The 57,671-nt window shown below is 48.0% G+C and carries 49 protein-coding genes, 1 tRNA gene and 1 pseudogene (1 of these 51 running past the window's edge); 11 read left to right on the forward strand and 40 right to left on the reverse strand.

All coding sequences use genetic code 11. The annotated features are described in order from the left end of the window. Window positions 1-95 precede the first annotated feature (95 nt). The 10 genes from WH37_RS06800 to WH37_RS06840 all read right to left on the reverse strand — a co-directional run bounded on the left by WH37_RS06800 (window position 96) and on the right by WH37_RS06840 (window position 10,740). Window positions 96-1,901 carry a cache domain-containing sensor histidine kinase gene (locus WH37_RS06800; protein WP_063838004.1) on the reverse strand — a complete coding sequence of 602 codons (1,806 nt, stop codon included), beginning with the start codon at window positions 1,899-1,901 and terminating at the stop codon, window positions 96-98. Window positions 1,902-1,922: 21 nt separating this feature from the next. Further along, entirely contained in the window at window positions 1,923-3,533 is a 1,611-nt protein-coding gene (locus tag WH37_RS06805; RefSeq protein WP_046229826.1) for a response regulator, read from the reverse strand. 134 nt (window positions 3,534-3,667) lie between these two features. Then, window positions 3,668-5,071, reverse strand: coding sequence for an FAD-dependent oxidoreductase (locus WH37_RS06810; protein WP_046229827.1), 1,404 nt, complete (start codon window positions 5,069-5,071; stop codon window positions 3,668-3,670). A gap of 8 nt (window positions 5,072-5,079) precedes the next feature. Continuing rightward, window positions 5,080-5,343, reverse strand: a complete 264-nt coding sequence (locus WH37_RS35410) for a hypothetical protein (protein WP_143088403.1) — start codon at window positions 5,341-5,343, stop codon at window positions 5,080-5,082. Window positions 5,344-5,587: 244 nt separating this feature from the next. Beyond that, a complete protein-coding gene (locus WH37_RS06815) occupies window positions 5,588-6,682 on the reverse strand; it encodes a UDP-N-acetylmuramoyl-tripeptide--D-alanyl-D-alanine ligase (RefSeq protein ID WP_046229828.1) in 1,095 nt (364 codons plus the stop codon). A gap of 29 nt (window positions 6,683-6,711) precedes the next feature. Beyond that, complete coding sequence (locus WH37_RS06820) at window positions 6,712-7,440, reverse strand: glycosyltransferase family 2 protein (protein WP_046229829.1); 729 nt, start codon at window positions 7,438-7,440, stop codon at window positions 6,712-6,714. Further along, window positions 7,440-8,084: a polysaccharide deacetylase family protein gene (locus WH37_RS06825; RefSeq protein ID WP_052736854.1), complete on the reverse strand. Its 645-nt coding sequence runs from the start codon at window positions 8,082-8,084 to the stop codon at window positions 7,440-7,442. The genes WH37_RS06820 and WH37_RS06825 overlap by 1 nt, the downstream gene beginning before the upstream one ends. 36 nt (window positions 8,085-8,120) lie before the next feature. After that, the gene (locus WH37_RS06830; protein ID WP_046229830.1) at window positions 8,121-9,098 is read right to left on the reverse strand and encodes a CgeB family protein; all 978 of its coding nucleotides are present in this window, start codon (window positions 9,096-9,098) and stop codon (window positions 8,121-8,123) included. Further along, window positions 9,098-9,763 (reverse strand): polysaccharide deacetylase family protein, encoded by a 666-nt coding sequence (locus WH37_RS06835; RefSeq protein ID WP_052736855.1) that lies wholly within the window; start codon window positions 9,761-9,763, stop codon window positions 9,098-9,100. Before WH37_RS06835 ends, WH37_RS06830 begins: the two co-directional genes overlap by 1 nt. Next, complete coding sequence (locus WH37_RS06840) at window positions 9,760-10,740, reverse strand: CgeB family protein (RefSeq protein WP_046229831.1); 981 nt, start codon at window positions 10,738-10,740, stop codon at window positions 9,760-9,762. The genes WH37_RS06835 and WH37_RS06840 overlap by 4 nt, the downstream gene beginning before the upstream one ends. 86 nt (window positions 10,741-10,826) lie before the next feature. Between WH37_RS06840 and WH37_RS06845 the strand changes: the two genes are divergently transcribed. Then, the gene (locus WH37_RS06845) at window positions 10,827-11,450 is read left to right on the forward strand and encodes a polysaccharide deacetylase family protein (RefSeq protein ID WP_052736856.1); all 624 of its coding nucleotides are present in this window, start codon (window positions 10,827-10,829) and stop codon (window positions 11,448-11,450) included. On the opposite strand, the gene WH37_RS06850 is transcribed toward WH37_RS06845, so the two are convergent. The 3 genes from WH37_RS06850 to WH37_RS06860 all read right to left on the reverse strand — a co-directional run bounded on the left by WH37_RS06850 (window position 11,443) and on the right by WH37_RS06860 (window position 14,242). After that, window positions 11,443-12,426: a CgeB family protein gene (locus WH37_RS06850; protein ID WP_046229832.1), complete on the reverse strand. Its 984-nt coding sequence runs from the start codon at window positions 12,424-12,426 to the stop codon at window positions 11,443-11,445. The two genes, WH37_RS06845 and WH37_RS06850, sit on opposite strands and share 8 nt — an antisense overlap. Before the next feature lie 220 nt (window positions 12,427-12,646). Beyond that, complete coding sequence (locus WH37_RS06855) at window positions 12,647-13,180, reverse strand: DinB family protein (RefSeq protein ID WP_046229833.1); 534 nt, start codon at window positions 13,178-13,180, stop codon at window positions 12,647-12,649. A gap of 33 nt (window positions 13,181-13,213) precedes the next feature. Continuing rightward, window positions 13,214-14,242, reverse strand: coding sequence for an NADH:flavin oxidoreductase/NADH oxidase (locus tag WH37_RS06860; RefSeq protein ID WP_046229834.1), 1,029 nt, complete (start codon window positions 14,240-14,242; stop codon window positions 13,214-13,216). Between the two features lie 192 nt (window positions 14,243-14,434). Here WH37_RS06860 and WH37_RS06865 point away from each other — a divergent pair, with 192 nt between their 5' ends. Beyond that, window positions 14,435-15,328: a LysR family transcriptional regulator gene (locus tag WH37_RS06865; protein WP_046229835.1), complete on the forward strand. Its 894-nt coding sequence runs from the start codon at window positions 14,435-14,437 to the stop codon at window positions 15,326-15,328. 325 nt (window positions 15,329-15,653) lie between these two features. On the opposite strand, the gene WH37_RS37005 is transcribed toward WH37_RS06865, so the two are convergent. The 3 genes from WH37_RS37005 to WH37_RS06875 all read right to left on the reverse strand — a co-directional run bounded on the left by WH37_RS37005 (window position 15,654) and on the right by WH37_RS06875 (window position 17,544). Further along, window positions 15,654-15,785, reverse strand: a complete 132-nt coding sequence (locus tag WH37_RS37005) for a hypothetical protein (RefSeq protein ID WP_269431276.1) — start codon at window positions 15,783-15,785, stop codon at window positions 15,654-15,656. A gap of 122 nt (window positions 15,786-15,907) precedes the next feature. Then, window positions 15,908-17,092: an acyltransferase family protein gene (locus WH37_RS06870; RefSeq protein ID WP_046229836.1), complete on the reverse strand. Its 1,185-nt coding sequence runs from the start codon at window positions 17,090-17,092 to the stop codon at window positions 15,908-15,910. A gap of 378 nt (window positions 17,093-17,470) precedes the next feature. Next, window positions 17,471-17,544 (reverse strand) — tRNA-Ala (locus WH37_RS06875). 162 nt (window positions 17,545-17,706) lie between these two features. Between WH37_RS06875 and WH37_RS06880 the strand changes: the two genes are divergently transcribed. Next, complete coding sequence (locus tag WH37_RS06880) at window positions 17,707-18,174, forward strand: hypothetical protein (RefSeq protein WP_231594146.1); 468 nt, start codon at window positions 17,707-17,709, stop codon at window positions 18,172-18,174. A gap of 64 nt (window positions 18,175-18,238) precedes the next feature. On the opposite strand, the gene WH37_RS06885 is transcribed toward WH37_RS06880, so the two are convergent. From WH37_RS06885 to WH37_RS06895, 3 genes are read right to left on the reverse strand one after another with little or no spacing between them, the layout of a single operon-like run. Next, window positions 18,239-18,793: an NADPH-dependent FMN reductase gene (locus tag WH37_RS06885; protein ID WP_046229837.1), complete on the reverse strand. Its 555-nt coding sequence runs from the start codon at window positions 18,791-18,793 to the stop codon at window positions 18,239-18,241. 21 nt (window positions 18,794-18,814) lie between these two features. Next, window positions 18,815-19,729 (reverse strand): NADP-dependent oxidoreductase, encoded by a 915-nt coding sequence (locus WH37_RS06890; RefSeq protein WP_046229838.1) that lies wholly within the window; start codon window positions 19,727-19,729, stop codon window positions 18,815-18,817. Window positions 19,730-19,765: 36 nt separating this feature from the next. Then, entirely contained in the window at window positions 19,766-21,142 is a 1,377-nt protein-coding gene (locus WH37_RS06895) for an MFS transporter (protein ID WP_046229839.1), read from the reverse strand. A gap of 157 nt (window positions 21,143-21,299) precedes the next feature. On the opposite strand from WH37_RS06895, the gene WH37_RS06900 reads away from it, so the two are divergent. Next, window positions 21,300-22,163 (forward strand): LysR family transcriptional regulator, encoded by an 864-nt coding sequence (locus WH37_RS06900; protein ID WP_046229840.1) that lies wholly within the window; start codon window positions 21,300-21,302, stop codon window positions 22,161-22,163. 47 nt (window positions 22,164-22,210) lie between these two features. Here the strand turns inward: WH37_RS06900 and WH37_RS35415 are convergent, their stop codons facing one another. Both WH37_RS35415 and WH37_RS06905 read right to left on the reverse strand, forming a co-directional pair. Further along, window positions 22,211-22,351 (reverse strand): hypothetical protein, encoded by a 141-nt coding sequence (locus WH37_RS35415; protein WP_156182253.1) that lies wholly within the window; start codon window positions 22,349-22,351, stop codon window positions 22,211-22,213. Beyond that, on the reverse strand, window positions 22,339-23,526 hold the full coding sequence (locus WH37_RS06905; RefSeq protein ID WP_046229841.1) for an MFS transporter: 1,188 nt from the start codon (window positions 23,524-23,526) through the stop codon (window positions 22,339-22,341). The genes WH37_RS35415 and WH37_RS06905 overlap by 13 nt, the downstream gene beginning before the upstream one ends. Before the next feature lie 126 nt (window positions 23,527-23,652). On the opposite strand from WH37_RS06905, the gene WH37_RS06910 reads away from it, so the two are divergent. The 6 genes from WH37_RS06910 to WH37_RS06935 all read left to right on the forward strand — a co-directional run bounded on the left by WH37_RS06910 (window position 23,653) and on the right by WH37_RS06935 (window position 29,863). Beyond that, a complete protein-coding gene (locus WH37_RS06910; RefSeq protein ID WP_046229842.1) occupies window positions 23,653-24,546 on the forward strand; it encodes a LysR family transcriptional regulator in 894 nt (297 codons plus the stop codon). Window positions 24,547-24,757: 211 nt separating this feature from the next. Continuing rightward, the gene (locus WH37_RS06915; RefSeq protein ID WP_414811820.1) at window positions 24,758-25,384 is read left to right on the forward strand and encodes a TetR/AcrR family transcriptional regulator; all 627 of its coding nucleotides are present in this window, start codon (window positions 24,758-24,760) and stop codon (window positions 25,382-25,384) included. Between the two features lie 47 nt (window positions 25,385-25,431). Continuing rightward, window positions 25,432-27,786, forward strand: coding sequence for an MMPL family transporter (locus WH37_RS06920; RefSeq protein WP_046229843.1), 2,355 nt, complete (start codon window positions 25,432-25,434; stop codon window positions 27,784-27,786). 447 nt (window positions 27,787-28,233) lie between these two features. Next, on the forward strand, window positions 28,234-28,488 hold the full coding sequence (locus WH37_RS06925; RefSeq protein ID WP_143088405.1) for an ATP-binding protein: 255 nt from the start codon (window positions 28,234-28,236) through the stop codon (window positions 28,486-28,488). A gap of 21 nt (window positions 28,489-28,509) precedes the next feature. Then, window positions 28,510-29,079 (forward strand): hypothetical protein, encoded by a 570-nt coding sequence (locus tag WH37_RS06930; protein ID WP_143088406.1) that lies wholly within the window; start codon window positions 28,510-28,512, stop codon window positions 29,077-29,079. Beyond that, complete coding sequence (locus WH37_RS06935; RefSeq protein ID WP_143088407.1) at window positions 29,015-29,863, forward strand: hypothetical protein; 849 nt, start codon at window positions 29,015-29,017, stop codon at window positions 29,861-29,863. Before WH37_RS06930 ends, WH37_RS06935 begins: the two co-directional genes overlap by 65 nt. Before the next feature lie 176 nt (window positions 29,864-30,039). On the opposite strand, the gene WH37_RS06940 is transcribed toward WH37_RS06935, so the two are convergent. The 8 genes from WH37_RS06940 to WH37_RS06965 form a co-directional block, all read right to left on the reverse strand. Further along, entirely contained in the window at window positions 30,040-30,960 is a 921-nt protein-coding gene (locus WH37_RS06940; RefSeq protein ID WP_046229847.1) for an NAD(P)-dependent alcohol dehydrogenase, read from the reverse strand. Window positions 30,961-30,980: 20 nt separating this feature from the next. Next, complete coding sequence (locus WH37_RS33400; protein WP_231594148.1) at window positions 30,981-31,130, reverse strand: helix-turn-helix transcriptional regulator; 150 nt, start codon at window positions 31,128-31,130, stop codon at window positions 30,981-30,983. A 672-nt stretch (window positions 31,131-31,802) separates the two neighbouring features. Beyond that, a complete protein-coding gene (locus WH37_RS35420; RefSeq protein WP_156182255.1) occupies window positions 31,803-31,952 on the reverse strand; it encodes a hypothetical protein in 150 nt (49 codons plus the stop codon). A gap of 113 nt (window positions 31,953-32,065) precedes the next feature. Beyond that, window positions 32,066-32,965: an ROK family protein gene (locus WH37_RS06945; protein ID WP_046229848.1), complete on the reverse strand. Its 900-nt coding sequence runs from the start codon at window positions 32,963-32,965 to the stop codon at window positions 32,066-32,068. A gap of 15 nt (window positions 32,966-32,980) precedes the next feature. Continuing rightward, the gene (locus tag WH37_RS06950; RefSeq protein WP_046229849.1) at window positions 32,981-34,459 is read right to left on the reverse strand and encodes a glycoside hydrolase family 32 protein; all 1,479 of its coding nucleotides are present in this window, start codon (window positions 34,457-34,459) and stop codon (window positions 32,981-32,983) included. A gap of 94 nt (window positions 34,460-34,553) precedes the next feature. Continuing rightward, window positions 34,554-36,167: an ABC transporter substrate-binding protein gene (locus tag WH37_RS06955; protein WP_046229850.1), complete on the reverse strand. Its 1,614-nt coding sequence runs from the start codon at window positions 36,165-36,167 to the stop codon at window positions 34,554-34,556. 77 nt (window positions 36,168-36,244) lie between these two features. After that, window positions 36,245-37,126 (reverse strand): carbohydrate ABC transporter permease, encoded by an 882-nt coding sequence (locus tag WH37_RS06960; RefSeq protein ID WP_046229851.1) that lies wholly within the window; start codon window positions 37,124-37,126, stop codon window positions 36,245-36,247. 17 nt (window positions 37,127-37,143) lie between these two features. Continuing rightward, a complete protein-coding gene (locus WH37_RS06965) occupies window positions 37,144-38,037 on the reverse strand; it encodes an ABC transporter permease (protein WP_231594173.1) in 894 nt (297 codons plus the stop codon). Window positions 38,038-38,558: 521 nt separating this feature from the next. Between WH37_RS06965 and WH37_RS06970 the strand changes: the two genes are divergently transcribed. Continuing rightward, the gene (locus WH37_RS06970) at window positions 38,559-39,599 is read left to right on the forward strand and encodes a LacI family DNA-binding transcriptional regulator (protein ID WP_046229853.1); all 1,041 of its coding nucleotides are present in this window, start codon (window positions 38,559-38,561) and stop codon (window positions 39,597-39,599) included. A 501-nt stretch (window positions 39,600-40,100) separates the two neighbouring features. On the opposite strand, the gene WH37_RS06975 is transcribed toward WH37_RS06970, so the two are convergent. The 11 genes and pseudogenes from WH37_RS06975 to WH37_RS33405 form a co-directional block, all read right to left on the reverse strand. Further along, a complete protein-coding gene (locus tag WH37_RS06975; RefSeq protein ID WP_231594149.1) occupies window positions 40,101-42,542 on the reverse strand; it encodes a glycosyl hydrolase family 95 catalytic domain-containing protein in 2,442 nt (813 codons plus the stop codon). A 43-nt stretch (window positions 42,543-42,585) separates the two neighbouring features. Then, on the reverse strand, window positions 42,586-43,737 hold the full coding sequence (locus WH37_RS06980; RefSeq protein ID WP_046229854.1) for a glycoside hydrolase family 88/105 protein: 1,152 nt from the start codon (window positions 43,735-43,737) through the stop codon (window positions 42,586-42,588). 19 nt (window positions 43,738-43,756) lie between these two features. Then, a complete protein-coding gene (locus WH37_RS06985; protein WP_046229855.1) occupies window positions 43,757-44,899 on the reverse strand; it encodes an oligogalacturonate lyase family protein in 1,143 nt (380 codons plus the stop codon). A 37-nt stretch (window positions 44,900-44,936) separates the two neighbouring features. Continuing rightward, window positions 44,937-47,012, reverse strand: a complete 2,076-nt coding sequence (locus tag WH37_RS06990; RefSeq protein WP_046229856.1) for a hypothetical protein — start codon at window positions 47,010-47,012, stop codon at window positions 44,937-44,939. Window positions 47,013-47,057: 45 nt separating this feature from the next. Continuing rightward, window positions 47,058-49,337, reverse strand: a complete 2,280-nt coding sequence (locus tag WH37_RS06995; RefSeq protein ID WP_046229857.1) for an AraC family transcriptional regulator — start codon at window positions 49,335-49,337, stop codon at window positions 47,058-47,060. A gap of 98 nt (window positions 49,338-49,435) precedes the next feature. Further along, the gene (locus WH37_RS07000) at window positions 49,436-51,634 is read right to left on the reverse strand and encodes a glycoside hydrolase family 88/105 protein (protein WP_046229858.1); all 2,199 of its coding nucleotides are present in this window, start codon (window positions 51,632-51,634) and stop codon (window positions 49,436-49,438) included. Beyond that, a pseudogene (locus tag WH37_RS07005) lies at window positions 51,634-52,993 on the reverse strand (Gfo/Idh/MocA family protein). The gene WH37_RS07000 and the pseudogene WH37_RS07005 overlap by 1 nt, the downstream one beginning before the upstream one ends. A 53-nt stretch (window positions 52,994-53,046) precedes the next feature. Further along, window positions 53,047-54,591: an extracellular solute-binding protein gene (locus tag WH37_RS07010; RefSeq protein WP_046229859.1), complete on the reverse strand. Its 1,545-nt coding sequence runs from the start codon at window positions 54,589-54,591 to the stop codon at window positions 53,047-53,049. 89 nt (window positions 54,592-54,680) lie between these two features. Next, a complete protein-coding gene (locus tag WH37_RS07015; RefSeq protein ID WP_046229860.1) occupies window positions 54,681-55,550 on the reverse strand; it encodes a carbohydrate ABC transporter permease in 870 nt (289 codons plus the stop codon). Then, window positions 55,550-56,452 carry an ABC transporter permease gene (locus WH37_RS07020; protein WP_046230284.1) on the reverse strand — a complete coding sequence of 301 codons (903 nt, stop codon included), beginning with the start codon at window positions 56,450-56,452 and terminating at the stop codon, window positions 55,550-55,552. The genes WH37_RS07015 and WH37_RS07020 overlap by 1 nt, the downstream gene beginning before the upstream one ends. A gap of 358 nt (window positions 56,453-56,810) precedes the next feature. Further along, window positions 56,811-57,671, reverse strand: partial view of a pectinesterase gene (locus tag WH37_RS33405; protein ID WP_177217901.1) — the end only. 2,244 nt of this gene lie beyond the right edge of the window; the window shows 861 of its 3,105 coding nt (coding positions 2,245-3,105); its start codon lies beyond the right edge, outside the window; the stop codon is at window positions 56,811-56,813.

Genomic DNA, 57,671 nt, shown 5'->3' on the forward strand with positions numbered 1-57,671 from the left:
ATTCAGGACCAAGGCCGCTTAACTAATCTTTATTTTTTATACTGTCTACTTGACGGGGTGCAGTTCACTGCTGGGACGGCCTCCTTTTTGCCATGCTATTCTATTTTAATACGAACCGAAACTGTCGTACCCTCACCAAGCTTTGAACGAATACTCAAACCATAAGCTTCCCCTGCAAACAATTTAATTCTCTCATTTACATTATATAAGCCATAAGAGCTGCCCTCCCCGTCAGAACGCAGGTCCGGCTGCGGCTCGGTCAACAAACTGTCTGCAAGCTCTTGCTCCATGCCAATCCCATTGTCCGTAACGGATAGGACCAGATCTGCACCATCCCGGCAAGCCCGAATATGGATTGTTCCTGATTTCCCCTTTGATTTACGTATCCCATGCAGAAGTGCGTTTTCGACTAGTGGCTGGAGCGTCAGCTTCGGCATTTGATAATGATCCAAGTCTTCATCTATTGAAAAATAAAAGGTGAAGCTCTTAGGAAATCTGGTTTGCTGAATTTCCAAGTAAACCTTGGCCAAATTAAGCTCATCACTTATGCTTACAAAGTCTCTGCCTTTATTCAAGCTAAGCCTAAAATATTTGGCCAAGCCATCAATCATCTGGCTAATATCATGAGCTTTACGTCCAATTGCAATCCAATTAATGGTATCCAGCGTATTGTATAAGAAGTGAGGGTTGATCTGTGCCTGTAAAGCACGCAACTGAGCTTCCCTCTCCTGTGCCTTGGATCGATAGGTCTCCTCCATCAAATCATGAACTCTATGTATCAAATGATCCACACTCTTCTCCAGTAGAGTATCTGAGGTTCCGATCCGGTCGTCCAAGCTGTCAATACCTTCTCGCCTAATCATCATGATGACCGTCTGTATCCTGCGGTTCATCCCACGTACAATTACAGCGAGCAATAAAAATACAAGCAGTAAAAATAGAATGGTTACACCAAATAAAGTCGCTACGCCTGAAAACTGATTCAATGCAATTACACGAGAGGTTATCTCTGCCTTGGGTACCTCTGCTACTAACAGCCAGCCTGTTGAATGAACATGGGTATAAATCACATAGCGAGGATTCTTATCCTTCATCAGAGGAATGATTCCTTCATCGCTCTGCCCTAATACCTCCAGCACCTCAGCTGATTTCAAGCTCTTCCCGAGTAAATCCTTTTCGTTACTGGATTTAATCGTTCCATCGGGAGCTGCCAAATAAATATGCCCTTCCTTGGTCAACTTCATTTTTGACAATATATGCTCGATCGTTTTTTCAGCTACATCAATCAATAAATACCCCGAAATCCGTTCGTAATCATCAGGGTCCCTCAGAATTCTGGCACCCGAAAACACATAGGTGGATTCAGTGTCTATATAAGATTCTAAATAGGCGCCTGTCCACAGTATAGTCCCTCCTGCTTCCCTAACTTGTTGAAACCAAGGCCTGTCCTTCAAGGTATCCAACGTAAAAAAATTGATTTTTTCACCAGCATACAAACGATTGCCATTCACAAACAATCGAACTCGAAATACATTTGGATTCGTCTGGGCATTGTCAACCAAATACCGCAGCTCCTTGAGCGAATCCAACTGCTGCCCAACGCTTGCCGTGCTGCTTAAATATAGATGCAGCTTGGGGTTCATAAAGATAGTATTGGATTTATCCCGTACGGAGTCAAACTGATAATCCAGATTAATACTGGCTTGTTTAAGCGTTTGCAACATCGTATAGGTTACCTCTTCTTCCAGAATCTGCGATGATTTCTGCGTATATGCATGCAGCAAAATCGATGCAGGAATCAGAATGAATACAATATAGGCCAGCAGCCATGACTTAACCCCCATAACTCCCTTCAACATCAGCAAGCCGTAGTCCCGACTTCTCTTCAGAAGGCTCTTCACCCTGCTTCACCGCCTTCACCTCTATTGATCACGAAAGGCGCTCGGTGTGAGACCTGTAATCTTCTTAAATAGCTTGCTGAAATAGCTGGGATCAGAGTAACCCACCGTATAGCAGACCTCATAGAACTTATTACGTGGATCCCTTAGCAGCTCCTTCGCCTTCTCGATCCTGGCCCTTGTGATGTATTCATTAATCGTTTCTCCCGTCTCCTGTTTAAATAGGAGGCATAAATAGGTTGGAGATAAAAAGACCTCCTTGGCGATATCGCCTACCTGTAAGTTTTCCGCATAGCGTTGGTCAATCAAGCGTTGGATTCTCTCAATCACATTTTTAGGCCTTCCATTTCGCTTCTCACCAACACGTTCACACACCTCTAGCAGATGAGCTTCTACAATAGTTCTTAAATCAAGCATCGTTTCTTGCTTAAAAACCTGCTCCCAGAGCTGCGTCTCCTTGTCTGCTATTTCCGGCGCCAGCATATTTAATTCCAACATAAGACGGCTTGTTAGTAAAATCAATTGCAGGCTGACATGGCGACAGGTAACAAGTCCTTCCTTGCGGCTGCGTGCCAATGGTTCAAAAACCTTATCCAGCTCTGAAAGCAGCTTATCCTTATCCGCTGCTTTCACCATAGACAAGATACGTTCTCCCTGCGCAAGATCGAATCGATAGAAAGTGTTCTTATCCTGCTGTAAATTATCGATCGATAGGATATGATTTTTGCCTAAAAACCATCTCTGTTCAGCAGCTTCACGTGCCTGAGTATACGAGTGAGGCAATGAAGTCAGGGATGAGATGCGCTCGCCAACACCGATAGTCACACTTATCTTTAGCCAGCGCTGGAGATTATCGCGAATTTCCTCTGCTAAACGGAACAATTGCTCCTCTTGGTTATCCTCCTTTCTCATTCTCAGAATACCTACGAACTCACCATTTCTATTCTCAAACATGTATCCATGCATATTCCGATTGATTAATTCCTGTATAATATTAAGAACAGAATAGGAAAGCAATTGCTGATCCCGCTCGGAACGAGTTAAGACGACTATTGCGCTATCATCAATGTTCACAAGGATGGTCCAGTAATCAGCTGCCATCGGCAGATCAAGCCCAAGGAAATCAAGCTTATCCTTAATACGCTCCGGATGTGTGACCCCATCGCGAATCAAGGACATGAGGAACTTCTCGCGCAGTAAAGGCATGCTCTGCGTAAGCTTAGCCTGCATATCTACGATATATATGCGTTCTTGCTCCGCATCTTGCAACACAGCCACTACGCGCTCAATAACGGTGGTCAGCTCCTGGAAATTCACTGGCTTGAATATATAATCAACCGCATTGACCTTCAACGCAGACTTAAGATAATCAACATCATCATGACCACTGACAAATACAATTTGGGTGGTCGGAAGCCTCTCCTTAATTTCCATGGATAAACGAATTCCATCCATATGGGGCATACGAACATCAGTAAGCACAATATTCGGCCTGACCCGCTCGATGACCTCTAAGGCCACATCCCCATCATCAGCCTCACCTACAACCTCAATACCATACTGACTCCAGTCAAAATAGTTGCTTAGTCCAAAACGAACGGCAGCTTCATCGTCTACAATAACTAATCGATACATAAGATCATTGACCTCCTATCCCTTGCTCATTTAGTATAACTGGAACTGCAGGTTTCAACCTATAGAAAAACAAAAGGATCGACTCCCCTGCCTAGCTTAACAGGAGGTCGACCTTCATCATTATTAGCGGCAGCCTAGCATTCCTCTTCAAATTCAATATGACCGGAAATAGCAGTTTGATCATGCTCTGCATAACCCGGCCGCTCCCCAAGCCAAGCGCCTTGCTCGATCAGCTTATGCTGAAGCCCGGATACGGATATTTCGCGGAATCCTCCTCCATCCACACTCGCCATGGCCGCTGCCGTACCTGCGGCTTGCCCCATCGCAAAGCAATTAGGCATGACACGAAGCGAGCCCTGCACCGGACGATCGGATGAGACGGAGCGTCCAGCTACAATCAGATTGGATTTACCTTGCGGCAGCATACAGCGATAAGGGACACCATGTGATTTTCCTTTTGGCAAATACTTGATCGTCATTGTGCTGCTGGCATTTGCGAGATGAATATCAATGAAGTAGGCGTTGCGCGCGATATCATCCTCAAACGATCGCATCGATATGTAATCCTCCACGACCAGTGTATAGTCGCCTGCGATTCGCCGTGTTTCACGAATACCAATTTGATCACCGGAATGGACGAGATGGATATCCTCAAACCCAGGCACATATTTACGCAAAAATTGGATTTGCACTTGAATTAATTGCCGTCCTTCGATGGCTGCTCGGGTTAAATCCTCCGCTTTTGTGCCATCAATTCCAAATATATGTCCAAAGTTGAAACCAGCAACCGTATCCGTAATCCAAGCAATGCCTGAAATACGCTTACGTCCTTCAGGAAGATCTCCATTTCGCTGTGCCTCTATGACGGTATTCTCCAAGGCTCCATCTTGTTCTGAATCGACTAGAAATTGATCAAAACGAGCCTTATTCGCTCCTGTGACTACATAACACATGGTACCTGGCTGCAATTCACCGTGCTCTCCCCCGGTTTGGAATGGAACGCCCGACAGCGCTGCGAGATCCGCATCCCCCGTGGCATCGATATACAGCTTAGCTTGAACGACCGAGCGTCCGGATTTATTACTGATCACAAGACCGCTGATGCGATCTCCCTCCAACAGAACCTGATCGGCAAAGGTGTGGAATAAAATCTTAGCGCCGCTTTCCAATACCTTCTGGTCATATACATACTTAAGGGTCTCAACATCGATAGCTACCCAATCTAATCTATCCTTATTACGACTGTAGAAGGCTTCGCCGGCAGCTTGCTTCATCTTCTCCAAAAGCTCTAGGCCGATCCCCCGTATAATAGGCTTCTCACCATCCGTATAAGGACAGAACGCGGGTACCAGCGCTGCCGTTCCCATTCCGCCTAAATACCCTCGTTGCTCGATCAATAAAGTTTCAGCTCCGTTACGAGCAGCAGCCATAGCTGCTGCAACACCCGATGCTCCACCTCCCACTACAACTACATCTGGTGTATAGGAAACAGGAAGCTTAGCTGATACTTGAATACTTGCTTGCACTTGGTTAACCATGCTTACATCTACCTCCCCTGTGATATTCTCATTATAATCCGTCGAAGCAGAGGAACTAGTTTAACTTTAGTTTCATCTAAAACCCATCCTTTTTCGTTAGCAAACGGCATTCCTGTTTGTTCACCAGAGTTTCTTTTATGAATAAATTTTAATAAATTATTTAAATAAAAATGAAAGAGACAGCCAGTAACCCTAACCCGGCTGTCTCTTTCATTGCATATTGTTACGTTGTTTGCAGCATAAGCGTAAGGAGTTTCTTTATTGACCGTCATGAGCACACCTAATTTCGTGTATAAGTGGATATTCGGAAACCCGATTACGAAAATATGTTACCGGAATGAAAGATCGCAGCTTGGAGAAACACCTACAATATTTATAAAAAACGGAACGTTTGTTTTCGAGCCTGTAGTTCCCATTCATTACGTCCGCGCGGGCGAACCAGGTTCGCCCCCTTGGGCGCATTGTGCTGCATTTTCAGTTCAAATTGGCCTAAACCATTGAGGATTACCTTAAATGTTATTGGGCTTTATGGATAAGCCACTCCGCCAGATGCATCAATTTCACTTTATGACCGTTAGTTGAACCTTTTAACAAAATCGTGTTTCCAGTCTGAAGCCGCTGGGCTAGCGCGCTTTTCAATGAAGCTATCTTTGTAAAATGTTTAACCTTTTTAGGGGAGAAACCGGATTGTATCGCTCCAATTCCCAAGTACCTGGAGTGAACACCAAACGTGTAAAGCAAGTCCAATCGTTTGTTCCCCAGCTTACGGCCTTGCTTAAGGTGAATCGCCCTGGCATATTTTCCGAGATCCTGAATGTCTCCCAATACAGCAATTTTTCTTCCCTTGGCGGACCCCGCATGAAGCAGAACGTCCATGGCTGGTTCCAATTCCGGCTTCGTATTGAAACTGTCGTTAATGATTGTTATTTTGTTTCTGGTCCTCTGGACAGACAAGCGGGCATAGGGCTTCTCCATCTTTTTCAAACCGGTTTTTATTTGAGAAACCGTACAACCAAGGCGATGAGATACTGCAATTGCAAATAAGGCATTATACACATTGCATATCCCGAAGCAAGGTACAAAAAAGCTATGATTGTTATTGTCCAACCGGACATTGAATTTCATGCCCTGTCTGACATAACGGATGCGCTCAGCACGAAAATCAGCTTGACTGTGAATACCCACGGTTATCATTTTACCTTTGAACCGCTTGACGTTCAGCAGCCTGGATTGTTTATCATCCCGATTGAGAAACAGAATGCCCGTCGGTTTCATTCCGGTAATGAGCTCTGATTTAGCTTTAGCTATACCATGCAGCCCATTTGTGAATTTACCAATATGCGCTCTTCCCACGTTGGTGATGATACCCAAATTAGGCCTGATTAATTGACAATGGCGCTTGATTTGCCCTAATGCTCTCATCCCAAATTCCAGCACGACTGCTTGATGAGATGAGTTGATTTTCTTTTTATACTGAGAGGTAAACCAGGTGTCATTGCCGTTTTTAACGGATTTAAATGTCTTCCAGCGTCTTTGCAGAATGGAAGCTATCATTTCTTTTGTGGAGGTTTTACCCGAGCTTCCTGTTACTGCGATAATGGGCCTGCGCATGTTTTCGCTCCTCTTAAGTTGATGCCTAGCTATTTATTAGTGGCATAACGCCGGTAGCGGGAGCCGCAAGCGGTTATCTGTTTGCTCTGGCTAATTAACTTGCGGTCACTGATTTTCCATGTATGGCTGTCTTTCCGCGCCCGGCGTCTGGTTACGTAATGAAAGCAGTCTGTTGAATAAACCTTGCAGCCTTTACGCTTGCAGCGCCTTAAAAATCCAACGGTCTCCCCCAGTGATACAGGTTTAAACCGGACCTTATTAAAAATCTTTTTGCTGCACAGCAATGTAGCACCCGCAATTTGCTCCACATATCGGTTCTGTTCCTTCGGATGACGCAGGAGCAGCCGTGAGCTGGATTCAAGATAGATTAGACAAGCTCTTTTTCCCACAATATCTGATTTGGACTTCCTTAATGCATGCATCATGGTGTTCAAGTAAAACGGCGAATAATAGTCGTCGTCATCAAATCTGGCAATATATGCATGGTTAGCTTTGATTATCGCATAATTCAGACAATATCCGAGTGATTTTTTTTCGGGAAGCTGGTAAAGGAGGATGTCCTTGCGCTGTTTGTGTTTTCTTATATAGTTCTTCAACTTCATGGAGTCCTTGTTCAGAACTACGATCAGCTCTTTGGATTTATACCGCTGCCGGTTATAATTGGCCATTAGTCGTTTAAAATGCTCCGGACGATTCGTACAGGTAATAATCGTTACAGCGTCAGATTGATAGGCCCGCTTTGATTTGGCTGCTGTCATCAAGGGTTCGCTCCTGATTTTCTGCGACGTTTCTTTCCATGCAGCAGCTCGGTTACCGTTACAAAGCGGTAGCCTTTTTGACGCAGTCTCCTTACGATTATGGGTACAGACGCCAGGCTTTGGATCCACGGGTCGCATGCATGCAGCAAAATAATGGAGCCGGCACGTGCTTGCGGCACAACCCGCTTCACAATTTTGCTGATATCATTCAGCTTCCAATCCAGAGAATCCACATCCCAGTGAACAATAGTCTGATTCATGGACTTTAGCTTGTAGACGACACGCTCATTCATGTCACCACCTGGTGTACGAAACAAATTGGTGTTTACACCTGTCGTTTGAAGAATGATTTTCTTGGCTGTTTTCACTTCCTGCTCAATCCATGAATTCGTATGCTTCCTGTAATCCTGATGCCGGTATCCGTGAGAAGCAATCTCGTATCCCTTTTGGCGAATCCGCCTGGCAATATCGGGATTTAATTCAGCCCAAATGCCCGTAAGAAAAAATGTCGCTTTCCTTATACCGTTTCTTCGAAGGACGGACAGCATTCGCAGCGGCACTGCACGACCGTTTGCGATATCAAATGTTAAAGCAATGACCTTTTTATTCGTTGGAATACGGCTCAGAACCCGGTCTGTACTCATATCGGATGTATTCCTCCTTGAACAGCGGCTGTATATTCAAAGGATTTTGTATTTTTTCAGCTGTTGAATCATATACTGGGCGCGACGTTTATAATTATGCTTCAGAACGGTTCGCCTGCCTCGCTTGCGGATACGTTCACGTTCTTTCGGATGCTTCATATAGTAGCGGACAAGCTTTCGCGTTTGCCGCGCGGAGCGGGAGACAACAAGATCCCTCCCCGGCTTGAACAAACGGCGGATTTCAGGGGTATCACTGGTAATAAGGAAGCCGCCTGAACCGAGAATTTCATAGGTTCTTTGAGTGACCTGGGATAATTGGTTCTGAGGGCCAATTAAAATTTTGGCGGAATTATATACTTTGTGGGCGTCAGGGTAGGGCAAATAACCATGTATCCAGCTGCGTGGAATACGTGCTCCGAGAATAGGCTTCATTTCATCCCACTGCCTTCCCCAAAAATCAACCCGGGTGCCGTCCTTCACTAAAGGACGAATGAGATGGTCGAGTGATTTGAGACGGAAGTGTCGGGGATAGATCTTTAATATGCGGGAATATCCGTTGGCAACTACTCCGATATTACTTCTTAGACGCTTGACAACTTTACCTTTACGGTGTACTTTGCGGTGATAACCAAAATCCATATGGGCTGCCTTAATTCCTATTTTCTTATAATCCTTAATCATAGAGCGGCAAATGGTAAAAACAAAATCAGGCTTGACTGTACGGACATAGGGAAGAGAAAAAGACTCGTGATGTGTGGGATCTTCAGTCGCCCAGTAAATATGCGGAATGGCTGTTGAACCGACAAACCTTTTAATCCACTGTTGTTTGTGACCACTGTGTTCATTGGTCCAGCCCATGCTAATAATCAGATCAGGCTTGAACTGCCTGAGCAGACGGGGAAGCTTTTTTCTAGTCAGAGGTCCCGAAACTTTCACAGTATGTCCTGCGTCCCGAAACCCATTGGGAAGACCATGAATCCACATCGGATGGCTTTCTAGAAACAATACTTTCATTATTGGCCCTCCGCGATTTGGTAATTGTAGGAGCTTTTTGAGAGCACATCAAAGCAAAAGCCTTGTCTCTTTAACCCCCGGATAACTGCAGGCAAAGCAGCTAAGCTCGCATCAGAAAAATCGTGAAACAGAATAATACATTTCCGTTTCAGCCTGCTCTCACGAAGTATGTTTCGGATTATTTGCCCCGAAGCAGTAGAAGGAGACGAAGTGTCTTGGGAATCAATTGTCCAGTCGAAATAACGGTACTTTCTTGAACGAAGTGCGGTTTTAATGGACAGCATGGTCTTTTGGCCACCTATGGAATAGCCCAAACGGGTATTAGAGCCGCCGGGGAACCGGAACAAACGAGGTTTATTTCCAATAATACGTTGAAGAAAGCGTTCCATTCGATAAAAATCGGCGAGAAAGTCTTTCTTACTTCTATAAATTTTGGAATAGTCATGTGAATAGGTGTGGTTTCCTATACTGTGGCCGGCCTTCAACATTTTCCTGTACATCCGGATACCGAAGGGGCTCTTATTGGCCAGCACAAAAAAAGTTCCTTTGATCTGATGCTGTTTCAATATCTTCAATATTTGATCCGTGTTTTTGGAAGGACCATCATCAAAGGTTAAGTAAGCCACCTTGACCTTATCCTTTTTTTTATATGCAGAAGATTTCACGGGATCAATCCCCTCCTCCTTAAGGTGGACAACATGAACCGGGCGCGTGTGGTGTAATTATACATGGCAATGGTCCGCCGTCCGTTTCTCCTGATTTTCTCCCTTTCGCTTGCATTATCCAAATAGAAACGAACCTTCCTTAAAGTCTCTTTTGGGCTCGAACTGACTGCCACGTCACGTCCTGGTTTCAAAATTTTTCTGACAGCAGGTGTATCATTCGTCAGGAAAAAGCCTTCTGAACCAAGCGTTTCGTAGGTTCTTTGCGTCAACATATCCGTATAGTTTTGCAATCCCAGAACAATTTTGGCCGAGCTGAACACTTTATTGGCAGCTTTGTATGGAATAGGACCTTTTATTGATTTCTTAGGAATCGAGTACCCAAGAAAGGGCTTCATACGGGACCAATTCCGTCCGTAAAAGTCAATTCGGTAACCGTTCCTTAACAATGGACGCACCAGAATACGAATCGATTTATTGCGGTAAAGCTTCGGATATTTACGCAAAACATCAGGGTAGGCATTGGCAACAACGACAATATCCGTTTGATATTGCTTTTTCGCTTTGGTTCTGTAGTGTACTTTGGGATGAAAGGCATACTCCAGGTGTGCAGCAGGATAGCCCATCTTGTGGAATCGCTTGGCCGTTTTTGCCGAAATGGAAAAGGTGTAGTCCGGTTTCATGCGCCTAAGCAGCGGAAGGGTGAAGACCTCTGTAAAGTTAGGATCTTCTGTGGACCAATAGACAAGTGGAATTTTATATTGGGTAGCAAGGCTTCTCACTAAGCGCTGCTTGGTCGTGGTATGATCAGGTCCCCAACCTACGGATACAAGCAGATCAGGTTTAAAAGACGACAACTGACGGATAAGCTTGCGTTTATGCACAGGGCCCGATGCCCGCACCTGGTGTCCGAGGTCTCTTAAACCGTCAGGCAGCCCGTATGACCAAAGCTCTCCTCGTTCCAAAAACAATATTTTCAATTTTAACCACCATCCTGTAATAACAATGACAGTTGCATAATCAATTTTTCGCGGTTGACATATATATGTGGGAAAGGAGGCATTCGATGAAGCCATTATTTGAAGCGGTATATCGTGTCAATACGAAAAAGAAGCGCATAGCTCTGACATTTGATATTGGTTGGGGCAGCAGGGTACCTGCACCTGTTCTTGATGCACTGTCAGCGAATAAAGTGAACAAGGCAACCTTTTTTCTATCCAGTCCGTGGGTATTAAAACACCCTCGTTTAGCCCGGAAAATTAAAACAATGGGTTATGAAATCGGATCGCATGGACAGCTTCATGAGAACTATACAGAGCACAGCAACAGGTGGATCACCCGTGAAGTGAAATCGGCTGGTTCAGCTATACGTAGAGCTACAGGCGTAAAATGCCAGCTTATCCGTACACCGAATGGAGATATGAATCACCGTGTTACAAGGCTGCTTGGATCACTAGGATACTATACGATTCACTGGAGTGTGGACTCCATGGATTGGACGAATCCGGGAGTTCGCACTATAATCCGGAATTCTACCTTAAACGTAAAACCCGGTGACATTCTGCTGCTTCATGCAAGCGATTCGGCTCGGCAGACAGCTAAGGCGCTTCCCTTTATCATCCGTAAGCTGCGAAGAAAAGGATTCGATTTTGTAACCGTATCGGAATTATTGAGCATGGGAGCTAGATAACTCCCTTTTTTTTCAAAATGTCAAGCACATAGGCCGCTCTTTTCTTATAGGAATGCTTAGCTGCTGCACGCACTGCATGCTGCCGTATTTGTTCACGTTTTTGAGGGGAGCGTTGATATTTCGCAATCAGGTGCCTGGTCTCCTTCTCTGAAGAAGAAACGAGCAGTTCCTTGCCTGGCCGGAACCACCTGCGTACTTCAGGTGTATCATCTGTAATCAGCAGGCCTCCTGATGCGAGAATTTCATAGGTTCTTTGAGTAAGCCTATCCTCTGCATTTTGAGGACCGATAACAAAATCAACGGAGCTGTATACCTTAACGGCTTCTTTGTAGGGCAGATAACCATGAACGCGTTTGGCTGGAATCGCTGTTTTGAATAAGCTCTTCATTTTCTTCCAATCCCGGCCATACAAATCCACTTTCAACCCGGCATTCAAGAAAGGATTAACCAGCCGCCTTAGGGACTTGAAACGATAATGGCCGGGTTTCTCGCGGTATAGCCTCGTGTATCCATTGGCTACAAGAGCAGCATTTCCTTTATACCGCCTAACACTCTTACTCCTGCGGTGAGTATCCGGATCACTCCCGAAGTCCAAATGTGCGGCATGAAGAGACAGCTTTTTGAAGCGTTGAACGGTTGGTCGATGGATGGAAAAAACAAAATCAGGATGTGTTCGGCGAATTAACGGGAGAGAAAATATATCTGAATAGCCAGGGTCTTCTGTGGACCAGTAGACGAAAGGGGCACCCGACATTCGAACCAGCTTGGCAATGAGCCGCTGCTTACGGGGGGTATTGTTAGCAGGGGTCCAGCCCATTGCAAAAATAAGCTCCGGTTTAAATTGTTTAATCAAGCGCGCGGCTCCCTGGCCTGGAGCGCATGTTTTGACTTTGTGTCCCAATTTTTGGAATCCTTTTGGCAAACCGTAAATCCACATCGGGTGGGTCTCCAGAAACAAAATTCGGCGTATAGTCATTTTTGTCTCCTTGCTTCAATCGCATTTTTCTTCAGGTGCCAACATTATATTCATGACTTTCGCAGTTGAATAGGCTTCAACCTATCAAAGCCATGTTTTCTTTGGCTGCCTTGGATTCGCTATTTACTTGCCTGCGCAAAAATAAAAACGCAACCTGTATCAGGCTGCGTAGAATGTCTAATTTGATAGCGCCTAGGGGGATTATCCTCGTTTAACTCGCTTACCCATTATGGGATGTCCGAATACCGTCTTTTAATCCGGCGACCTTCAAATGATGCTCCGTATGTCCGGCAATAATATAAAGGAGGCTGCGAGCCGTCACAACTTTATTGACCACATTGCCTACCCGCAACCAAGCCGGCTCTGCAATCGTGGTCAGGAGCGAGAACGTCGCTTGTCTGACAGCTTGGAGATCTGCAAGCAACTCCGCTAGCGTACACTCGTCGAAAGAGCCGTTGTTAACAAAAATATCCTGATCGTAGCCCGGAAGTTTCATTGTATCTCCACGCGCAACGCTAAGCATCCAGTAGCTCATAACACGCTCCGAATCGCTGATATGACCAAGCACTTCCTTCATTTTCCACTTTCCGGGCGCATAGCTCTGCTCCCCTTGTTCTTCGCTTAGCTTGCCGAATAAGAAGTTTACCTGTTTCCATTGTTGTTGAAGAAATGGAAGGATATCACCATCAGGTACAACGTCGATGTAAGTCGAGAAGTACGGATCATATTCGTTTTGTTCTGGCCGCTGCAGCATATTTGTTCATTCTCCCTTTCGTACTTCCCAATATCAGTACGCAGCCCTGTATTGTTCCGGAATATTATTATGCTCATTGCGAAGCGTAATGGCTGCATGCGCAGCCCAATATGGATCACGCAGCATGCCCCGGCCAATCGCAACGAAGTCTGCTTCTTCACTGCCGATAACGGATTCAGCCAGCGCTGGATCTTCAAGCATACCTACTGCTATGACGGGCGTGTTCACCGCCTCACGGATTTTGCGTGCAAAAGGCACTTGATATTTCGGGTAATTGCCTGGCTTTCTCTCTCCAGCAGGTCCTTCCCCACCTGTACTCACATGAAACGCATCCACACCTGCAGCTTGGTAGACTTTGGACAATTCGATGGCGTGATCAATATCGTATCCACCATCAGCATACTCCATAGCTGAGATGCGGAAGATGAGAGGCATATCCGCAGGCATTTCTTTTTTGACTGCTTGAATGACTTCTACGCCAAAGCGGGCAAGGTCCTGGCCGTATATATCATCTCGTTTATTCGTTAGTGGTGATTGAAACTGATGGATCAAATAGCCGTGAGCTCCATGAAGTTCGATTGTGTCTACACCGGCTTCTATAGCACGACGGGCTGCATCGGCAAATTTTTGGACGACGTCTTGAACCTCTTCGGTTGTAAGAGCACGCGGCATTTTGTAAGGTGCTCCTGGAAACTTTATCGCAGATGGTGCAATGGGTATTGCCACGTCTTCCGTTTTTCGTCCCGCATGAGCAATCTGAATACCGATCTTGCTGTTATGAGCGTGTACACCGTCGATAATTTTGGCGAATGCCGGAATATGCTCATCTGACCATAAACCTAAGTCAAAATCGGTAATTCGGCCATCGGGATCAACATCAGTCATTTCCATGATAATGAGGCCTGTCCCGCCAATAGCGCGGCTGAGATAGTGAACATAATGCCATTCATTCGGCTTCCCATCTTTGGCTGTAACCGAATACTGACACATAGGCGCCATGACGATGCGATTATTCAGGTGCAAACCTTTCAGATCAAACGAAGAAAATAGTTTTTGAGTCATAGTAATAACCTCCAAAGATTTAATCACGCGCCTGTCTGATTCATTATTGCGGGTTCGTTGACGCGGATGTTAGATTTGCTTGTTTGAATTGATGTATCCATTCTGGAATATGAATGTTTCTTGCATAAGTATATGACCCGTGTTAGCATGAATCAAATTGATATTATTAATGTTATATATGAGGTGTAACTCATGACTGTGGCGAGATTTGAAATTTTTTCTAAAGTAATTGAATTAGGCAGCTTCACAAAAGCAGCAGAGAGGCTTAATATGACACAATCTGCCGTGAGTCACGCTGTCGCTGGTTTAGAATCAGAATGGGGAATTACGCTCTTGATTCGCGATCGTAAAAAAGGTCTTATGCTTACAGAAGTTGGTCAGAAAACGCTGATTTATATGCGAGAAATATTAAATCAGATGGAAAAAATCAAACAAGAAGTAGCTTTTGCATCAAATCTTGAAGCAGGTACCATAAGAATCGGAAGTTTCGCAAGCGCAACTTCCTGCATATTACCAAAAATAATTTCTAAGTTTCATAAAAAACATCCGAATATTAAATTTATTTTTTTTGAAGGGACTTATGATGAAATCATAGAGTGGTTTGAGACAGGAGTCATCGACATCGGAATTGTTGTTCAAGAAAATAGGAATACGAATCTGTATGTATTGCCATTAATCAAAGATAAAATGGTTGTTGCCTTTCCCGAAGGACATCGATTCCAAGAAGAAAAAACAATTGACGTACAAGACTTACAAGAAGAACCGTTTATTATGCCCAAAGGAGTTTATCGATCTCATGTTGATGAGATTTTTTCTCAAGCTAAAATAAAACCCTTGGTCCGCTTTGAAGTTCAAGACTGTGCCACCATTGCAAGTATGGTACAAGAAGGACTTGGCATTACAATCGGGCCTGAATTGTTTCTCAAAGACCAGTCAAAAATTAAAATTGGAAATCTTAAGCAAGTGAATTGGCGTAGTGTGGCATTAGCTTGTCCATCGATTCAATGTGCTTCCCCAGCAGTTCAAGCGTTCCTTACAGTGGCACAGAGCATATTTACAAATGAAAATGAATTCCATCCCAACTAAGCGGCTTGAGTGATAGAGATATAATCATGCATCGAGTACGGGAGAAATCAAAACAAATACAAACGGCAGAGATGCCGTTTGTATTTGTTTTTGGAGGAGAACAGGGGGATACATGCGCTCTCCCACCATTGGGTATTTAACAACCCCAAAACCTGGATATAATTGGATAAAAATCTAATTAATTAGGTAATTATAAAAAAAATGACCCCTGCATTATAGTAATTGTCAACTAAAAATTCCCCTACCTGTGAAAAAAAGCATATATCTTTTGTAGTGTTGTCCACAGGATAGGCCATGCTAGTAACGTATCAATAAGGAGAACTCGTTAACCTAACTGCTGTTTCGAGAGCCACTCCTTCGTCTCTTTCATACGATACGAAATTCCTTGTTTGCTCGACGTCATGATCGTTTGAAATCCTACGCCCTGCAGGTCCGGAACGAGCTTTATTTTTGCCATTTTCCCCATGCCTCCATAATTTGATTTCCTTTTTATTAATATCATGCAGTTTCCATACGAAAGTAGGTAATCTGCACAAAAAAAAGCTCAGAGCGGTTGGTTTCAACTCTGCGCTTTTTTGGTTATGTGGTCATCTTTTTTTCAACTTTTCGAGCTAGTTTTAATGCACCTTGATCGATATATTTCATATAATAATGCGACAAAATAAATAAGGGCACCATGGAAACCATAAACGTAATTGCATAGGCAAGATTATAACTAAAATGATGAATCACTTTACTAAACAGGAACGCGGAGAACGTATTTAGGAAAGTGAAATGAATGAGGTAAAGGGAAAATGAAATCTGTCCTAAATAAGCAAACGGTTTCCATCCAAACACATGCTGCAGCACTTTTAAACGAAGCAGAGCAAACAAAATCATAGCAGAACCTAGGGTTCGTGCAAAAAGTCGTGGATCGATGTTAAATTGAATCCATTCATTGATATTTTTTGTCCACTCTTCTATGGGTTCGTACATAGTCCCCATTAATGGAGTATAAGGCGCTGAACCTAAGTAAATCCCCATTAAAAGCACAAGTACTGCCGCTATTTTACTTTGGACCCATTTGTGCCTGAGCAAATCGGCAAGCAGCATTCCCCACAAAAAAGCGACAAAATAGGTTTGTATAAACGCGATGGATAAGACCACATAAACAATCCATCTTTTTTTCACTCGTCCAAATAAAGCAAGAAAACCGAAAATTAAAAAAGAACCTAATAGCTCATAGCCCATTGTCCAAAGGACGGGATTGTAAGGATGTGCATTAAAACGGAAAAACGGATCAAAAATAGCAGCCTTGATAACGGTATATACATTTGTATCTAAAGCGTAGTAGTTCTTTTTCATATCCGTCCATGTTGTTCCCCATATTTCTTGGAGATGAAAGGCATTCGTTATAATTGCTAGATACACAAGCAATACGGATACCGCTGACGGCACGGCAAGCCGAATGTACCTTCGTATGGCGATGGAATGCAACAATTTTTGAAAGGTCTCACTAGCGAGCTCTTTTTCAAACATTTTGACACTGAGCACATAACCACTTAGCACAAAAAACAAACAAACGGCAAATTGTCCATTATAAAATAAATTAATCGGAGAATGTCCGTACCAGATATCCCATTCAAAATGAGCTTGTTGCGGTCTTCCATTTAACGCAGCTGGATAAAATACTTGTATGTAGTGCGAAATAACCACGGCAAATGCCGCGAGTCCCCTAATGCCATCCAAATAGAATATCTTTTTTTCGGATGTCTCTTTATTCATTATTCCCCCTTCTTTCATGAAAAGAACTATTATAACATGCGACGCTGCGCGATTAATACACATCGTGAACCATTTTTTTAATTCCAAATGATACCATACAGCAATTGTGGTTAAATATATATGTTCTTGTCTCTCGACATTTGTCCGATTGAAAACACAAAAACCCGCGGGCCAAGTTCTTTTCGTCCGATGAATTGTCGGACGAAAAGAACTTGATCCTTTAAGTAAGGGCACAGCAGCGCCCCGACTCCGGTTCACCATTTCGCCAGTACAGCCCCCAAATATGCTATCATCAAATCTGTAATTCATTTCTTTCAAATAAGAAAAATAAACAAACAAAACGGCATCTCTGCCGTTTGCCGTTTGTGTTTAAAGTATTGGTGGATCCTAGGGGGATCGAACCCCTGACCTCATCGCTGCCAGCGATGCGCTCTCCCAACTGAGCTAAGCCCCCTTGATAAATTTTCATGCTGGTATTCAATTCTTTTGACGATATGCGCTACCAGAAGCAGGTTATGCTCGATGAACCCGAAACCGTCCATATGATCATGCAACCTAATGCGGCAAGCACCCGTTAAGTAAACAGAGAGTCAAAAATGACGGGGGCGAGTTAATTGAAGGTTCTGATTCCGATCATGGTCCTTGTACTTCTACTAATCGCTTGCTCTGGTAGCAACGAATTACCGATTGAGCGTTCTGCTGCTACTGCATACATCGAAGAAAAAGGATACAGAGTCATCTCGTACGAAGGACAGTCAGCAAACTATGAGCTGACCAAGGAGAAGTTAACCCAGCTTCCCTATATGATGTATTGGGGGCTGCAGTCCGTTGACCCCGCCGACTATATCGGCAAGATCATTAATGTAGAGAAGTTTATCGTAACAAACCATCCCCTTTCCAAGGGTAAGGTTGAAGTGTATGTCTATGAGGCACAAGGCATGCCCATCGGCGGAACCTCTGTTCCGCACGGCGATACGTCGGATGGCGGTTACTGGTCGCTGGAAGGCAAGACGCTGGAAGAGCTGCAACCGAAGTCTTTCCAAGCTTGGCGAGAAGAATGGGTAAACAAATTTTCAGAATAAATAGCGAGTCCCGTGCAAAAAAAGACCATATCGAGCACAGCTCTATTATGGTCTATTCGTTAACTTAACGTTCACGCAAGCTCTTCAAAGCACCGCTCCACGCTATCACCTGATCCAACATGTCGTTTATGTTCTTCGGTTGCACATCGGCTGGTTTGAACGCTTTGTACTGCTCGAAATCCGTGAAGAGGGAAAAGGCTGGATTGGCGCGGACATCGGCTACCGACAGTTCGCCCAATATTCCACGCAAATGCTCTGCAGCGCGGGTGCCTCCTGTCGAGCCATAGCTTACGATACCGGCTGCCTTATTGTTCCATTCTTTGTAGGCAGAATCTAGCGCGTTCTTCAAGGCGCCGGTAATGCTATGGTTATACTCCTGTACGATGAAGACATACCCGTCGAGCCGATCAATTGCTTGTTGCCAAGCCTTCAAGCCCAGCTCGTCACCGTTTCCTTCCCCGTAAAATGGCAATTGATAATCACAGATATCTACGATTTCGTATTCCGCATCCACTCGTTTGTCTGCTATCCCTTTCACCCATTCGCCTACTTGCGGACTAAGCCGTCCTTGCCTTGTGCTTCCAAGAATAATGCCGATTTTCAATTTGTCCTTATCCATTGTTGTTCTCCTCCTCGTTAGTTAATCCATAGTAAGCACGATTTTGCCGCGACCGTGCCTTGTCTCGATTAATCGGTGCGCTGCTTCGACTTGTTCGAGAGGGAACGTCTGACGTATGGTCGTACGCAGCTTACCGCTAGCATGAAGCTCGGCAAGCTCCGCGAGCCTGGCCGCAGAGCGAACGCCGCGAACAGCAGGGATGCCAAGCTCCTCGATGAGGTCGTACGCAACAAACGTACAGATTCGGTTTCTATCCTCCACCAATTGGACCGATGCCCGTACACCTTCAGCACCGGCCGTATCGAAGGCGGCGTCAATACCTTCGGGAGCGAGCGCACGTACCCTCTCGACCAGCCCCTCTCCGTAAGTAACCGGAATAGCGCCTAGTGAGCGAACATAATCGTGGTTGCTCTCACTTGCCGTTCCGATAACCGTTTTGGCTCCCCACAGCTTCGCAAGCTGCACGGCATAAGCGCCGAGCGAACCGGCGGCGCCATGGATCAGAATGGTATCGCCTTGATCAACGCCGATGGCCCGAAGCGCGATATAAGCGCCTTGGCCGTTTCCTGTCAAGCCGCCTGCTTCTTCCCAAGTCATACTCTCCGGCTTCTTAACGATCTGATCCTGTCCGACAACGACATATTCGGCATAACAATTCAACAATGCGAAACCGAGCACCTCGGTGCCAACCGTAAATTCAGCGACACCTTCCCCTACTTGATCCACAATGCCCGCGAATTCATTTCCTAGAATTTGCGGTAACTGAACCGTCACTCCTTGCGGAGTCCAGCCGCCGCGCACGCTGCAATCGTAATGCTGCACGCCGGCCGTTTTGACACGAACCCTTACTTGTCCAGGCCCCGCCTGTGGATCCGGAAACGTCATCACCTTCATCACTTCTGGACCACCGTATTCACTAAACGCCGCTGCTTTCATTCCTGTCTCCTCCTTGAATTGAATGTTAGAAAATGATCAACCTTTGACCGCTATATGATCGCGTACCAATCTGCCGAGCTTAAACCGATAAAGCCCTAGAATACACACATGCATAATTCCTAGAACAAGATAAAGATTGCTGTATACGAATGCGTTCGGTTCCGTAATCATCGGATTCCATCGCATGCTGGATCCGTGATCGACGATCTTCCCATATAGGCTTGCAGAGACGGCACCAGCCATAAAATTCGACATGGCCAGCAATCCCATCCCTATGCCAATCTGCTCCTTTGCCATCGTCCGAGATATTTGATTGGACAAAGCCATGTATAGGAATGACTGACCCACGACACCGAAGATCAGAAAACCCGCGATAATGGCCGGCGATTGTTCCGCGAATGAAGACATGAAGCCAAAGCATAGCAACAACATGGCGGAAGCAGAGAAAAAAAGAAACGGTATTCCTTTCACATCCGCCAGCTTGCCGCCCCTCCTCCCCAATATCGCAGCAATCACAGCGGCTGGCATCATTACGAAGCCCGCCGTTCCACTATCCAAATGATGAACCTGACTCAATAGCTGCGGGGTTAAAAAAAAGAGCGAATACCCGATGCCCGTTGCAAGAAAGGCCAACGTTAAACCTAACGAATACCCTTTGTTGCGAATTAAGCCCAGGGGAACAAAAGGCTCAGCCGCTTCCCGGATTCGCAGAACAAACAAGACGAACAAGGCCAAACAGCCAATGACCGCCAACCAAGCTTCATACGTAATAGCAAGTAGCAGCAATGCTGCTGCTCCCACGAGCAGCCCGCCTCCAATCCAATCGATACGACCCGCTTTCACGCTCTCATCTTTCAGAAACTTTCGATAATACGGCAACGCAATTAATGTCAGTATTGGCATGAAGAACAGCCATCGCCAATGGAGGGAACTGACCACAAGTGCGGCAACGACCGGACCAAGCGCACTTCCGATCGACATCCCGGTCATTGCAATTCCCAAAGCTCGACCGCGCTGCTCTTCCGGATAATAGCGTACGGGAATGATGCTTGCCACAGCCGGAATGACTGCTGCTCCAGCAGCCTGTATAATCCTGCCGAGGAGAACCATCCAGTAAGTTTGAGCGATCAAACCGAACATGGAGCCAAGTGCCAACAAGACCCATCCAAACGTCAATACGTTTTTCAATCTATACGTATCCGCCAGCTTTCCGTAAATAACGGTCCCGATCGCGTAGACCAGCAAATAACCGGATGTCACCCAACTGACTTGGGCAATGGAAAGCTGAAACTGTTCGGCAATATCCGGCAATACGATGTTGAACATCGTTGCGCTCATGACAGAGATGACAAGCGTAAATGCGAGAATGTATATGATTTTTTCCCCTTGTTGCTTCTTGGCTCGTCTTTCCACTCCTCTAACCCTCTTTCTATGCACAAGCTTACTTCCCGGGAAAGCATGACATATTTTCACTTGCGTAATGCTATTTTATAGCCGATAATCAATAATTAAAAATACATCTTTGAACATATATCTTATTCCATTAAGTATATAAGAGGAGGAAACGACCGTGGAAATGTTGCAATTGCGGTATTTTCAGAAGGTAGCCCGAATGGAGCATATGACGAAAGCCGCTCAAGAGCTGCAAATCGCACAGCCCGCTCTAAGCAAAACGATTGCTCGGCTGGAGGAGGACCTTGGCGTGCCTCTATTCGACCGCATCGGAAAGCAAATTAGGCTGAACTCACTCGGCAGAACCTTTCTGGAAAAGGTGGATGCGGCGCTTGAGCTGCTCGAAGAGGGTCGTCGCGAAGTGTCTGATCTGGGAGGCCTGGAGTATGGCAGCATTCGACTGGCTATGACGACGCTTGATCGCTTATCAGATCCGCTCGGCGCTTTTCTTACGCTGTATCCCGACGTCAATATCCAAATCACGCAAGCGTCGACGGAGGAAATGGCCCGAATGCTGGAGGCTGGAAGCATCGATATCGGTTTTACAGCAATACCTATTGAACAAGCCGGATTGACTTCTGCCACTGTTCTCAAGGAAGATGTTTATCTCGCCGTCCCCCGCGACCACCGCTTCGCCAATCGCAGCTCGATTCGTCTCAGCGAAGTAGGCGACGATCCGTTTATCGGATACAAGGAAGGCTATGCCATGCAGAAAGTAAACAATAATTTCTTCCGGCAAGCCGGCATATCGCCGAAATTCGTCTGCCAGGTAGACGAACCCGCGGCTATCGTCAGCCTCGTTCGCGCAGGACTAGGCGTAGCTATGTTCGGTTGCAAGAGCGGTGAAGAGGCCGGCCTTAAGCTGCTGCGGGTCGAGTCGCCTGCATGCCAGCGGAGCTATCGGGTCTATTGGTCGGAGAACCGCTATTTTTCACTGGCAGCTCGCAAATTTCTTGCCTTTATCGAAGATTATTTTAAGTAATAAGAAAGACCGTACGGAGCTTAGCTCCATGTGGTCTTATCGTACACCTATTCTTCTATTGGCTTCATCGTACGCAATACGCCATAGCTGCCGTTAACCTGCTCCTTCGGCACGAACTTGAACTTCACTTGGCTCTTGCCGATAATGAGCTCCGCTGGGATCGGGTAATGATTACTCAGTCCATCCATGCACTTGTCTGATCTACCGTCTTACGACCAGTGACCAGCAACTGCACCCCCATCATCACCACAATAACAGCAAGCATCGCAACAAGCGCAGCCATAAAGCTCCCGCTACTATCATAAATCGCCCCAATTAATAAGGGGCCCATTGCGCCTATGATGTAGCCGCCACACTGAGACATCGCCGACCATGCTCCTGCTTCCTCTGGCGTGTCTGTCTCGACAATCGGCAGCATAAGCGCCAGTGGAAACAACCCTCCTGCCCCAATGCCTAGCAATATTACAGCTGGCAGCATGGGCAGATGGAAAAGCAGCATAACAATCCCGATTAGCTCAGACACACTGCAAAAGATCAGATAAAATCTCCGTTTCCCAGACCTGGAAACAAGGAAGGGAATCGTTAACGATACAGGAATTTGAATAATCGTAAAAACGGTAAGAAGCATTGCCGCGCTTGCTGCGCTGTACCCGAAGTTAAGGGCAATCGGTGAAATCCATGCCGTAACCGAATAAAACATACTGGCCATTAATCCAAAAAATAAGGTCAACAGAACTGCTTTTTTATTGCGGATTGGCAGCTTGGAACTAGATCGTACCAAGCTTTCCTTGTTACCCTTATTCCCCTCACTCCCCCTGTTCCCAAGAAAAGCCGACCAAATGATTAATGCCATCACACCTAAAATAGCCCAGCATGATAAAGTCAGCGTCAAACTGTGATTACTACGATTGTATAAAGGTATGGCAAATGCAGAGGCAATGGCTGCCCCTACGGTCATCGAGGCGGAATAAACACTTACAATCCCGGGCTTTGTGGGGAAATACTTCTTTATAAAGCCGGACAGCAGCGGCCCTGCCAAGCTGATCCCGATTCCGCCAACTAGCGCACTTACAACCAGTATAAAGACGGAGCTAACGATCCCCCGCAAAGCGGTTGCCCCTGTAATGAGAAATAATGCAATAAAAATAGTTCGCTCAAGCCCTACTCGATCACGTAATACCGTTGCCGCTGGAGCAAAAATTCCCATGCATAATACAGGCAATGTCGTTAGCAGGCTTGCGGTCAGCCCACTCATGGCTAGATCATTTTGCATCGTACGAAGCAAAGGCGCAACCGATGTAATAATCGGTCTTTGATTTAAAGCTGCGATAAATAAGGCTAACAATAAAAAATACTTTTTCATAGGTGCTGCCTCTCTCTATTTAGCTTTGTAACTCTTCATCAAGTATATGGCGCCACGTTTCATTGATCAATCCTATAATTTATATTATTATGATAGTAAAATACTATCATTCAAAGGGGCCGCTGCATGGACAATCGAAATATACAGTACTTTATGGCCGTATTTGAGCTGCTTCATTTTACGAAGGCTGCCGAAAGGCTTGGCATCTCACAGCCTACATTAAGCCAGCAAATTCGCATCCTTGAAGCGGAGCTGGGCACGCCTCTTTTTGACCGCATCGGTAAAAAGGTTGTGGCAACGGAAGCCGGCAAGCTCCTATGGCATTACGGGGCTAAGATGCTGCAAGCAGAACGGGATGCCAAAAATGCGATTAAGGAGCTTCTATCTGGAGAAGGTGGCACCGTCCGTCTGGCCATGCTGCCCTCGGATTTGGATTTTCAGCTTGTCCCGCTGTTCGTTCCATTTAAGGCGAAGTATCCTCACATCCAGCTGCAGGTTTTCTCAACTATACATGTACAAGAAGAAGTGCTTAACCATAAGGTCGATATCGGCATTGGCTTGCAAGGTGCACCGGATAAAAGATTAGTCCAAGTCCCGCTTGGATCGGAGCCCTATCATCTCTTCGTTCATGCAGCAAGCGAGCTCGCTAAACGAAAGGAAATTACTCTGCAAGAGCTGGAGCAGCATTCATTAGTTATGTATCCGAAAGGCTTTCTCGGCCGTGATTTAGTGGATGAGGTTTGTTTAAAAGAAGGATTCGAATTAGCTACCGTTATGGAAACTAGTTCAGCTCATTCGCTGCTGCAATTAGTTTCTGCTGGGGTAGGCGCTGCTATACAGCCGAAAGGCTTGCTTCGTCAATTTCCAGAACGCCTGGATATTGTAGCTATACCATTTACAGGGCCTACGCCTGTACGCCATATGGAGCTCATGTACTGTACGGATCGATTTATTAGCCGCTCTCATCGCCAATTAACGGAGTGGCTGATTGATTTTTTTCATGGGAAAAATAGTACATAAACCACCTCATTAAGAAGTGGTTTGCAGCCTATCGAGAAACCCGGTCCTTTTCATGACCTCGGGTTTCTTTTTTATTTTCATGCACACTCTACAATGTAACGTTCACAATTCCGAAAAACTTGCCCATTGTGCATATTTGCATTTTGGGCAATAATATTCATAGAAGTTATATAAAAATATACTTTCACTAGTTGTACCGATTTAAAAGGAGGTGTACTCATTGATTGCTAAACAAACCTTGCGTGATAGGAAAAAAGAAGCCACGGCCTCTGCCCTGGCCGAAGCCGCATTCGAGCTCGCGCTTGAAAAAGGTTTGGATGGCTTCGTAGTCGACGACGTTGTGCAGCAGGCCGGATATTCCAGACGCACGTTCGCCAACTATTTTTCCTGCAAAGAAGAAGCCGTTGCTGCCGTCGCTGTCCCAACAACGAGTGTAGAGGAATATGAGAAATTACTTGCGGGCTTGCCACAAGCAGCAACACCGCTTGATGTGTTGTACAGCTTGATGCAGATGCAGTTTACTGCTGAGTTTCTGCTTAAAATACGCAAATTCATCTCCCTTTCGAAGCAGTACCCCACACTTGAACCGTATATCCTGGGTGTGTTCCGCCGTTTGCAAATGGCAGCTCAGGAAGCATTGGAACCCTTCGCCCACGGACGTTATAAAGATGGGTATACCCATCTTCTAGTCGGCGCCGTTTATGGTGCGTTTGTGCCGATACTTGACGGCGGTCTGAACGTCCTGCTTCCGGGTGAGACAGAAGCTGAACCGACAGATGCGATCCCATTCGATCAATATTTAAATTCGATGTTCGAGTATTTGCGAAAGGGTTTCTAGCCACTACTGACCACCATTCATCATGATATAAAGGAGATTAACATCACATGTCAACATTTTTGTACAAGTTAGGGAAATCCGCTTACGACAAGCCATGGCAGTTCCTCATCGGCTGGATCGCCATTCTTGGAATTGTAATCGCTATGCTCGCAGTCAACGGCATCCATTCCAGCTCTGAAATGAAAATTGCCGGTACAGAATCGCAGAAGGTACTCGATCAACTAACGAAAGAGCTTCCCGAAGCTTCTGGCGGACAAGCCAGCATTGCCTTTACGGTTCCTGAGGGTGAACGTTTGGACACGCCGGAACGTTTAGCTTTAATCCAGAAGGCTGTTAATGACGTTTATCATGTAGACTATGTCATTAATCCTGCCAAATTGGCTGCGGAAGCTGGCCTTTCGGCTTCTGAGAGCAGCCAAATGGGCACCGCGGCTGCACAAGCAAACCAAGGAACACAAACAAACCAACCAAGCACCGCTGAAATACCTCCTTATGGCCCTTTGATGGTAGATGGCGTTCCGGTTATAGGGGTCATGCTCTCGTCTGACGGCAGTCTCGCCCTGTTCCAGTTCCAATTCACCGAGCAGCAGGCTTCATTGCCTAAATCCGTTCCGGACGCCGTGGTGAACGCCGTCGCAGCCGTCGAGCAGAACAATTCCGGCATTACAGCTATACCTAGTGATTCGCTTAAGAGCACGCCAGCCATAGGCTCGACAGAAGCAATCGGGCTTCTCGTTGCAGCCGTTGTACTCATTATTACGCTTGGCTCTGTTGTTGCTGCGGGTCTGCCGCTGCTTACCGCTCTTTTTGGCGTAGCGATTAGCATTGGAGGCGCGTATGCCCTCTCGAAATTTATCGCGATCAATGACATAACGCCTATTTTGGCAATCATGATTGGACTGGCTGTCGGTATCGACTATTCCCTGTTTATCGTGAATCGTCAGCGCCGCATGATTTTAGACCAAGGCTTAAGTGCGCGTGAAGCTGCGAGCAGAGCTGTAGGTACAGCTGGCAGCGCCGTATTTTTTGCAGGCTTAACCGTTATTATTGCTTTGTTCGGCATGCTCGTTATTGGCATTGAGTTCTTGTCTACGATGGCAATGGTCGCTGGAGTGACGGTTTTCGTTACTGTGCTGCTAGCCCTGACTCTTCTGCCTGCTCTGCTTGGTTTCGTAGGTGAACGTATTTGCTCGCCTAAAGTCCGCATGAAAAACAGCAGCACAGACCATAAAGCTCAGCATGGATTCTCGATTCGCTGGGTTAAGGGAACGGTGAAATATCGCTGGCTTATTATTATTGGAGTGATCATCGTTCTAGGCACGGCTGCAATTCCGGTTACGAAAATGGAGCTCGGAATTCCCTCTGGCGCCTCGGCAAACCTGGACACGGCTGCAAGGCAAAGTTATGACGCGATTTCCAAAGGCTTCGGAGAAGGCTTCAACGGTCCTCTGCTTCTGGTGGGCGAGCCGCAAAATGCCTCCGATACATTTACTCCTGAAAAACTCGGCAGTCTCGTTCAGGAGCTTCAAAAGCATGACAATGTTTCACTCGTAACACTGATGGGTGTGAACAAAACTGGCGATATGGCGATAATTAGCCTGATTCCCAAAACAGGGCCAACGGACTTGGCAACGAAGGATCTAGTAAACGATCTGCGTGCCCCAGAATCAAGCATTGCGCAAAATAATGATGTAAAGCTGGGCGTGACCGGATTCACCGCTATTAATATTGATATGTCGTCTAAGCTGTCGGAGGCATTCCCTCTGTATGTCGGCATTATCGTCATTCTGTCCATCATTATTCTGCTCTTGGTGTTTCGCTCGATCATCGTTCCGATTAAAGCGACGGTCGGATTCATTCTCAGCATACTTGCAACGTTCGGCCTTACAACAGCCGTTTACCAGTGGGGATGGATGCATTCACTCTTCGGCTTTGACACAGGCGGCCCGCTGCTCAGCTTTATGCCTATTCTTGTCACCGGTATTCTTTACGGACTAGCGATGGACTATCAGGTCTTCCTAGTAAGCTCAATGCGTGAGTCTTACGTTCATGGTCATAGAGGAACGGACAGTGTCGTTCACGGCTATGATCTAGCCAGCCGCATTGTTCTTGCTGCTGCTGTCATTATGGTATCCGTCTTTGCCGGATTCATTTTCGCACCTGATGCCATGATCAAACAGATCGGCTTCGCGCTGGCTATAGGCATCCTTATCGATGCATTCATTGTCCGTATGACACTGGTTCCAGCTGTCATGGCTGTCTTCGGAGATAAAGCTTGGTGGCTGCCAAAATGGTTAGACCGTATTCTGCCTAACCTTGATGTTGAGGGTGACAAGCTGATTACCGCACTGAATGCTCAGAGCAGCAGCGATAGCAAGACGAAGGCGAACAAGCCCGCATAACGATCAACATTTTCATACCCTCTATATTGTAATCTCGATTGGAAATGGGTGATGTAGCTTTCTCCTTTCATCCCCATGGCATTCCGCCAATAAAACAAATGAACCACGTCCATAGGATGTGGTTCATTTGTTTTATTGGCGGAAGCGTCTATCATATAGTTAAATGCCCTGCCACAAAAAAATGGTTATCCTCCAGTCGAAATGAAGGATAACCTACGGATTCGATATATCCAGGCAATAGGGCCGCATAAACGGGGCTATTGGGCGGCAACCCGATACTTATAAACATCGATAATGCGAGCCATTATGATATTCTTTTTCTAAACCTAATCATTCGCATACTTCCCCCATCTTTCGACTTGCCATGTTAAAATAAAGCTTACCTATAGGCTAATCATACTTACTTATTTCATATAAATCATAGTATCCAAAGGGATGCATTTTGTTATGGCAAAGGGGAAGTTTGACATGATCGAGGAGCATAACGACCAAATAGAGCAAGTCACTTTAGGGGATCGAATCAAGCGGATGGAAAGCCGTTTCTTCGTTGGCCGCGAGCAGGAGAAAAGCTTGTTCATCAGCTTTGCTCGGAAAAACCATCATCATGAACGAATTCTCAATATTTACGGTACTGGCGGTATTGGCAAAAGCTTTCTACTCGATGAATATCGCAGATTGGCTGAACATGTTCAAAAATTTTGAGTTTATTGCATGCATCCGCAAGTGAAAAAAGAACCTCATCCTATCGAAAGCTGCATCACAAGTTTAAACCGGATAGCTGAAGAGAAACGTCTCGTCATTGCGATAGACACGTATGAGGAACTGAATGAACTCGACTGGTGGCTGCGTGAAGTGCCCGACGAATCGCTGCAAGCCTTAGTGGAGGCTGCATCACTCGTTCGAAGCTTCGATCAGGAGCTGCTGGAGTGGATGCTTGGCTTTGCAATTGAAAGCTCGCTTTTCCGCAAGCTGATTGATTTATCCTTCATTCGTCCCAGCCAAGGGGGATATTACATACATGCTCTGTTGGGCAAGGCTTTATCGAGGGAGATTCGTTCCCGTACGCCGAAGCGATATTCTAGGTTATGGCAACGAAGCATTGCTTACTATCATCGGGAGATCGTGAACAACTCATCTGAGCTTGACTTAACCGAAACAATCGCCAGCTTAATGTACGGATTAGGCGACTCCATCCTGCTCTCTACTTTCTTCGAGGAGGCTCAATTATGTGCGGAGCTATTACGACATGCAATCGGGAGAAGCGCATTCTATGGAAATTTCCGCGGAGCATGACCGAATGGCCTTCAGCCATCTGGAGCCGGCCAAGCTGATTACTCTTGGGACGGAAGTCATCCGAATGATCAAAAATGCGGAGGGGTTAACGATTGGGCTTGCCGTATTTATTCCGATTCATCGTGACTCTCTGGATTATTTGCAAGCCTTGCCGGTATCCAGACATTATTTTGCTACACTTAGTGAACAACAGTTGCAGCCGTATCGAAGCGCTCCCGACCAACCGGCAGGCTGGTACATTTATCACGTCGATTTAAGAAAAGACAGCGGCATTCCTTCCCGTACCGCATTAATGCACCTGCTGCTCTCCCTGCTCATGAAGCAAGGAACGATTCTATTTTCAAGCCCACTCCTTTATCATCAAGAAATTGCCAAGCGGATGGGATTTCATCAGGTGGAGGGTGCCACTCATTTCGACTTCGGTCCGCTTCTTCCGTCCCCCACTTTTCTTCTGGATTTGCGCAGGGAAAAACAAAGGCAGTATTTCGACCAATTGCTCCAACAAGTAGGTGTCTCTTCAGCTCCATTACTGCCCGAAGGGATTTTCGGCTTCACGGGTAAAGAGCGCGAGGTCGCCCTTCTCGTCATGTCGACCAAGTCCATCGTGGAAATCGCTGAGAGCTTAAGTGTCACCCAAGTAATTGAAGAAGCATCTCGGCAGAATATACAAAAAAGCGGAAGTACGCGGCAAAACACAGCTTCTCAAGAAACTGATGGAGGCCGTCCACGCCCGCTAGGTGCCTGCCGTCAGCATCGACTGAACTCAAGAGGTTCGAAAATATGATTAAACGTACAGAGAAGCTTTTTCAGCGATGAAAAGCGCAGCGGTACAATTCGATGCCGTGCTCCTCCGCATTCGCTTTGTAAGTCCGGTCTACTTCCTTGCTCGGCTCCACCAAATACAATGCCACAAGGTATAGCAGTCAGCACATTAGCCTATTCGGGTTCCTCAAGGTAAATTTAATGGTCTTGTTTCACAGTAATCACTACATTTCCCTTCTTATGTCCTTTTTCGACATACGTATGAGCCTCGGCGATTTGTTCCAACGGATAACAGCGATCGATGACTGATTTTATCTTTCCCTCCTCCATTCGCATTTTGAGCGAATATAGATCTTCAATCTTAAGGTTAATCGCGGATTTAACGGAGAGATACCTCCCTTTTTTCTTAAGTACCCTTTTACTGTGTGAAGACGAAATTTTCCCTACCGCGTCAAAAATAAGATCATACGCCTGACCGCATTGGGTAAAATCCTCCTTTGTATAATCCATGACTTTATCGGCTCCAAGCGCCTTCACCATTTCCACATTTGCGGTGCTGCATACAGCAGTTACATCCACCCCAAAGGATTTGGCAAGCTGAACCGCAAAAGTGCCTACACTTCCGGACGCCCCGTAAATAAGCACTTTCTGTCCGTGCTCAATCCCTCCTTTTCTTAGAAAACACAGTGCCGTAAGTCCCCCGACGGGCACTGCGGCTGCTTCCTCATAGGTCATATTGGCAGGTTTCATGGCCACGAACCCATCTTTCGCCTTTGCCCCTTCTTCAGGCAGGCAAATATACTCGGCATAGGCGCCAAATCCAAGACCGGTGTATGCAAAAATAGGGTCGCCTTTCTTAAAACGTTTCACGTCCTTGCCGACTGCTTCAACCTCTCCAGCTAGCTCAAACCCCAAAACGGTTGCCTTCTTCGGTCTGAAGAGTCCATTAAAAAGTCTTGCCGCAAAGGGATCCGCTTTTCTCATGCGCCAATCCGCTGCCGATACCGTCGTCACATGTACCTTTATTAATAGTTCATTATTCTTGGGAGTCGGCTTTTGCACCTCTTTCATTTTAAGCACATGCGGCGGTCCGTATTTTTCATAAACGATGGCTCTCATGTCATTCCTCCTCATTGACTTTATTGAACTGGATCTTCCTCGTAAGCGAAGACCTCCTCTAGAGGCAGCTGAAACACGCGTGCGATGCGAAAAGCCAATTCCAACGAAGACGAGTATTTTCCCTTTTCAATCGCTACGATGGTTTGCCGCGATCGTACTTGATAGGACAAGGAACATCTCCTTCGTTAATCTGTCTAATAGAAAACAATAAGTAAAGTATTTCATACACAATGTATCATTACGTATACATAATGTCAAATATTTTTTACATATAACTTGTCCATTCTACGAATCCTTGCGCGTGGACCGTCCAGGATTGCTTCGATCTACGCCCTGTGTTCGTTCGTTTGAAGCTTGGTCTCCGCAGCCGTCCGTCCACTCCTTGCATGGAGGCGAACCCCGGTATTTGCTCCCTATCATGGGTCCATCACACAAAAAACCACGCCGGAATCGGCGTGGTTAATACCTTCACTTGCTTGTTAGCCCGCTTACTTCAATATTCTGGAATAATGCCGAGCCATCCCATACATTCAGCCCAAGGAAGCCTCTTATGTAAGCGGTATCATTAATATCTATAATAGGCTTGTACTAGTCATTCCAATATACTTTCAGGTTGCTCCCATTAGCCATTACTTTTAGATGGTAGATTTCACCTTCCTTCATCATAACTTGACGTTCTTCCTTGAGCGCAGTGTTGCTTGCAGCATCCCGTAGACGGATTAAACCCGCATTAGGTACAATTTGCAGCAGAAGTTAGAAGCATTCCTTCCTGCGTGTTGTCCATCGTTCCTTTTCCTTTGATTTTCCAGTCTGTGAGATTAGTATTAGCATTGGATGCGCTTTCAAAAAATAATTGAGCCCTCCTCGGTATCCATAATTGCCTCTGCTGTCCATCCCGCTGCCGGATTAACCATTATAGCAGCTGTTACAGTAGATGTAATAAGCAGACCGGACATAAGGATGAGTGTCCATTTATTCAGCTTCGCCTTCAATAATCGCCCCTCTCTTCTTTTTGCATGTTCTATTCACCTGTTCGATAGAAAGGGTCGGGGAATCACCCTGCAATACGCCGGCAATTCCCGCTATCCTTTCCAGTTTACATGCACTACTGAGCAGAGACACTCTCCTGCGCCTGCTTATAGGCTCGTAATCCAAGGGCCAATGCTCCGTATAACCCGGCTTGATGTCCAAGACCTGGCGGCACGATGTACTGCTCCATATAACTATTCATTTCGGCTGCGCTAACATATCCATTCAGATTGTGCTTTACAGCTTCCCTGATCAGCGGAAACAACTGGGATTGCTGCATGATGCCTCCTCCGAGAATGACTTTCTGCGGCGAGGTCATTAGAATCGCATTCGTAATCGATTGAGCAATGTAATAAGCTTCTATTTCCCACGCCGCATGATCTGTTGGCAGCTCGAATCCCTTCTGCTGCCAACGCGCCTCGATAGCCGGTCCGGCAGCCATCCCTTCCAGACAATCCCCGTGATACGGGCATATGCCAGAGAAGTCGTCCTGTGGATGCCTTCTAGTCAGAACATGGCCACCCTCCGGATGGACAAGTCCGTGCACCAACTGGCCTTCTGCGTATACACCTACGCCAACGCCGGTCCCAATCGTGTAATACAAGCAGCTGCGAAGACCCCTAGCCGCCCCCCATACAACCTCCCCATAAGCAGCCGCATTAACATCTGTATCCCAGCCATAAGGTACGGGAAAATGCCGCTTCAATATTCCGAGGAAATTACAGTTCTCCCATCCTGGCTTGGGTGTTGTCGTTACATAACCATACAGAGCACTTTCTGGATGGAGCTCAATTGGCCCGAAAGAGCCTACGCCGATGGCACCAACCTCTTTATCGGTGAAATACTGGATAACCTTGCCCAGAGTAATGTCCGGATGCTCCGTCGGGAAACTGATGAAAGCCTCGATTACTCCCTGCTCATTGCCGATGCCACAAATAAACTTGGTGCCTCCGGCCTCTATTGCTCCTATGCGCATAACCGCGACCTCCTCTTAGTCAGCCTTATCCGCAGCAGAAGGTATTAGCTCGTATATACTCAGGGAGGGGATAATAGCTGGACTATGAGCCGGGAAGAACGAAATCCCCGTTGCATCCGCATCCGGATAGATAAGATCGGTAATAACGGCCTGCCCCTCGTTGCCAAACACTTCTACAGAACCGGCATCTACAAATATACGCAGCGACAGATTTTCACCTACTGATGTAAGCTTTGCAGCATGAACACCAAGGAAATCAGCATGGAAGCTGTGAAGACCTGACTTGGTACGATCTACATAAATAGTCGCTGCTGAGGCATCAACACCAACAATCGTCTCATTCAATGCTCCCACTCTAACCTTGAAGCCCAGCGACTGATTGATAGGGAGCTCTGTATGAATTTCATAGCTTACTAGGTGCAGCTGTCGCAGAGCTTCCTCCACTTCGCTTGCCGTTGCCTGATTTAACGTAAGGACAGGCCTGCGGGCACACTCCAGCTCGATCGCTGGCTTCTGCACTAACGTGGCGATGCCGCTAATCGTCTCCAGCGTAAGCTCTCTTGGAATTGTCATTGCACCGCGGAAGCCTTCGGTAGGCGTCTGATTCGCATATTTCCAGTTGCTCATCCAGCCAATGAAGAGACGCCTTCCATCCTCCGCAGGTATATCCGACCAGGTTATGCCCGCATAATTATCTCGTCCATAGTCAATCCATCTCACTTCCATGGAAGCAGCATCCGGCGTAAAGGTTACACCGTCAAAGTCTCCTGTGAAATATTGTGTTCTGGAGCCTTCTACAAATGCAGGATCTGCACCGATACTAACCAGCATCACCCATTTCACATTCGCAGCCTCACCATCTACCTCCAATGGAAATAGATCCGGACATTCCCACACGCCGTCATGAGATCCGATGCCACTTCCGAACTCGCTACCAAGCGTCCAGGTCAACAGATCAGGAGAATGATAGAGACACACCGTCTGGCCGCAAGCGATGATCATCCCCCAACGGTTCGTCTCCTTGTGCCAGAACACCTTAGGGTCGCGAAAATCGATAAATGTCTCATGCTCCAGAACCGGATTACCCTCGTATTTCACCCATGTTCTGCCCTTGTCTGTGCTGTAAGCCAGACTCTGACGCTGCAGTTGATGGCTGCCTTCCACCTCCAGATGGTGAGTGAAGATTGCGACAAGACCGGGACCATTCTCGAAAAACCCCGTTGTATTATTCCAATCTACAACCGCGCTGCCTGAGAAAATCGTGCCGTGCTCATCCGGAAAAAGTGCGATATCCAGCTCATCCCAAGTGACAAGATCCTTGCTAACCAAGTGCCCCCAATGCATAGGGCCGCAGGTAACATCATTCGGATGGTGCTGGAAGAACAGATGATATTCCCCTTCAAAATAGACCATGCCGTTAGGGTCATTCATCCAGTTAACCTGCGGCGAAACATGATAGGCACCTCTGTAGTTTTGTTTAGCCAGTATAGACATAATTGCTCCTCTCCCTTACTCCATTTATCTTTACTCTCACACTGTACTTTCAAAAAAGTGTCTGACAGCTTAATCTGCCGATAATCGCAATTCGTTAGCCTTTTGTCGCTCTATCGTAGCCGCCTTGCTTAATTTTAAGCCATTCCTGTAGACCAAGACGATCCAGCTCTTTCAGATACTCAGCCCATTGCTCATTTACCTTGCCGTTCTGGTACCATTCCGTACGCATTCTAAGCACGTAAGCGAACAGATCCGTTTCAATGGTTGTCAGACGATCCAGTTCTTCAATCGAGTTGAATACGCTTGGCATGACGTTTTCCGCTTTCATGTGAGGAGCCATCATATTTTTAATAATATCCATTCTTCCCTTGGCATCATCCGGAATTGTTGTATATTTGCCGTAGTAGGAATCCAGAATAGCCAGAGGTCCGCCGATGCTCGTTTTCTCACGGAGCTCAACAGGCGCAGTTCCTTCCAGCGGCAAATGCTTCAGTGAATTGCTCGCTTCATCGAATTCAAAAATATTTTGCTGCGTTTCGTCACCGTAGGTTCCCCAGTTATTTTGAACCGATTGAACAGGAGCAAAGAGCTGATCCACCCATTTCACTGTTGATTCCAGGTTCTTATTAGCGCTTGTCACAACCATTTTGCCGCGGCCGAGGCCCAGTCCGTTCGTTCGGGTTACATTAATTTCCCCGTTAGGCCCTGCAAGTGGAGGCATAATATCATACGATTCGTTCGCCCCCGTAATATTTGCTTTATCCCATGAGAAATACAAGCCGTATTTCTGATCCTTCCCCTTCGCCAGATAAGTGCTCCAATCTTGCGTATACGCCTCAATATCTATCAAGCCCTCTTGATAGAGCTCGTTAATGAATTGAACGGCTTCCTTGTAGCCTTCATCAGCAGCCGTGAAGATAACCTTTCCATCATTGGATACGACCGCATGGTCAGGATTTTCACCAAGACCGAAGGAAGCGAACAGGAACACCAAATCCTCTGCGCCAGGCTTATTAATGAAGGACAATGGAATTTCATCCGCTTGACCGTTGCCGTTAGGGTCCTGAGTTTTGAAGGCGATCAGCACCTTCTTCAATTGATCCGTCGTTGTTGGCATTTCAAGACCGAGGTTGTTCAGCCATTCCACGTTAATCCAAGGCATGCTGTCTACAGCTTGAATTCTTTCCTTACCGCTGCCCAGCTCCTCAATCCAAGGGAATGAATAAATATTGCCGTCAGGCGCTGTGATCATGCTTTTATATTCAGGCGCTTCTTCCAGCACTTTCTTAAAGTTCGGCATATATTGCTCGATCAGATCATTCAGTGCAATGATCGATCCATCTTTTGCAAGCTTCAGAAGCTCATAATCGCTGTAATCCGCGTTAAAAATAGCATCCGGCAGATCGCCGCTTGCAACTGCAAGATTTCTTTTCTCTACAAAAACATCTTTCGTGAAGTTTTTCCAATTAATATGAACATTGGTCTTCTCTTCGAGACGCTTGTTAATCAACTTCTCGTTCGGATCGGATGGAGCGATCGCAGAGCTTTGTGTAATAAAGTTGAGGGATACCTTGCCATTCGAATCTTGCTCTTTACTAGCCGCACCCCCGCCTCCATTCCCACTGCAGGCAGAGATTAGAATGGTGGCAGTAAGGATAGATACAGTTGCCGTTCTGGCTGCAAATCTCGATTTGTTCATTTTTGTCATAGCCTAAGACCTCCAAAACAATAGTGGATGAAAAGATTTCTATCTAATGCTTAGACTTACTTATGTGAAGGTCTGACCTATTTCAAGGAACCGACCATAACACCTTTCTCAAAGTATTTCTGGAAGAAGGGGTACATAATGATAAGCGGCAAACTGGACACTACAATAGCTGCATATTTAATAATTTCCGACAACCGTTTAAGTTCCGCCGCCGCGAGCTGATCACTAATCATGCCTGGTTCGACCTGATTCTGAATCAAGATAGAACGAAGAACAAGCTGAAGCGGATGCAGGTTCGAATTGTCCAGATAAATCATGGCGTCGAAGTAGGCGTTCCACTGACCTACAAAAGCATACAGGGCAAGGACGAATATAATCGGCTTCGACAGCGGCAGAACCACCTGCCAGAAAATTCTCATCTCCGATGCACCGTCAACGTTGGCCGCTTCCTTCAGCTCCAGAGGGACCCCTTTAAAGAAGGTTCTTGATAAAATGATGTTCCATACGTTTACAGCCCCCGGAATGATAATGGCCCAAATGGTGTCAAGCAATCCCAGTGTTTTCACCAGAAGATAAGTAGGCACTAACCCACCGCCAAAAAACATAGTGATAATAAATAGTGTCATGAACAACCCTTTGCCCTTCAATCGATTGTCAGAGAGCGCATAACCCGCACAAACAGACACTACAACCGTCATTAGTGCAAAGCAGACTGAATATAAAACGGAGTTGCCGAAGCCCTTGATCATGGCCGGATTGGTCAAAATCATTTTATACCCTTCCAGTGACCAGTTAGACAGCTTAAAGGACAAGCCGCCGCTTAACAGGACGGACGGGTCCATAAAGGAAGCAATTACAACATAGAACAGCGGTAAAACAACAAGCAAAACGGCGAATACAAGGAAGATACCGTTTAATAGAAGCAGAAACCGATCCAGCCTGGAATGCTTAATAGCCATTGCATCCTTCTCCTTTCTTAATAAAGACCGTCACCCTCGTTCAGCTTCTTCACAATGAAGTTGACCGCAACGAGCATAATGACGTTAAAGACAGAATTGAACAATCCAACAGCGGCTGAATAAGCATAGTCACCGGATTGCAAACCGATTTTGTACACATAAGTCGGAATAATTTCTGATGTCGGAAGATTCATTGCCGTTTGCATCAGATAAGCCTTCTCGAAACCGATGGACATGATTCCGCCGGCAGCAAGGATAAAGACGATAGCCATAATCGGACGTATAGTAGGCAGATCAATATGGCGAATGCGCTGAAGTAGATTTGCACCATCGAGATTAGCTGCGTGATGAAGCTCGGGATCCACATTAGCCAAGGCTGCAACATAGATAATGGATGCCCAGCCTGCCCCTGTCCAAATATCAGACAAAATGTAAATGACTCTGAAATATTCCGCACGTGACATGAACATGACTGGTTCACCCGTAAGTAAGATGAAAATCTGATTAATCGGTCCTGTTGGAGACAGGAAAATAAACAGCATGCCGACCACAACAACGACTGATATAAAGTTCGGCGCATACAAAAACAGTTGAATGTTCTTCTTAACAGCCGTTTGTCTAACCTGATTCAGCATAAGTGCAAGCAAAATCGGTATCGGAAAGCTTAAAATGAGGCCAAAAAAACTTAATTTAAGCGTATTCATAAAAATAACATCGAAGTTCGGAGAAGATAGAAACTTTTCGAAGTTATACAAGCCTACCCAATCGCTCCCCATAATGCCTTTGATTGGGCTGAAATCCTTAAAGGCGATAATGGCTCCGTACATGGGCCCGTACTTGAAAATAATTGTTAAAATTACTGCCGGCGCAAGCAAAATATAAAGGAAGTAATGTTTTTTCAAATAATCCATTTCTGGCCTTATTACCTTACTTGCCTGATCGGCTTCAATCGTGTTATGCAACGCTTTTGCCTCCATCCGTTTACAAAATTCAATGCATTTGCGCAGTAAGGGCTTACATTGTTATGCATTTTCACTTGCTGCATTTACAATTTATCAAACCGCTCAGCAAACGTCAATAAATTTTGTAAAAATATAATTGTGCATTTGAACTTTTAAATTGTTCATAATTCGACGTGTTTATAGGCCATTTTGACAAAAACGAATGATTCAAATGGTATCCAGCTGGAAAATTTAATGAGTTTTTAAGTTTACAAGATGCATTTTGTTCAAACACTTTCATCCTCTACACATTCTCAATTCATTTTGACCAATTATATTTATAATTTTGAAAACTAAAATGCGCAAATGCAACTCACTTGTTGCTATTTGTTGCAAACTATTATACATTTGAGATACTTATATAAATGAGTACGGTTACAAAAAATAGCATCCAATAAGTATATAGTTAGTTAGAGGTGGTTTTCACATATATGGCCAAGGAAAGAGTTACCATTCAAGACATCGCCGACGCACTCGGGATTTCCAGAAATACAGCCTCTAAGGCTTTGAATGGAATCAGTACGATTCCAGAGGAAACGAGAAGCAAGGTTCTAAAGAAAGCAATCGAGTTAAAATACAAGCAATTTGCATTCTTGGAAAGCGATCAGCTCCTATCTAAGCAATCAGGGAACATTGCTTTATTGACAGCGAATTTTCCGAATACGTCGCATTTCGGCTCAACGTTATTGAGCGGTCTAGAGAAGCGGATCAGCTCCGAAGGCTACAATTTGTCCTTTCACATTGTCAGAGATGTGGATCAGGCTTCCCTATCACTGCCTAACAATTTCGATGTCTCTAACGTAGACGGCATTATTTGCATCGAGCTGTTTGACATGGCCTACAGCGAGCTTATTACCAGTCTCGGGGTGCCTACTATATTCATTGATTGTGCCTCAACGGTTTGTTTTCCGGATTTTAAGGCAGATATTCTGTTGATGGAGAATCAACACAGCACCTATCAACTTACGAGAAAGTTAATCGAGAACGGATATAACAGCTTTGGATTTATTGGAGATTACAACCACTGCCTCAGCTTCAACGAACGGTGGATCGGCTTTAATCGGGCGCTGACAGAGTCTGGAATAACTCTTGACCTTGCAAAATGCATCGTAGATGACGATTCTCTCTTCTTTTCTAAGCCAAACTGGCTGGAAGAGCGTCTTCAGCATATTAAAGAGCTGCCTTCCGCTTTTATATGCGCCAATGATTACATTGCCGTCAGCTTTATGAAGGTGCTGAAGTACAACAACATTTCCATTCCCCAGGATGTCGCAATTTGTGGCTTCGATAACGGACCCGAGTCCAATATTGTTGAGCCTCATCTTACGACCGTTCATATTTACAGCAACGAAATGGGCGTAAAGGCAGCAGAGATGCTTCTCTCCAGAATCAATGATCCGACGCAGCCGTACCAGGTCTCGCATATTTTCACAAAGCCTACGATTAGAGAATCTACTCCGCATATCAGCTAGACGGTTGAATATAACTGCTGTTGGCTCCTACTGGGAGTCGGTCAAAACAAAAAAACCACTTCGTATGAAGTGGTCAGCTTGTCGAGGAACCCGGTCATTTTCATGACCCCGGGTTTCTTTTTTTTGTTTTCATACACGAGAAAAAGCAGAAGGGAGGAGATTCCCCTCGCTTCTCCAAGCGATCCAGATGCCATCTTCTTCATGTTCAGCCTTTTCACTTCATTCCGTCCGCGCGGACTAAACCCCTGACCTCATCGCTACCAGTAATGCGCGACGGGGTGTCGCTCTCCGTGCCGGGAAACGAAATAAAGCGCCAGCTCATCACGAGCTAATTCGGAGGATCGATGTCGAGGATGACCCCTTCCTCTTTCTTCTCTTGGAGATTCGATTTCCCATGTGGATCGGATGGCGCAATTGAACCAAAACTTCGACGTCTTGGCTGGATCAGGCATTTGTGTACAGTGCGGTTAGTGATTATGCCGGAGAGCAGTCCCCCGTTATTTAAAATTTTTTCGAATTTGATGATTCGGATTCAAAAACAACCGATGGCGCCCCGCTCTTCATTCGCAACGTAAAGTACGCGGGACCCAGCGGCGAAGGCTGAACTTCTTCACCGATTATGCTGCAGGCTCCCGCCCAATCCGGAAGCTTGACGATAATGTCGGTATCCCTATCTGCCGTCAGCTCCGCTCTGAACGAACCCGTTTCCTGATTCCAAGATAGCGCCACTTTGCCCGTGTGGAATCTCCAATCGGCCAGACGCCCCCGCTTCCAACGATTCGGCAGCGCCGGCAGCAATTTAATGAGATTGTCCGATACCTGAAGCAGTTGCTCCTGCACAGCATTCACCCACCCCATATTGGCGTCCAATTGCACTGGAGCCGTAGGCATTTGCATCGATACGCCCATTCCCCGCCAGTCATTATGGAGCGTGAACAGATTAGGCAGCAGACTCGATCTGGAGAGGATATCCAGACAATTCAAGGAGCGGTCCCCATCTCCAAAACGAGCATAAATAGCAGCCATATGAGCTAGCGACCACCCGCTTTGAGCTCCGATCTCGCGCCGCTGCACAGCCTCTTCAAACGCGCCGAACATGGTAGGGTCACTCTCTTGCGTCAACTCCTGCCCAGGGAAAACGGGGTACAGATGCGATAGATGACGGTGTGCGTACCGATCCTCGAAGGCAGGATGGATCCACTCTCTGACCGCGCCGTCCTTATTTAGCCGATACGTCGGCAATCGCGTCAGCATGCGGCTCCATTCCTTCTCTGCCTCCGGATCGCCGCCCGCCTTCCGATTCGCTTCTATTAGGTGCTGCAGAAGCTCTTTCAGAATGGCAACATCCATCGTCGCATTGATCGCCGTAGGCATCGGGTGAGCAAGCGGTTTGCCATCCGCCGGCATGAAGTTGAGCGGAGTATTCTCCGGCGAAACTGAGGGATATATTTTGTAAAAACCGTCCGCGTCCGTAACCAAGAAGTCCTCGTAAAACTGCAGCGCCTCGAGCATGAACGGCAGTGCCGTCTCCCGCAGAAATTGAACATCTCCGGTAAAACGGAAATGCTCATAATAGTGCCGGGCCAGCCAACCGGCCGCACCGGTCCAATTCAGAATGACGGGCACAATCTGATTAGGAATGCCGATGCCCGGCGTGGAGCCTGCCGGGATATAGATACCGCGGCAGCCGTACAGCTTGCTTGCATTTTCACGAAAGTCATCCATCAATCCCTCATAGTAACGGAATAAGGAAGGGACCAGTTCGCCCAGACCTCCAACATGCGCATGCCAATACATCATCTGGATGTTCTCGTTCGCCATGTTGTGGCACCATACCAGCCTGTAATCGCCTCCCCACAGCCCATACAGGCCGAAAGGCTCCGCCTCTTCCGCAGACGAGGTACCGCTCAAGAACAAATAACGGCCATAAGCCCACATTTTGCGCACAAGTGCCGGCGGCGCCTCCCCCTCATACGCATCCAACAGCAGCCGCTCATTAGATCGCAAATCATCGTCCGCGTCATTGAGCTCCAGCGATACTGAATGATATAACGGTCGATGAAGGGCGATATGGCGCTCAAGCAGTATTTCGTAGGAGGAATCGACAACAAGCTCGGCCAGTTCCTGCTTCAGCCGCTCCCAATCCTTGGAGCGCTCGCCCAGGACGAACAGCTTTACAAGCACCAGCAACCGCCTCGCTCCCTCGAAGCGGATGACGCTTCCCTCCGCTTCCATGCTGCCGCCCTCCGGAATGACCCGCATGACTGCTCCGAAGTCTGTTCCATCGTCATTCGTTCCGGCGAACCAGACGTAAGCATCGCCAGCTCCTATTTCAATCGATTGCTCGAGCTCCTTGAATTCCGGCGTATCCGCCCAGCGATCACTCGGGTGAAGATCAAGACCGATCTCACCCGATACGCTGGCTTCCTCATATCCTCCAAGCTCATAGACAACCGAATCGTCAGCGCGCGAAACGAACAGCCTCCGACGATACTGGCTTGGCCCGTCCGTCCAGCCTACCGTTATTTCTCCGCTGTCCATCTCAAGCATTCTGCTGTACCCGCGAAAGGCATTGCCGCAGGGCATGACAAGCCGGATCGCAGCCAGCGGAAATCTGGAAGCGAGCTTCGTCCCGTAACCGCGCTCCTTTAAAGCATTCGCGAGCAGCCAGCTTGCCTCTGCATATTGCTCTGTATCCATCAGCCTGCGGGTCTGGGCTAGGGTACCGCTTACATCCGGCAGCTCATCCTTACGCCCCCAATGCCATAGACGAGCATGGTTAAGCAGCACCGTCTCCTCCTGTACGCCGCCGAATACGGATGCGCCAATGACGCCGTTGCCCGAGGGAAGCGCTTCGCGCCACATATTCCGCCACCATGACGCGGGATAACTCATCAAAAGCTTATCGGCGCTTCGCCTGTCTTTTTGCTGCTGCATCCGCATCCGTATCCTTCCTCCTTCGGTTGATCATCTTCCTACCATCTCGTTAAATAATGTCAGTATCCATCTGCCCGCGAAGCCGCTCCAGCTCAACGCTCGCCAGCAGCAGCGGGGCAACGCCCATCAGTACATCGCTGACGACCTTCTCGCTCATATAATATTCATAGGAGCCGTCGCGATACTTGCGCCCGCCCAAGCCGGCCCCGTTACAAATGCTGTGGAGATGAACCCCTTGTTCATCCTCGGTTACGAAGCGCTCAAGAATTCCGTCATATGCGCGCTCCACTGCCTGCCTGTCAATCTCAGCCAAATAGCCGAGCCGAATGCCCTTAGCCAGCGCATACGTCAACATACACGAGCCCGACGACTCCAAATAGTTTCCTTGGCGGCCGTTGCAGTCCAGCAGCTGGTACCACACGCCGCTCTCCTGATCCTGTACGCGCAGCAAGGCATTCGCCATCCGCTCAAAAATCCCCATCAGCTGGCCGCGTTTCGGATGATGAACGGGAAAATGCTCAAGCGAATCTACGAGCGCCATGGCGTACCAGCCTATCCCGCGTCCCCATACATGCCGGGAGAGGCCGGTGCTGCCATCGCACCAGCGCTGTTCCCTGCTCTCGTCCCATGCGTGATGCAGCAATCCCGTTTGGGGGTTGCGCGTGCGCCGTTCGATCAACAGCAGCTGATGCGCCGCTTCATCGAACCAACCGCTCTCGCCAAAGGTCTTGGCAAATTCGGCCATGAACGGAGAAGACATGTACAGGCCATCCAGCCACATTTGGAAGGGATATATTTTTTTATGCCAATATCCACCTTCATCCGTACGGGGCTGCCCGATCAATTGGGTAATGAGAAGCCGAGCCGCTTGCTCATACTTTGAATCCCCGCTCTCTCTCCATAGTCTGAGCAGGTTTTTTCCTTTGTTAATATGGTCGAGATTGTAATCCTCCAGCGTATAGCCGCGAATAGAGCCATCCTCTTGGATGAAGACGTCCATATGACGCTTCACCGTTGCTTGGTATTCGGATTCTTCGGTCCAATCGCCGAGCCGGCCGATCGCCGTCAGCGCCATCCCGGCCACATAACCCCACTTATTAGCAATATTTGGGTGATAGCCCTCTTCGCTTTGAGACAGAATCGTTCTGGCGACCCGAACGGATATACGTTCTGCATTAAGGATTTCAGTTGCAGCGTTCATCAGCCTTCTCCTCCTTCGGTTACGTTGCCATCAATGGCAAAGAACTAAAATCTTCTGGAATCTCGACTACATACAAATTGCCATATCCGTTCTTATCGCTTGTGAAGAGCAGCCTTTTTCCGTCCGCATTAAAGCGCGGGTGGGCATGCACCTTCTGCGAATGAAAGCTGCAGCGCAGCTCGCACAGGATACGCGGGCCTTCGTACACGCTGCCGATCTTGCGCCATAGGCTAAGCGTCTTGACCGCTCCCTTACCATCAACGATGGCTTGCCCCAATCCGTCCGCGTATCCATGCCAAGTATCGAAGCCGAACTCCGTCTCTTCCATGCCTGTATTGTCATAACGAATGCTGCCGAAAAAGTTGGTACCGTCCACTCGGAATCCATGATAGCCGACCGTTACGCCATCCGGATAAAAAAATTCATGCCCAACCTTCTCGCCGTCCTCCAGCCGCTCCCTGATCTTCCAAGCATGACCGGTGCGCAGGTCCAGCCCCCAGATACGATGGTCAACCAAATGCCATGGGCCTTCGTGGCAAAAGGTCATCAGCCAAGGCTCCTTCGGGGATGTATTGATATGGGTAATGAACCGGTTCGCTTCATATACCTTCTCTCCGCCGCCGGCCTGCGCATCAATACGTACGATCATGCTGTGGGGCGTAGCCTCCATCAGCTCCCGATGGCCGACATAGCCGTTGCCTAGATCGAGCCTGATGCGATGCGACAGATCCTCTTGCACGCAGGTCATAATGAATCGGCCGTCGGCTGTCGCGTTCGCATTGCCTAGATGATAGCCCTCCGGCGCTTCGTAGATCAGCTTCTCTGCAAGCGATTCCAGATCCAGACGAATAAGGCTTCGTCCCATCTTAACGAACGCCGCGCTCCCGTCAGGCAGCAGGCAAGCATCCAATCGATCGACATCGTTGTAATCCGTCAGCTGGGTTATCAAACCGCTCTTCATATTCAAGCTGTACAGGTTCGCGCAATTTCCCCTGTCCGAGATGAACAACAGCCGTTGTTCTCCGTCATACCAACCGTTTTCCGTAAAATATAAATGATAGCTATGCGCCTTATAATTGGTTAATTGCGTTACTTCAATGCCTGTTAGGCGATCGGTCTCCGTCTTCCGTTCCGAGGGCCACACCGTTCCTTTTGCCGACATGCTCTCGCCTCCTGAATTTTGAAAACTTTAGAAGCCTCTACAGCCAGGGCTTCAGCCCTTCCCATTTCACCGTCCAGCTTCCATCCTGCGGGAAGCCCGGATTGCGGACAGCCGATTTGGCCGCCGATTCTCCGGCTTCGTTTTCCTTCCAGCCAGCAGCCATCATGGCAACGGCGGCCAGCAGCCCGCCGTTGCCCGGCAAATAAGCGGATAAGCCAGGGCGCTGATAATTATGACCGTTGGTTAGGTACGTATTTTTGGACGCATCCATTAAAAGGAAATCAACGGCGAGATCCGCTTCTCCGAGTCTTGCTGCCGTCATTGCACACATCGGGAAATCCCAGCCCCATGCCGATTCCCAGATCCATACTTCCTTCACCTTCAGCAGTGTATCCAGCATGACCTTGCGGTCGATTAGCGTGCCCGGCAAAATGCCGAATGCCCCCAGCATGGACGGATGGTCGCGATTTTTCGTCAGATATGTTTCAAGGCACCGCTCATGGGCAAGGTATACGCCCTCCGCCTGCGGAGGCTCGGCTAACGACCCGGCAACCTCTGCCCAAAGCGGGTTCGCGGGCTGCTGCATGCGTTCTGCCCAGCGAATCGCAATTTCCAAGCCATACTTCCAGTACTCCAGCTCGTAAGGCGGGTTTTTGCTGTCCTGCATAAAATGGCATTCCTGTGCCGGAATAAGGGGCGGCCCCAGATCATAAACTCGCTTCTCTTCATTCCATTGAGCGAAGGAAACCATGAAATCAGCCGCTTCGAACACGATGCTGCGGAACCGCTCCAGAGTATCGCTCGACGGATCCGCCTGATAGCAGAGCTCGGCGAGCGTCATCGGATGCGGCTGCTGCCAGATTAGCCCGTTTGCAACCGGCGATGGGCAAGGCTTGCCGTCAAAGCCTACCATTTTGGGCCAACGCGCCCCTTTATAACCTTGAGACTGTGCCAATTCGCGTGCCACCGGTAAGATTTGCTCATACCAATCCATGCTGTTCAACAAATAATTTTCTCTGCCCCACAATGGAAAATGAGCCGCATGCCACCAATGCATCTCCAGATGCGACTTGCCAAACCAGCTATTGTACATCAGGCCTGTTTCTTGCGGCGGCATCGAGCCGCCACTGTGCAGCGCAAGCAAGAATTGCGACAATACGACGCGTCTCTCCAGCTCATAGGCTCTTGGATCCGCGCTTCCGGAGAAGTCGATTGCCGCGCCGCTCATCCAGAACGATTCCCAATGACGCGCGCTCGCGGACTTGATAGCTCCGACCTCTGCGGTCTGCGCCGACTCCTGCGCGAAGCCTATGGAGAATTCCAGTGATTCTCCGCCTGGGTCCGGCAGCAGCGTAAACTCGTGCACACCGGTCCGCTCCAGGCTCCCGGCGCTCCAAGACCAACTGACCTCATAGCGGTCCTCGTCCATGCTTCTCACGATAGTTGCCCCGTTAACGCCCGTCTCGCCTAGCTCCGTAAGATGCCTGCCGTCATTGTCCAGATCCGGAAATACAGCCTTGGCCCATGTGGTAGATATCATATCAGGCGCTGGAAAACGGATGAAAACCTGCAGCCTTCCCTGTTCAATTAGCGGAGAAACGACTCTTACCCCGATGGCATCGATCGTCGGATGGCAAGCGGTCATGACATGAACCGGAAAGCCGCTCACTGCGAATTCGCTTGTCAAAATGCCTGACCATAGATTCATTTTTTGGCTAATATCCGTTATATCCTCGGCCTCAGCTTCTCCACCTGATTCCGATAGAAATCGAAACGAAATGCGGCCAAGCTGAAGGCGGTGGGGATTCTGACGCAGCCAGTGGTACGCCTCTGGCTTGTCGCCCGGTTTCATCGCATACCCTACCGCCCTGCCATACGTATCGTAGGCCTGGTACGCGGCATCGCGCTCGGTGAACCGTCCCGGTCCGCCTGTATAATGCCATCCCCAATTGGACTGCGTGCCCAGCGGCACCTCATATTGATTCGGAAAAGTCTGCAGCCCGGTAATGTCGGCGCTGAAGGCAAACTCGCCATTGCCTACGGAAAACGGGGACACGGGGTCCCATTTATTCAACTCCGGTTGATGGCGTTCCACGATCTGTCGTCTGTCCATTGACTCCTCCTATTTGCTAGAACCCAGAGGCCGCCCAGCCTATAATCATTCGAACGGGAAATCCATCCGGGTTCTCATCATATCCCGGTACTTGCCCGGGGTAATATCTTTGAATTTGCGGAAGCTGCGAATAAAGCTATTCTCATGTTGATAGCCGACCATCAGCCCGATATCCGAAATACGGTCATCCGTCTTCAGCAGCAGCTCACTCGCCCGCTCGATACGAAGACGAGTCAAATAGTTATAGATCGTCTCGCCCGTTTCTTGTTTGAACAGCTGGCTGGCAAGACTGCTGCTAATGCCAATCGCTTCAGCTATCTCCGGTATGCCTATTGGCTCGTTAAGATTTTGCTTCAAGTAGTCGATCATTCGTTGGCACATGATAAAATCCTTGCTCTCTGCCAACCGGCGGAAACGCTGTGCCAGCTTGGTAACCCGGCTCTCCAGTTCACCTTTGATATCCTCCAAGCGAAGGGTATCGAACCGAACATAGGTTTGACAATAGGAACCGTCCGAGGCTGGTCGGATTTGCTCGATCCTCTCGATGGCCGACTGCAGGAAGGATACGGCCGCCGATGGGTACCCATACTGACAGCGGATATTATCGGTCATTCGAACGACTGCTTCCAGAGAACCCGGCTCATCGCCCATTTCTATAGCGCCAATCAATTCAGCCAGCACGCTTTCAAACTGCAGCGGTTCGTTCACTTCATGCCCGGACACCTCTTGGAACGTGATTACCTGTCCATAGCCTTGATACAGCCGGTATGTAAGCGCATTCTCCGCTTCCAGCATCACTTGCTTCAATTTTGCAATATCCGTCTGCGTGTTGCTGACCCCTGCCGATACGCTGAATTTCAATAAGCGCGACACTACCTCTAGCGATTCAGCCAGTTTGCTCTCACATCGCTGCCCTTCTATACGCGGCTGCAGCAAGATGGCTGTCTTATCCGTTCCGAAATCGGCGCATACGATTCGCCACTGTGGCTCGAACAGTTCAGCCACAATATTGGCCAATGCGAACTTTAACAGTGAATGATCGCCGCCGGTAAATGTGCGGGACCATTCCTCGTAACGGTCGATCGACAGAACGGCCACCGTCACCGGCGCCTCCGTCCATTCTCCAAAATAACGGTTCCATTTCTCTTCAATATCCCGCTTCCCGCTAAGATTGCCGGAATAAATATCAGTAAGCAGCTTCGAGGCAGCCTCCGACATCGACTCCCGGACGAGCTGTGCCAGATGCGCGTGATTGGTAAGCAATTCACCAGCAAGCTTCTCTAGATCCATGCCCTCCGATCCGCTCTTCTTGCGGTCATACCTGCTGAACAGCTGCTTGAGCCTGCGCACGGGACGGAAAGCCGCCGCATTAATATAGAAAATCGTTACCCCGCCAAGCCCGAGAGCCGCAATGGATACCAAAAGAACCACCTTCGCCACCCGCTTGGACTTAGCCAGCAGGCTGTCCTGCTCAACGATCGACACATAGCTCCATCCCGTTACAGGCGATTCGAGCTGATTAATAAGCAATTGGCGATTCTGGATTGTGATATCCCCGCCTTCGTCCTCTCTCAGCGTTTCAATCGCACGGTTTATCGACTCTTGATTAAACTCATAGTTCGAAACGGAGTAGAGCAGCTCGTCATGCTCGTCGATAATATAGCGCATCCGATTCAAATTGTTCATGATTGGCGGATTCAGCTTCGCGAATAATTCATCATTTTTAAGATTGACAGCTACGATTCCTTTGAACTCTCCTTGAATCATGATCTTACGGAACAGCGTAACACTCGAGCCTTTGGCTCCTGCCCCTTCAGGCACCATCCTTTTCTTAATGAGCGTCGTTCTCTCTCCGAATTCAGAAGCTACGCCGGTCCAGTCGGAATCGTCGAATGTCAGCCTATTGGAGCTGAAGCCCTGCGGAATCGCCAGGAAGCTTTCCCGGGTAAGATCATAGACATAAATGCTTTTAATATACTTGGAATTGCTGATTAATGTGGATAGAAACTGGTAGGCCTCCGTAATATTCGTATAAGAGCCCTGTGATTTGCTGGTCAAAAACTTGTAAACATTATCGTTCAAAGCGACTTGAATCGCGACCTTGTCGCTCTCGCTGACCAACTCGTCGATCACGTTCATATCGAGCTTCAGCATTTGACGCTGCAATTCGCTGAGCTCTTCCTGCATCACCGACTTAGACGTGTTGTACGAGGTCAAGCTTACAGCCAGAATAATGAGAAAGACGGAAACGGTCAAAATCAGCACGAGCCTAACTTGGGTATGTGCCAGATTGTATTTCAACCATTTCTTGATAGACTGCGTCACGATAAATCCCACCTTATGCCGAGGATCCTTCTATTATAACGTGATCCTGCTCTCGCAACATACTCAGCCCGATCTTCTTACTCACACTCCACAGCCGCTCAAGCCTTCTCTATTAACCATTCTTTCATTCGCTGCGTTTCAATGCCGGCAAGCAGTACGATGCCGATGCCATGCGTATCATTCAAATTCCAGCCTAAATCATGCTTATAGTAAGCATGGGAATATGACCAGCTGGAGCCTTTGCAAACCCCGTACAGATTCCCTTGTTTGTCGATGGCCCGCTCGCATAATCCCTGCCAGCCAGTCAGCGCCGCCCTGATGTACGGCTCCGGATTCTCGAGCCAGCTATGGCGAATCCCGAGCGCAAAGCCGTAAATGAACATCGAGGTGCACGAGGATTCCTCATATGACTCCGCATCGACCAATACTTGATGCCACAGGCCATGCTTGCCCTGCAGCCTGCGGTATCCTTCGGCCAATTCCCGGTAAAAAGCGAGTATGGACGGATAGCTCTCATGCGTCCTTGGCAATACTTCGAGCAGTACGGCCAGCGAGAAAAACACCCAGCCGTTACCCCTGCCCCAGACCGTCCCAGACGGCTTGCTATTGCGAACATCATACACATGAGACATGATCTGCCGATCCGCCATGTACAAATACTTCTTATAAAGCAGAAGCTGCCTGGCGGCTTCACCCATATAGCCCGCATCGCCGGAAAGCTCGGCATACCTGCACAGGAAAGGAACGCTCATGTACATATCGTCGCACCACATCGTGTTATGCATACTCGGCGAGACGCCGACTTTGCGATATAGCGCGCCGTCTTCCATGCGGTCCTGCACGTTCATAATGTAATGGGCAATATCATCCGCCACCGCGCGCGAGCCTTCAATCGAACGGAGTTGTTCTGCCATAATGGCTAGCGCCCCAAAGGAGCCGCAGTCATCAAGACTATCGATATGCGACAGCTGGTTGTTTAAGCCCGCTGCTCCGAAGCGCTCGCGGTCCCACAGCGAGTAGGCATAAGTTGAAGTCGCGAACTCGACATGGCCCGCAACGTAATTCGCCAGATCTTCGCGCTGCAGCAGCCGGCTTGAACCCAGCAGCCCGGACAGCGTGACGCCAAGCGGATAATTCCAACGGCCGTAAAGCTCATTTTCGAGAAATGGGCGCACATGCGCTCCCGGCTGATCCGTCGTCCAGAAAACGTTCGTGCAGCGGTCGGCCGACACCTTGCCCGGTGCCAGATAATCGGCCGGATCCATATTCGCTTCCGGTGAGAGCGGACCCAGCAGCAGCCATTCGCCTTTATAGCCATGCACGCGCCGCCCGAGAACCAGTTCAACGTTAGGCGCTGCAATGTCCCCAAGCTGAAAGCCCCATCCTTGCCCATCGCATCGGCAATGGGCGATTAGGTCGCCGCTCCCCGGGTCTGCACCCAGTTCGAGGGAGAAGTCTCCCGATTCTTGTACCGCGTATACTTCTTTTCCCTGCCATATAAACCGTAATGGACCGAATGCGGTTCCTGAGATCGTGACTTGCTGCTTCGAGGCGGTACGGTTGGCGATCGTCGTCCATGCATAAGCGGAATAGCCGGGCCGCATGCCATATAAAAGATCCAACCGCCCTTTCCCCTCTTCTCGTGCAGGCAGCCATTCCGCTCCAGTAGCTGCTTCCGTCTGATTCGTGCCCGGGATGCGATTCAGCGGATGGGCCGACGGCGCCGTAAAGATCCAGCCTTCCTCGCCGTCCCGTTCATCGGACGGAGCCAGAAAGTGAAAAGGCTTATTCTTGCGGCTGCCTGTTCCGAATGCTGCTCCGCAGTTTCCTTCCGGTCCCACCCCCAGCTCCAGAACAAAGTGATTCCATCCCCGCAGCAGATTTATCTTTAGCTTTATCGGCGGCACGGCTGAGGTCGGGTCCGCTTCGGTCATCTCCTCCTCCTCCGGTGACGAGCCAAAGCGCTGATTCCCATTGTGATGCAGCTTCACTTGCCCGTAGCAGCGAAGATGGAAGATGAACTCCTGCGGCTGATCGATCCAGAGCTTTGCCCAAGCGTAAACCCGCAGGCCTGCTTCCATTTCCTTAAACATGCTTCTCAGCGGAAATTCATATAAGTGGTCCGCTCTCTTGCGGACAGCGCTGGCCCGAGTCACCCGATACACAGGGCCATGGGGCGGATTATCGCCGATATACCGCTGCGCGATAACCTTAAGCACATGCGGGATGCTTCCGCCCTCCGTCTGCGCGGCCATACTTTCCATCGAATCGATATACCCGCTTAGGTTAGCTGCCATTACACTCCGCCTCTCTGGCCGTTTAGGCTCTTTTGACGTTCCTGCGATACGCTGCCAGAGCTGCCGGTACCGCTTTCCAGCACTTCCTCGATCGTAACTAGGCGATGCTCCTTTACCGAGCGCCAGACCGCTTCGCCCGTCGCCACCGAATAAGCGCCGTCAACCGCGCCCGATAAGATTCGGAACGGCCGTCTACAGTCCTCGCCCATGAATAAGTCTTCCAGCAGCAGCGGATCGCCCCCGCCATGTCCGCCTTCCCGGTGCACGACATGTATCGTTTCCTTTGAGCCGAACAACGGAAAGTAGTCGATCGTTTGGACAGGGGTAGGGAAAGGCGTTCTGCCAGGCATATGATATTCCACCGTCTCGAGCCTTCCTTTCGTCCCGTTAATGGCCAGCCGATAGCCTTCATAAGGCAGCGAGAAGTTGACGGAATAACTGAGCAGCGCGCCGCCGCTGTATTTCACGGTCGCGGCGTACGTATCTTCAATTTCTATTTCCGAATCGAAAATGCAGCGGTCCGGACGGTAATCCGAATAGGGAAACGCCGATGTCTTCCCTGCATCAAGAGACCCAAGATGATCATCCGGCACTTTAAGATTCCGGCTGCGGGCATTCCACCGCGAGTAATACGAGCAGTCCTCGGTATGAGCGCAGGTGCTGCAAAATCTGCCGTCCTCCTTCTTCGGATTCGCCTCGCCTTCGGCGCCATAATAATTCAAAGCGCCAAATGCGAACACTTCTACCGGCCTCTGATCAATCCACCAGTTGACCAAATCGAAATGATGCGTGCTCTTGTGCACGGACAAACCGCCCGACAATTTACGTTCCCGGTTCCACCTTTTGAAGTAGCTCGAGCCGTGATACGTATCCAAGTACCAGTTCAAGTCAATCGACGTTATTCTGCCAAGCTTCCCTTCCTGCACAATCTCCTTGATCTTCGTATGAATCGGGGCATAGCGGTAATTGAAGGTCACGATAACCGAGCCCTTGCTCGCCTTCTCTGCTTCGATAACTCGCCTGCTGTCTTCTCCCGTCGTCACCATTGGTTTCTCCGTAATGGCATCAAGATCATGCTTTAGAGCGGCAATCAGGTACTGTGCATGCGTGTCGTCGCGGCCTGCGACGATAATCACGTCAGGCTTCGTTTCAGCGACCATTCGATCAAACTCGTTCTCGCCGTAGCTTCTTATGTCGGCATGCTCCGGATATCTCGAACGGTACAGCTCAAAGCGCATGGGATCGCGGTCAAGCAGGCCGAAAAATCTCGCAGCCTCCAGCGAAAGTGGTCAGGATAGGCTTGGCGAACATGCCCAGCGCACGTCCGCTCACACCGCAAATTGCGTATCGTTTTCTCATCTGATCCAATCCTTTCTAGCATTTACGCGATCATGAAGACTTCCGCATACCGCTTATTCCTTCACTTTGGCATACCATTCTTGGACGCGCTTGGTGACGGCCTCGCCTCCAGCTTTATTCCAACGGTCCACGAACTCTTCAAATTTCTCTATTGGCCATTCGCCAATGACGATTTTCGTCAGATATTCTTGGAAAAGTTTATGAGATTGGATATCCGGGAAGCCTTCGTACACCGTATTCGGCAATCCGTCGCCGGCGATTCGACGCGCATCGGACGTGCTGACCGCGAAGACATCCTGCACCATCTTCTGCATGTCTTCCGGGATCGTCTCCTTGATCCTTACATCCATGTCTTCCTTGGTCGTCAGATTGCGCATCCCAAGCGCGATAGGTCGGCTGTCCTCTGGCGGCAATATGACCTTCTTGCCGTTTACGACTTCATGCTGCTGCCCCTCGATGCCAAAGCGAATAAATTCATCGTTGCTTTGGTCATAGAAGAAATCGAGCAGCTTAAGGGAATATTCGGCTTTATCCTTTGCGGCAGTCGGGATCATCCACTCCGGCTCGCCCATGCTCTTCTGCGTCACAAAGCCTTCAAAACCTTCGGCCTTAGGTACCGGCATGCCGACTACGTAAGCATCCGGTGCTCCTTTGAGCATCGCAGTATAGCGTTCGCGGAGGTTGGCCGGAAGGTGATACCAGCTGCCGACCAGGTTATTGTTGATTTTGGCCTGCCAAACATCACCTTTGTTCAGAAATGTCTCATTGTCTAACAGCTTCTCTTCATATAACTCACGAATATAGGCGATAGCAGCCTTCATATTTTTCGTAACGCCGGCGTATTGAATCTCTCCTTCGTAGATATCCCATTCCGGTACGCCTTCCCACATCGCGACACCATACATGCCGAACAGGTGGTCCATCCACTTGCCAAACTCGCGTCCCGAGGTAGGCAGCTCATCCGCTTTGCCATTGCCGTTCGGGTCCTTGTCCCGGAATGCCCGCAGAACCTCTTTATACTCCTCTGTTGTTTTCGGCACAGACAATCCCACCTTGTCCAGCCAGTCCTGACGGATCATCGGCGCCCGCTCGGGTACGAGAAACACCTTAGGCACATAATAAATATGGCCGTCCGGGGAAGCTGACCGTACGATATCCCATGCTTCTTCCGGAATGTTCTTCCATACATTAGGTGCGTACTTCGGCAGCAAATCATCGAGCGCCAAAGCGCCGCCTTGCTTGATTAACGTCTGCTCGATGCCCCCAATCGGACGGAGAATGTCCGGCAGGTCATCGGACGCAATCATCAAATTCAGAAATTCCGTTGGCTCCGAGCCTGGTGCCGTCGTCATCAGTTCGTATACGACACCCGTCTTCTCCTCCACATATTTCACATGCTCATTATCTTTGCCCGGAATGGTTCCTACGCCCATATGGCTTTTGAATACTTTCACCGTAACGGGCATGTTCTTCTCCGCGTCATTCACGGAAGCTGCAGGCTTCTCTCCGTTGCCCGTGCAGCCAGAGAGAATCGAAACGACCAGCAGCGATACCAAAGCGGATACTCTGGCCGACTTTCCAAAAACATGTTTCATCATGTGTTCAGTTCCCCTTTTAATGTAATTCATGCTATATATCAAGCCGGAAATTCGGCTTCATACCTCTTTTTCTTCCGCCATAAAACCCATTATTCTTTCAAGGAGCCCAGCATAGAGCCTTTCACAAAATATTTTTGCAAATAAGGATATACGAGCACAATCGGGATCGTAGCGAATAAAATTGTAGCCGCTTTCAACGTTGTCGTATTGAAATCGTAGTCACCCAGAACCAGATTGACTGCGGCAAGCTCCTCCGGAGAGGTCAAATAAGCGCGAAGCTTCGTTTGCAGCGGCCATTTCTCCGGATCGCGGATGAACAGCACCGCCCGCTGGAAGGTATTCCAATAGCCTACCGCATAAAACAGGCTTACGGTGGCAATCACCGGCTTCGAGAGCGGCATATAGATTCGGAATAAGATGCCGGCCTCATTGCAGCCGTCGATCCGTGCGGAATCATCAAGCTCTTTCGGAATACCTGTAAAGAAGGTACGGATAATGATCATGTTGAACGTCCCGATCACCCCCGGAAAAATGAGCGACCATAGCGAGTTCATCATGCCCAGCTCGCGCACCGTTAGAAAAAACGGGATCATCGGCGCATTGAAGATCATGGTAATGATAATACCGAGCATGATCGGCTTGCGGATGAGAAATTGCTTGTGCGATAACGGATAAGCCGTCAGCACCGAGAACAGCATGCTCAGCAAAGTTCCGGCCACCGTTATATAAACGGTGATACCGAACGACCTCCACAGTCCAGTGTTCTGCAAAATATGCGACCAGGATGCCGTCGTGAATTCAACAGGGAGCAGAAACACCTGCTTGGAATCCGCCGCGATCGGCGAGCTGAAGGAAACGGCCAGCAGTTGAAGGAGCGGAAGCAGCATTGTGGCAGCCGCAGCAATTAGAAACGCGTAATTGAAAAACTGGAATAGTTGATCTCCTGTTGTCTTTCTCATCACCACAACCCCTGTTCTGTTTTTCGAGCCATGCGGTTAAATATCCACAATAACACGAATCCGATGACCGACTGGAATAATCCGATCGCTGTCGTGACGCTGTACTGCCCTTGCAGCACGCCTGCCCGGTATACGTACGTCTCGATGATATCACCGACCGAATACGTCATCGGCGTCAATAAATTATAAATCTGATCAAAGCCAAGCTCCAAGAAATTCCCAATATTTAATAGGAACAGTACCAGTATCGTCGGGAACATGGTAGGCAGCGTAATATGGATCGTCTGCTTCCACCGATTTGCCCCGTCCATCACAGCCGCTTCATATAAGCTTGGATTAATGCCTGCGATCGCGGCCAAGTAGATAATCGTTCCCCAGCCCACATCCTTCCAAATGCCGGAGATAACGACGATAGCTCGAAAATATTGCTGCTCCTGCATGAACAGAATCGTTTCCTGCCCGAACCATCCGCGCATCATATTGAAGACGCCCTGACTCGACAGCAATTCGAATACGATGCCCCCAACGACGACCCAGGATAGAAAGTGCGGAAGATAGAATAAACTTTGCATAACCCGTTTGGCAAGCATCAACCTGACTTCATTAAAGAGAAGAGCTAAGATAATCGGTGCCGGGAACCCAAAAACAAGCTGATAAAGGGCGATTGTCGCCGTATTCCTTAATACTAAATAGAAGTCTTCATACGTGAAAATAAATTTGAAGTTGTCGAGCCCAACCCACGAGCTTGACAGTATGCCTTTAAAAATCTGATAGTCTTGAAACGCGATCACGCTGCCGGCCAGCGGTAAATATTTAAATACGAGATAATAGATGATGCCAGGCAGTATCATGACGTAAAGCATCCAATACTTTCGCATATTAACGAGATAACGATTCTCCATCAAGTTGAATCTCCCAGTCGATACGCGAGTGGAGCCAGGCTCCAAATGATCCTGCGTATTTGCCATCGTGAACCTCCTTCGCTTCTTGTAACGCCATCTTACCTGTTCAAGTGCAGTATAAACAATTGATCAATTCAACATGGCACACACAAATCCGCGATCTCGCCCAAATTGGACGAATAGCGCACTCAGACCGCGATAGGTTGATGAACAAATGCGGCTGCCCCACCGTTCAGATGCGCTTCCTCCGGCATGAAAAAAAGCCGCAGCAGCAAGGCTTCAGCGGATTTGTTGATGCTGTGGCGGATTGGTTTGTTGACATCCTTTTTTCTAGCTTGTTCATTGGTTACCTGTTTACTTATTGTTTACACTGTAAAGCAGGACTGCTGCTTCCGATCAGGTCGTATTCGCAAGAAGATGAATCATGCCACGCTTTCCTTAAAGTGTTATCCGATACTGCGGGCGTCCCGAGTGTCCTAACCTTCACGGTATTGGACTTTTCTGATTTTCCGCTGGCGTTTTGGGCTACGATGTAATAGGTGTATTCGACACCTGGCTTTACCGTACGGTCATAATAAGCACCTACCTTGGCCGAACCGGGATTGTATACACTCTCGCCAACGGATTCCCTATAAATGTTGTATTGGGTTGCATCCCCACGGGCTGCCCAGATGAGCCCGACGAATGATTGGCCCACCAACCCCGTAATCAGATCGGAAGAAGCGCAGGGTACGGGCACTGCAATAGTAAGCGCATCGCTTTGTGCCGACTCTCCCATTTCGTTCACTGCCGATATTTTGTAGCTGTAGCCCGTCTCCGTTACATTAATGCCCTTGTCGAGAAAGCCGGCCGACTCGGTGCTGCCTATCTGGGCATAAGCATTTTCGCTATTCCCTTTTCTGTAAAGGTTGTAACGTTCAGCCCCGTCTACCGGATGCCATTGCATTTCGAAAGCGGAGGTCGTAACTGAACCTGCTAAAATGCCTGAAGGTGCTTGCGGAAGGAGCACGGGTTGCCTAGTCGCGGCACTTACGCTGCTTGACTGGCCTGACTCGCCGCCAATCCCTACCGTCGATACCTTATAGTAATAGGCGGAGGAAGGACTCACCGTCTTATCGGTGTATTCAGCCGTTAACGAACTGCCAATCTTATGGTAAGGGCCTTCCGGTGCTGCTGCTCTGTATATGTTGTAGCTTGTTGGATCGTCCGCCGCTGTCCA

Source organism: Paenibacillus algorifonticola (genome assembly GCF_000971975.1).
GTDB classification, from domain to species: domain Bacteria; phylum Bacillota; class Bacilli; order Paenibacillales; family Paenibacillaceae; genus Pristimantibacillus; species Pristimantibacillus algorifonticola.

What these genes read in the sequence shown, in the direction of transcription:
- WH37_RS06805 (WP_046229826.1), bottom strand. Translation starts at nt 3,533, where the DNA reads ATGTATCGATTAGTTATTGTAGACGATGAAGCTGCCGTTCGTTTTGGA.
- WH37_RS06810 (WP_046229827.1), bottom strand. Translation starts at nt 5,071, where the DNA reads ATGGTTAACCAAGTGCAAGCAAGTATTCAAGTATCAGCTAAGCTTCCT.
- WH37_RS35410 (WP_143088403.1), bottom strand. Translation starts at nt 5,343, where the DNA reads ATGACGGTCAATAAAGAAACTCCTTACGCTTATGCTGCAAACAACGTA.
- WH37_RS06815 (WP_046229828.1), bottom strand. Translation starts at nt 6,682, where the DNA reads ATGCGCAGGCCCATTATCGCAGTAACAGGAAGCTCGGGTAAAACCTCC.
- WH37_RS06820 (WP_046229829.1), bottom strand. Translation starts at nt 7,440, where the DNA reads ATGACAGCAGCCAAATCAAAGCGGGCCTATCAATCTGACGCTGTAACG.
- WH37_RS06825 (WP_052736854.1), bottom strand. Translation starts at nt 8,084, where the DNA reads ATGAGTACAGACCGGGTTCTGAGCCGTATTCCAACGAATAAAAAGGTC.
- WH37_RS06830 (WP_046229830.1), bottom strand. Translation starts at nt 9,098, where the DNA reads ATGAAAGTATTGTTTCTAGAAAGCCATCCGATGTGGATTCATGGTCTT.
- WH37_RS06845 (WP_052736856.1), top strand. Translation starts at nt 10,827, where the DNA reads ATGAAGCCATTATTTGAAGCGGTATATCGTGTCAATACGAAAAAGAAG.
- WH37_RS06850 (WP_046229832.1), bottom strand. Translation starts at nt 12,426, where the DNA reads ATGACTATACGCCGAATTTTGTTTCTGGAGACCCACCCGATGTGGATT.
- WH37_RS06855 (WP_046229833.1), bottom strand. Translation starts at nt 13,180, where the DNA reads ATGCTGCAGCGGCCAGAACAAAACGAATATGATCCGTACTTCTCGACT.
- WH37_RS06860 (WP_046229834.1), bottom strand. Translation starts at nt 14,242, where the DNA reads ATGACTCAAAAACTATTTTCTTCGTTTGATCTGAAAGGTTTGCACCTG.
- WH37_RS06865 (WP_046229835.1), top strand. Translation starts at nt 14,435, where the DNA reads ATGACTGTGGCGAGATTTGAAATTTTTTCTAAAGTAATTGAATTAGGC.
- WH37_RS37005 (WP_269431276.1), bottom strand. Translation starts at nt 15,785, where the DNA reads ATGGCAAAAATAAAGCTCGTTCCGGACCTGCAGGGCGTAGGATTTCAA.
- WH37_RS06870 (WP_046229836.1), bottom strand. Translation starts at nt 17,092, where the DNA reads ATGAATAAAGAGACATCCGAAAAAAAGATATTCTATTTGGATGGCATT.
- WH37_RS06885 (WP_046229837.1), bottom strand. Translation starts at nt 18,793, where the DNA reads ATGGATAAGGACAAATTGAAAATCGGCATTATTCTTGGAAGCACAAGG.
- WH37_RS06890 (WP_046229838.1), bottom strand. Translation starts at nt 19,729, where the DNA reads ATGAAAGCAGCGGCGTTTAGTGAATACGGTGGTCCAGAAGTGATGAAG.
- WH37_RS35415 (WP_156182253.1), bottom strand. Translation starts at nt 22,351, where the DNA reads ATGGATGGACTGAGTAATCATTACCCGATCCCAGCGGAGCTCATTATC.
- WH37_RS06905 (WP_046229841.1), bottom strand. Translation starts at nt 23,526, where the DNA reads ATGAAAAAGTATTTTTTATTGTTAGCCTTATTTATCGCAGCTTTAAAT.
- WH37_RS06910 (WP_046229842.1), top strand. Translation starts at nt 23,653, where the DNA reads ATGGACAATCGAAATATACAGTACTTTATGGCCGTATTTGAGCTGCTT.
- WH37_RS06920 (WP_046229843.1), top strand. Translation starts at nt 25,432, where the DNA reads ATGTCAACATTTTTGTACAAGTTAGGGAAATCCGCTTACGACAAGCCA.
- WH37_RS06925 (WP_143088405.1), top strand. Translation starts at nt 28,234, where the DNA reads ATGGCAAAGGGGAAGTTTGACATGATCGAGGAGCATAACGACCAAATA.
- WH37_RS06940 (WP_046229847.1), bottom strand. Translation starts at nt 30,960, where the DNA reads ATGAGAGCCATCGTTTATGAAAAATACGGACCGCCGCATGTGCTTAAA.
- WH37_RS06945 (WP_046229848.1), bottom strand. Translation starts at nt 32,965, where the DNA reads ATGCGCATAGGAGCAATAGAGGCCGGAGGCACCAAGTTTATTTGTGGC.
- WH37_RS06950 (WP_046229849.1), bottom strand. Translation starts at nt 34,459, where the DNA reads ATGTCTATACTGGCTAAACAAAACTACAGAGGTGCCTATCATGTTTCG.
- WH37_RS06955 (WP_046229850.1), bottom strand. Translation starts at nt 36,167, where the DNA reads ATGACAAAAATGAACAAATCGAGATTTGCAGCCAGAACGGCAACTGTA.
- WH37_RS06960 (WP_046229851.1), bottom strand. Translation starts at nt 37,126, where the DNA reads ATGGCTATTAAGCATTCCAGGCTGGATCGGTTTCTGCTTCTATTAAAC.
- WH37_RS06965 (WP_231594173.1), bottom strand. Translation starts at nt 38,037, where the DNA reads ATGGATTATTTGAAAAAACATTACTTCCTTTATATTTTGCTTGCGCCG.
- WH37_RS06970 (WP_046229853.1), top strand. Translation starts at nt 38,559, where the DNA reads ATGGCCAAGGAAAGAGTTACCATTCAAGACATCGCCGACGCACTCGGG.
- WH37_RS06975 (WP_231594149.1), bottom strand. Translation starts at nt 42,542, where the DNA reads ATGCGGATGCAGCAGCAAAAAGACAGGCGAAGCGCCGATAAGCTTTTG.
- WH37_RS06980 (WP_046229854.1), bottom strand. Translation starts at nt 43,737, where the DNA reads ATGAACGCTGCAACTGAAATCCTTAATGCAGAACGTATATCCGTTCGG.
- WH37_RS06985 (WP_046229855.1), bottom strand. Translation starts at nt 44,899, where the DNA reads ATGTCGGCAAAAGGAACGGTGTGGCCCTCGGAACGGAAGACGGAGACC.
- WH37_RS06990 (WP_046229856.1), bottom strand. Translation starts at nt 47,012, where the DNA reads ATGGACAGACGACAGATCGTGGAACGCCATCAACCGGAGTTGAATAAA.
- WH37_RS07000 (WP_046229858.1), bottom strand. Translation starts at nt 51,634, where the DNA reads ATGGCAGCTAACCTAAGCGGGTATATCGATTCGATGGAAAGTATGGCC.
- WH37_RS07010 (WP_046229859.1), bottom strand. Translation starts at nt 54,591, where the DNA reads ATGATGAAACATGTTTTTGGAAAGTCGGCCAGAGTATCCGCTTTGGTA.
- WH37_RS07015 (WP_046229860.1), bottom strand. Translation starts at nt 55,550, where the DNA reads ATGAGAAAGACAACAGGAGATCAACTATTCCAGTTTTTCAATTACGCG.
- WH37_RS07020 (WP_046230284.1), bottom strand. Translation starts at nt 56,452, where the DNA reads ATGGAGAATCGTTATCTCGTTAATATGCGAAAGTATTGGATGCTTTAC.